The 47,627-nt window shown below is 43.4% G+C and carries 45 protein-coding genes and 3 pseudogenes; 38 read left to right on the top strand and 10 right to left on the bottom strand.

Annotation, left to right across the window (positions count from 1 at the left end):
• On the top strand, positions 1-210 hold a 210-nt coding region (locus tag HMPREF0083_RS28980), incomplete at its 5' end, for a hypothetical protein (RefSeq protein ID WP_209421075.1).
• 160 nt (positions 211-370) lie between these two features.
• Here HMPREF0083_RS28980 and gyrA read toward each other — a convergent pair.
• The 7 genes from gyrA to dnaA form a co-directional block, all read right to left on the bottom strand.
• The gene (gene gyrA, locus HMPREF0083_RS05075; protein ID WP_021620023.1) at positions 371-2,908 is read right to left on the bottom strand and encodes a DNA gyrase subunit A; all 2,538 of its coding nucleotides are present in this window, start codon (positions 2,906-2,908) and stop codon (positions 371-373) included.
• Positions 2,909-3,050: 142 nt separating this feature from the next.
• Positions 3,051-4,964, bottom strand: coding sequence for a DNA topoisomerase (ATP-hydrolyzing) subunit B (gene gyrB, locus HMPREF0083_RS05070; RefSeq protein WP_021620022.1), 1,914 nt, complete (start codon positions 4,962-4,964; stop codon positions 3,051-3,053).
• A 7-nt stretch (positions 4,965-4,971) separates the two neighbouring features.
• On the bottom strand, positions 4,972-5,220 hold the full coding sequence (remB, locus tag HMPREF0083_RS05065) for an extracellular matrix regulator RemB (RefSeq protein WP_021620021.1): 249 nt from the start codon (positions 5,218-5,220) through the stop codon (positions 4,972-4,974).
• Positions 5,221-5,231: 11 nt separating this feature from the next.
• Entirely contained in the window at positions 5,232-6,347 is a 1,116-nt protein-coding gene (recF, locus tag HMPREF0083_RS05060) for a DNA replication/repair protein RecF (RefSeq protein ID WP_021620020.1), read from the bottom strand.
• 55 nt (positions 6,348-6,402) lie between these two features.
• The gene (yaaA, locus tag HMPREF0083_RS05055) at positions 6,403-6,633 is read right to left on the bottom strand and encodes a S4 domain-containing protein YaaA (protein WP_021620019.1); all 231 of its coding nucleotides are present in this window, start codon (positions 6,631-6,633) and stop codon (positions 6,403-6,405) included.
• Positions 6,634-6,650: 17 nt separating this feature from the next.
• Positions 6,651-7,793: a DNA polymerase III subunit beta gene (gene dnaN / locus HMPREF0083_RS05050; protein ID WP_021620018.1), complete on the bottom strand. Its 1,143-nt coding sequence runs from the start codon at positions 7,791-7,793 to the stop codon at positions 6,651-6,653.
• A 202-nt stretch (positions 7,794-7,995) separates the two neighbouring features.
• Positions 7,996-9,357: a chromosomal replication initiator protein DnaA gene (gene dnaA / locus HMPREF0083_RS05045; protein WP_040301534.1), complete on the bottom strand. Its 1,362-nt coding sequence runs from the start codon at positions 9,355-9,357 to the stop codon at positions 7,996-7,998.
• Between the two features lie 580 nt (positions 9,358-9,937).
• Here dnaA and rpmH point away from each other — a divergent pair.
• From rpmH to HMPREF0083_RS04985, 12 genes are all read left to right on the top strand, one after another.
• A complete protein-coding gene (rpmH, locus tag HMPREF0083_RS05040) occupies positions 9,938-10,072 on the top strand; it encodes a 50S ribosomal protein L34 (RefSeq protein ID WP_021620016.1) in 135 nt (44 codons plus the stop codon).
• A 78-nt stretch (positions 10,073-10,150) separates the two neighbouring features.
• Positions 10,151-10,519: a ribonuclease P protein component gene (rnpA, locus tag HMPREF0083_RS05035; RefSeq protein WP_040301532.1), complete on the top strand. Its 369-nt coding sequence runs from the start codon at positions 10,151-10,153 to the stop codon at positions 10,517-10,519.
• Between the two features lie 47 nt (positions 10,520-10,566).
• Entirely contained in the window at positions 10,567-11,382 is an 816-nt protein-coding gene (yidC, locus tag HMPREF0083_RS05030) for a membrane protein insertase YidC (RefSeq protein ID WP_021620014.1), read from the top strand.
• Positions 11,379-12,137 (top strand): RNA-binding cell elongation regulator Jag/EloR, encoded by a 759-nt coding sequence (gene jag / locus HMPREF0083_RS05025; RefSeq protein WP_021620013.1) that lies wholly within the window; start codon positions 11,379-11,381, stop codon positions 12,135-12,137. Before yidC ends, jag begins: the two co-directional genes overlap by 4 nt.
• 174 nt (positions 12,138-12,311) lie before the next feature.
• Positions 12,312-13,685, top strand: coding sequence for a tRNA uridine-5-carboxymethylaminomethyl(34) synthesis GTPase MnmE (gene mnmE, locus HMPREF0083_RS05020; RefSeq protein ID WP_040301529.1), 1,374 nt, complete (start codon positions 12,312-12,314; stop codon positions 13,683-13,685).
• 45 nt (positions 13,686-13,730) lie between these two features.
• A complete protein-coding gene (gene mnmG / locus HMPREF0083_RS05015; protein ID WP_021620011.1) occupies positions 13,731-15,614 on the top strand; it encodes a tRNA uridine-5-carboxymethylaminomethyl(34) synthesis enzyme MnmG in 1,884 nt (627 codons plus the stop codon).
• 9 nt (positions 15,615-15,623) lie between these two features.
• The gene (rsmG, locus tag HMPREF0083_RS05010; protein WP_021620010.1) at positions 15,624-16,340 is read left to right on the top strand and encodes a 16S rRNA (guanine(527)-N(7))-methyltransferase RsmG; all 717 of its coding nucleotides are present in this window, start codon (positions 15,624-15,626) and stop codon (positions 16,338-16,340) included.
• Between the two features lie 139 nt (positions 16,341-16,479).
• Entirely contained in the window at positions 16,480-17,304 is an 825-nt protein-coding gene (gene noc, locus HMPREF0083_RS05005; protein ID WP_040301548.1) for a nucleoid occlusion protein, read from the top strand.
• A gap of 53 nt (positions 17,305-17,357) precedes the next feature.
• A complete protein-coding gene (locus HMPREF0083_RS05000) occupies positions 17,358-18,119 on the top strand; it encodes a ParA family protein (protein WP_021620008.1) in 762 nt (253 codons plus the stop codon).
• The gene (locus HMPREF0083_RS04995; protein ID WP_021620007.1) at positions 18,112-18,969 is read left to right on the top strand and encodes a ParB/RepB/Spo0J family partition protein; all 858 of its coding nucleotides are present in this window, start codon (positions 18,112-18,114) and stop codon (positions 18,967-18,969) included. The genes HMPREF0083_RS05000 and HMPREF0083_RS04995 overlap by 8 nt, the downstream gene beginning before the upstream one ends.
• A 218-nt stretch (positions 18,970-19,187) precedes the next feature.
• Complete coding sequence (locus HMPREF0083_RS04990) at positions 19,188-20,342, top strand: aminotransferase class V-fold PLP-dependent enzyme (RefSeq protein WP_021620006.1); 1,155 nt, start codon at positions 19,188-19,190, stop codon at positions 20,340-20,342.
• A gap of 31 nt (positions 20,343-20,373) precedes the next feature.
• Complete coding sequence (locus HMPREF0083_RS04985) at positions 20,374-21,108, top strand: DUF554 domain-containing protein (protein WP_021620005.1); 735 nt, start codon at positions 20,374-20,376, stop codon at positions 21,106-21,108.
• A gap of 71 nt (positions 21,109-21,179) precedes the next feature.
• On the opposite strand, the gene yyaC is transcribed toward HMPREF0083_RS04985, so the two are convergent.
• Positions 21,180-21,809: a spore protease YyaC gene (gene yyaC, locus HMPREF0083_RS04980; RefSeq protein ID WP_021620004.1), complete on the bottom strand. Its 630-nt coding sequence runs from the start codon at positions 21,807-21,809 to the stop codon at positions 21,180-21,182.
• 245 nt (positions 21,810-22,054) lie between these two features.
• On the opposite strand from yyaC, the gene HMPREF0083_RS04975 reads away from it, so the two are divergent.
• Genes HMPREF0083_RS04975 through HMPREF0083_RS04965 form a run of 3 tightly spaced genes read left to right on the top strand, consistent with a single transcriptional unit; the run spans position 22,055 to position 23,503 of the window.
• Positions 22,055-22,330: a putative Se/S carrier protein gene (locus HMPREF0083_RS04975; RefSeq protein WP_040301527.1), complete on the top strand. Its 276-nt coding sequence runs from the start codon at positions 22,055-22,057 to the stop codon at positions 22,328-22,330.
• Positions 22,331-22,356: 26 nt separating this feature from the next.
• The gene (locus HMPREF0083_RS04970; RefSeq protein WP_021620002.1) at positions 22,357-23,277 is read left to right on the top strand and encodes a mechanosensitive ion channel family protein; all 921 of its coding nucleotides are present in this window, start codon (positions 22,357-22,359) and stop codon (positions 23,275-23,277) included.
• Positions 23,278-23,293: 16 nt separating this feature from the next.
• Positions 23,294-23,503, top strand: a complete 210-nt coding sequence (locus HMPREF0083_RS04965; protein ID WP_021620001.1) for a DUF951 domain-containing protein — start codon at positions 23,294-23,296, stop codon at positions 23,501-23,503.
• A gap of 55 nt (positions 23,504-23,558) precedes the next feature.
• Here HMPREF0083_RS04965 and HMPREF0083_RS27860 read toward each other — a convergent pair whose 3' ends face one another.
• Positions 23,559-23,708 (bottom strand): hypothetical protein, encoded by a 150-nt coding sequence (locus tag HMPREF0083_RS27860; protein ID WP_021620000.1) that lies wholly within the window; start codon positions 23,706-23,708, stop codon positions 23,559-23,561.
• A 135-nt stretch (positions 23,709-23,843) separates the two neighbouring features.
• On the opposite strand from HMPREF0083_RS27860, the gene ychF reads away from it, so the two are divergent.
• From ychF to HMPREF0083_RS04860, 22 genes and pseudogenes are all read left to right on the top strand, one after another.
• Positions 23,844-24,950, top strand: coding sequence for a redox-regulated ATPase YchF (gene ychF / locus HMPREF0083_RS04960; RefSeq protein ID WP_021619998.1), 1,107 nt, complete (start codon positions 23,844-23,846; stop codon positions 24,948-24,950).
• Between the two features lie 339 nt (positions 24,951-25,289).
• A complete protein-coding gene (gene rpsF, locus HMPREF0083_RS04955; RefSeq protein ID WP_040301525.1) occupies positions 25,290-25,580 on the top strand; it encodes a 30S ribosomal protein S6 in 291 nt (96 codons plus the stop codon).
• A gap of 24 nt (positions 25,581-25,604) precedes the next feature.
• Positions 25,605-25,847, top strand: a pseudogene (locus HMPREF0083_RS04950) (single-stranded DNA-binding protein); the annotation flags it as partial.
• Between the two features lie 643 nt (positions 25,848-26,490).
• The gene (locus tag HMPREF0083_RS04945) at positions 26,491-28,308 is read left to right on the top strand and encodes a reverse transcriptase/maturase family protein (protein ID WP_021619995.1); all 1,818 of its coding nucleotides are present in this window, start codon (positions 26,491-26,493) and stop codon (positions 28,306-28,308) included.
• Between the two features lie 134 nt (positions 28,309-28,442).
• Positions 28,443-28,709: pseudogene (locus tag HMPREF0083_RS04940) on the top strand (single stranded DNA-binding domain-containing protein); the annotation flags it as partial.
• Positions 28,710-28,750: 41 nt separating this feature from the next.
• A complete protein-coding gene (rpsR, locus tag HMPREF0083_RS04935; RefSeq protein WP_021619993.1) occupies positions 28,751-28,981 on the top strand; it encodes a 30S ribosomal protein S18 in 231 nt (76 codons plus the stop codon).
• Between the two features lie 179 nt (positions 28,982-29,160).
• Positions 29,161-30,123, top strand: a complete 963-nt coding sequence (locus HMPREF0083_RS04930) for a YybS family protein (RefSeq protein WP_040301523.1) — start codon at positions 29,161-29,163, stop codon at positions 30,121-30,123.
• Between the two features lie 4 nt (positions 30,124-30,127).
• Complete coding sequence (locus tag HMPREF0083_RS04925; protein WP_021619991.1) at positions 30,128-32,089, top strand: DHH family phosphoesterase; 1,962 nt, start codon at positions 30,128-30,130, stop codon at positions 32,087-32,089.
• The gene (gene rplI / locus HMPREF0083_RS04920) at positions 32,086-32,529 is read left to right on the top strand and encodes a 50S ribosomal protein L9 (RefSeq protein WP_021619990.1); all 444 of its coding nucleotides are present in this window, start codon (positions 32,086-32,088) and stop codon (positions 32,527-32,529) included. The genes HMPREF0083_RS04925 and rplI overlap by 4 nt, the downstream gene beginning before the upstream one ends.
• Positions 32,530-32,545: 16 nt before the next feature.
• The gene (gene dnaB / locus HMPREF0083_RS04915) at positions 32,546-33,895 is read left to right on the top strand and encodes a replicative DNA helicase (protein WP_021619989.1); all 1,350 of its coding nucleotides are present in this window, start codon (positions 32,546-32,548) and stop codon (positions 33,893-33,895) included.
• A gap of 184 nt (positions 33,896-34,079) precedes the next feature.
• Complete coding sequence (locus tag HMPREF0083_RS04910) at positions 34,080-35,369, top strand: adenylosuccinate synthase (protein WP_021619988.1); 1,290 nt, start codon at positions 34,080-34,082, stop codon at positions 35,367-35,369.
• Positions 35,370-35,678: 309 nt separating this feature from the next.
• Positions 35,679-37,154: a M23 family metallopeptidase gene (locus tag HMPREF0083_RS04905; protein WP_021619987.1), complete on the top strand. Its 1,476-nt coding sequence runs from the start codon at positions 35,679-35,681 to the stop codon at positions 37,152-37,154.
• 113 nt (positions 37,155-37,267) lie between these two features.
• The gene (gene yycF, locus HMPREF0083_RS04900; RefSeq protein ID WP_021619986.1) at positions 37,268-37,984 is read left to right on the top strand and encodes a response regulator YycF; all 717 of its coding nucleotides are present in this window, start codon (positions 37,268-37,270) and stop codon (positions 37,982-37,984) included.
• Between the two features lie 3 nt (positions 37,985-37,987).
• Positions 37,988-39,286, top strand: a pseudogene (locus tag HMPREF0083_RS04895) (histidine kinase dimerization/phospho-acceptor domain-containing protein); the annotation flags it as partial.
• 18 nt (positions 39,287-39,304) lie between these two features.
• Positions 39,305-39,796: a sensor histidine kinase gene (locus HMPREF0083_RS30075; protein ID WP_370974716.1), complete on the top strand. Its 492-nt coding sequence runs from the start codon at positions 39,305-39,307 to the stop codon at positions 39,794-39,796.
• Positions 39,786-41,153 carry a two-component system activity regulator YycH gene (gene yycH, locus HMPREF0083_RS04890; protein ID WP_040301522.1) on the top strand — a complete coding sequence of 456 codons (1,368 nt, stop codon included), beginning with the start codon at positions 39,786-39,788 and terminating at the stop codon, positions 41,151-41,153. The genes HMPREF0083_RS30075 and yycH overlap by 11 nt, the downstream gene beginning before the upstream one ends.
• Positions 41,154-41,169: 16 nt before the next feature.
• Positions 41,170-41,976 carry a two-component system regulatory protein YycI gene (locus HMPREF0083_RS04885; protein WP_051354537.1) on the top strand — a complete coding sequence of 269 codons (807 nt, stop codon included), beginning with the start codon at positions 41,170-41,172 and terminating at the stop codon, positions 41,974-41,976.
• A 50-nt stretch (positions 41,977-42,026) separates the two neighbouring features.
• The gene (locus tag HMPREF0083_RS04880; protein ID WP_021619982.1) at positions 42,027-42,824 is read left to right on the top strand and encodes an MBL fold metallo-hydrolase; all 798 of its coding nucleotides are present in this window, start codon (positions 42,027-42,029) and stop codon (positions 42,822-42,824) included.
• Between the two features lie 61 nt (positions 42,825-42,885).
• Positions 42,886-44,115, top strand: coding sequence for a S1C family serine protease (locus HMPREF0083_RS04875; RefSeq protein ID WP_021619981.1), 1,230 nt, complete (start codon positions 42,886-42,888; stop codon positions 44,113-44,115).
• An 81-nt stretch (positions 44,116-44,196) separates the two neighbouring features.
• Positions 44,197-44,439: a CxxH/CxxC protein gene (locus HMPREF0083_RS04870; protein WP_040301521.1), complete on the top strand. Its 243-nt coding sequence runs from the start codon at positions 44,197-44,199 to the stop codon at positions 44,437-44,439.
• A gap of 259 nt (positions 44,440-44,698) precedes the next feature.
• Positions 44,699-45,178 (top strand): 23S rRNA (pseudouridine(1915)-N(3))-methyltransferase RlmH, encoded by a 480-nt coding sequence (gene rlmH / locus HMPREF0083_RS04865; protein ID WP_040301539.1) that lies wholly within the window; start codon positions 44,699-44,701, stop codon positions 45,176-45,178.
• 134 nt (positions 45,179-45,312) lie between these two features.
• Positions 45,313-47,016, top strand: coding sequence for a hypothetical protein (locus HMPREF0083_RS04860; RefSeq protein WP_021619978.1), 1,704 nt, complete (start codon positions 45,313-45,315; stop codon positions 47,014-47,016).
• Positions 47,017-47,156: 140 nt separating this feature from the next.
• On the opposite strand, the gene HMPREF0083_RS30070 is transcribed toward HMPREF0083_RS04860, so the two are convergent.
• Positions 47,157-47,375, bottom strand: a complete 219-nt coding sequence (locus HMPREF0083_RS30070; protein ID WP_021619977.1) for a helix-turn-helix domain-containing protein — start codon at positions 47,373-47,375, stop codon at positions 47,157-47,159.
• Positions 47,376-47,627 lie beyond the last annotated feature (252 nt).

Below are 47,627 nucleotides of genomic sequence, written 5' to 3'. Positions count from 1 at the left end.
TTATTAAATCGAAAAGAAATCTTTTCGGGCCCCGTGAAAGTATTCGGCATTCGCTACAAAGCGATCCGTCACTTTCGTGGGTACTTTATACTCGCACACATTCGAGTGTTACTGTTCAGTTTTCAAGGAACTTGTTTTGTGTTACGCCGTTTTTTAGCGGCGACTTTTATATCTTATTACATTTCAAAAACAATTGCAAGCTTTTTTTAAAAGTTTATTTAAGTTTTCTTTTCACTTCCAAGTTAAACTTAGCAGCGACAAAAATTAATATACTACTTTTTATATGACTATGTCAATTACTTTTTAAAAATAAAATAGAGAAGACAACGCCTTGCTCATGCCGTCTTCTCTATTTATATTATCAATATCGTTATTCCTCGATTGCTTCTGGCTCTTCAAGTATTTCGCTTTTTACTTCTTCAATTCCATCTTCCGTACCTTCGACTTCTTCCGTTATTTCCACTTTAGCTACTGTAGCTACTTCTTCCTGTTCCCCAAGACGAATCAATTTAACACCTTGTGTATTCCGTCCCATAGAAGAAATATCATTTACACAAAGACGAATGATAATACCTGCTGATGTCACCAGCATTAAATCATTCTTCTCACTTACTACTTTCAAACCTACAATAACACCGTTACGCTCCGTTAAATGAAGTGTCTTAATTCCTTTTCCGCCCCGCGTTTGGAAGCGATAAGAAGAAAGCGGCGTCCGCTTACCATAGCCGAGTGATGTAACAATTAAAACATCCGCATCCGTCTCAGCAATATCCATATCAATCACTTGATCATCATTGCTTAAATGAATACCCTTCACACCCGTAGCGGAACGTCCCATGATACGTACATCTTTTTCAGAGAAAAGGATGGACATCCCTTTTTCTGTTCCAATAATGATATTCTGCTCGCCATCCGTCAGACGGACACTGATTAACTCATCATCATCGCGCAAGTTAATGGCAAAAAGGCCAATTCGACGAATATTGCTAAAAGAAGTGAGATCAGAACGTTTAACGATACCCTGCTTGGTGGCAAAGAATAAATAATGGTTTTCTGTAAATTCTTTTATCGGGATTACCGTCTGGATGTACTCACCCTGCTCAATTTGTAACAGGTTGATAATCGGAATTCCCTTGGCGGTACGTCCTAATTCCGGAATTTCATATGCTTTTAAGCGATATACTTTCCCTTTATTCGTAAAGAAAAGAAGGTAGTGGTGGGAATTAGTAGTGATAAGATGCTGGGCAAAATCATCTTCACGCGCCCCCATCCCCTGTATACCACGCCCACCGCGCTTTTGCGCACGGTACGTATCCACTGGCAACCGCTTAATGTAGCCACGATGAGTAAGAGAAATGACGACTTCTTCCTGCGGGATTAAGTCTTCATCTTCGATATTATTCATATCGACCGTAATCTCAGTACGGCGCTCATCACCGTATTTTCCCTTGATTTCGGTCAACTCTTCATTTATTATGGCCAAAATTTTATTCTCGTCGCCAAGAATTGCTCGCAATTCCTCGATAAGCGAGGATAGCTCATTATATTCGTCGGTCAAACGCTCAATAGATAGACCTGTTAAAGCCTGCAAACGCATATCAAGAATCGCGTTCGCCTGCTCAAGCGTAAAACCAAGCGGGACTTCTCGTCCCTTCATCGCAAATGAATCAGCCATTAAGAAACCACGCGCTTCTTCCCGGTCGGAAGCGGAACGGATTGGTCCTTCGCGGTCAACTAAGTCATCCACGATATCGATGGCTTTCAGCAAACCTTCTACAATGTGAATTCTTGCTTCCGCTTTCCGCAGATCATATTCCGTCCTACGACGAATGATTTCTTTCTGGTGTTCCAAATAATAATAAAGCATTTGTTTCAGGTTTAGTATGCGTGGTTCATTGTTTACCAATGCGAGCATATTAATCCCAAAGCTTGTCTGCATAGCGGTATGTTTATATAAATTGTTGAGTACGATCTGCGGATTCACATCCCGGCGCAGATCGATTACAATGCGCATTCCATTGCGATCAGATTCATCGCGCAAATCAGTAATGCCTTCCAACTTTTTCTCACGTACCAGCTCGGCAATTTTTTCGATTAGACGTGCCTTATTCACCTGATACGGTATTTCCGATACGATAATCCTAACTTTATTTCTGTTTTCTTCAATTTCAGCTTTTGCACGAATAATGACAGAGCCTCGTCCCGTTTCATAAGCTCTACGAATACCGCCTCGTCCCATAATCAAAGCACCTGTCGGAAAATCCGGGCCAGTAATCAATTCCATTAAATCCCGATTCGAACAATCAGGGTTTTCAATCAAATGCAAGACTCCGTTAATTACTTCCGTAAGATTATGGGGAGGAATATTTGTTGCCATCCCAACTGCAATACCTGCTGCACCGTTTACGAGCAGGTGTGGAAGGCGCGCTGGCATAACCAGCGGTTCCTGCTCATTACCGTCATAGTTCGGACCAAAGTCAATCGTATCTTTTCCAATATCCCGCATCAGTTCGGTCGCGATTTTTGACATCCGTGCCTCTGTATAACGCATAGCTGCCGCCGAATCGCCGTCTACCGATCCGAAGTTGCCATGTCCATCCACCAACGGATAGCGATAGGAGAAATCCTGCGCCATCCGAACCATCGTTTCGTATACTGCCGCGTCGCCGTGTGGATGATATTTACCGATGACATCTCCGACGATACGCGCCGATTTTTTATACGGCTTATCTGGGGTTACGCCCATCTCGTTCATCGCAAACAAAATCCGACGGTGAACAGGCTTCAGACCATCACGAACATCTGGAAGAGCGCGGCTTACAATTACGCTCATCGCATATTCGAGGAATGACTCGCGCATCTCCTGGTTTATATTAATATCGATAACATTAGATTGTTGCTCGGCCATTAAACTACCTCCGTCGTTCAACGTTTATTAGGCCCTCTCACGACAGGTCGCAATCTTTTTGCCCATAAGCTTTATTATACCATTTATCTCCGATTAGGGACAAAAATAAGCCCTCTTACGAGAGAAGAAGGCTTATTTTTTATTAAATATCGAGATTTCGTACTTTTTTTGCGTTTTCTTGAATGAAATCGCGTCGTGGTTCGACTCTTTCTCCCATCAGCATCTCAAAAATTTCATCCGCCTGCATCGCATCCTGTAGTGCTACACGAAGCAGTGTGCGACTTTCCGGATCCATTGTCGTCTCCCACAATTGCTCTGGATTCATCTCGCCCAAACCTTTATACCGTTGAATATTCGGCTCTGGACGCGTAGGGGACTCTGCACGAATTTTGTTCAATTCATCATCATTATACGCATAGCGCACCACTCGGCCCTGCTGGAATTTATACAATGGCGGCTGCGCTATATATACATATCCATTTTCCACCAGAGGACGCATATACCGATAGAAGAAAGTAAGAAGCAACGTACGAATGTGAGCGCCATCTACATCGGCATCCGTCATAATAATAATCTGATGATACCGTGCCTTGGCGATGTCGAAGTCTTCTCCAATCCCCGTACCAAGCGCAGTAATAATGGCTCTAATTTCCGCATTGGACAGAATCTTATCCAACCGTGCTTTTTCTACATTTAGAATCTTACCTTTAAGCGGCAGAATAGCCTGGAATTTACGATCCCGTCCCTGTTTGGCCGAACCGCCGGCGGAATCACCCTCGACGATATACAATTCGCTAATCGACGCATCTCGACTGGAACAGTCGGCTAATTTACCCGGCAAAGAACTAAATTCCAAAGCATTTTTGCGTCGGGTTAACTCTCTAGCTTTTCGGGCAGCTTCCCGGGCTCTGGACGCCGTCAAGGACTTCTCTACAATCCGCTTCGCCTCTTGTGGATGTTCCTCTAGGTAAATAAAGAAGTGTTCAGCAAACAGAGACTCCGTTATGCCGCGCGCCTCACTATTCCCCAGCTTTGTTTTTGTCTGTCCTTCAAATTGCGGGTCAGGGATTTTTACACTAATAATCGCAGTCAATCCTTCACGCACATCATCGCCCATCAGGTTATCGTCCTTTTCTTTCAGGAGATTATGCTTACGGGCATAATCGTTAATAACACGAGTTAGTGCACTTTTAAAACCGGATTCGTGCGTACCGCCTTCATGCGTATGGATATTGTTCGCATACGAATAAATATTGCTTGCGAACGAATCATTATACTGGAGAGCGATTTCTACCATCAATCCATCTTTCTCCCCTTCAAGGAAAATCGGAGGTTCATGCAGCTTTTCTTTATTTTTATTTAAGTATTCGACAAAAGAAAGAATGCCGCCTTCGTAATGGAATTCCTCTTCTTTGCCTATCCGTTCATCATGAAGGGTAATTCGTACACCACGGTTCAAAAAAGAAAGCTCACGTAACCGTTTTTGTAGTATTTCATAATCATACACAATCGTTTCGGTAAAAATCTCCGGATCAGGCATAAAAGTCACTTTTGTACCGGTATCCTCTGCTTCACCTGCGATTGTTAATTCATCAACCGGCTCACCTATTGCAAAATGCTGGATATACCGTTTACCATTCCGTTTTACTTCGATGGTAAGCTTTTTGGAAAGGGCATTTACTACCGATACACCTACACCATGCAAGCCACCAGATACTTTATATCCTTCTCCGCCAAATTTACCACCGGCATGCAAAACAGTAAGAACGGTTTCTATTGTTGATTTCCCGGTTTTCTCATTAATCTCGGGTGGAATGCCGCGTCCATTATCAGTTACAGTAATGCTATTATCTTCATGCACATAAACGTGTATATTATCGCAGTACCCGGCAAGCGCCTCGTCAATACTATTATCCACAACTTCCCATACAAGATGGTGTAATCCGCGGCTGCTTGTGGAACCGATATACATACCCGGACGCTTTCGTACCGCCTCTAGACCTTCAAGGACCTGAATTTGGCTTGCTCCGTAATTGTTTTGTGTATTTTCTGCCATATAAGCCTCACCTGCTTTCCAAGAAATTAGCACGACGCTTTAACGTCAGCGACGAAATTGGGGAACAGTATATTTTATCTGCTGTCACTACGTATGATTTTGTCTGTTCGCTATCCAACATAACTATACGGCCGCCCTCCTCTGCCTTCTGCAGAAATTGCCGGGTAATTTTAGAGGATTGCTTCATGTGAAAATCCAGGATTGTGATGACGTCTTTGGCTCGTACAACCATTTCGCCGCCCAAATGAATAAACATGTTCTTCCTCCTTATGTGTCCCGTGTAATAGTTCCTTGCTTCACCCGGTAAATAGCCGCCTGCTGTAACGTCTGGTGATACAGGCCCTCTACCCCGGTCGTTGTAACAAATGTTTGGACCCGGTCCTTAATATTCTGCAAAAGATGCGACTGCCGATTGGCATCCAACTCAGACAACACATCGTCAAGAAGGAGCAAGGGATATTCTCCTACCTCTTGGTGGATGAGTTCGATTTCCGCTAATTTTAGTGAGAGGGCGGTTGTACGCTGTTGTCCCTGTGATCCGTACTGATGTACGCTTATACCATTAACAAAAAAATGAATGTCATCCCGATGGGGTCCTGCTAAACTGGTGCCACGGGCGATTTCGCGGTCTTTGATGGAGGTAAGATGACGATAGGTAGCTTCTTCTGCTTCACTTTCTGACATCTCGGCAGTAACAGGCAGCGTACTTTCATAGGAGAGGGTTAGCGTCTCTTTCCCTTCCGTAATCTGTGCGTGAATTTCTTGGCCCCATTTTTCCAGTTTATCCATAAAGATAAATCGTTTGTGCAACACTTTGGCCGCCAGCTGCGCCAACTGTACGTTGTAAATATCCAGCATATCACCAAATGGCTTGCCCATCTGAAGTTCTTTCATTGCTTGGTTACGCTGATGAACCAGCTTTTGATACTGCAAAGTATGATACAGGTAAGACTTAGATACTTGACCGATTTCCATATCAAGAAAACGTCGTCGAACATTAGGACTGCCCTTTACGATACTCAAATCTTCTGGAGCAAACATGACAACATTCATCGCGCCAATATAATCGCTCAGTCTTCGCTGTTCCAATTGATTAACCTTAGCTTTCTTACCTTTGGAAGTTAGCTGGATATCTAAATGTATCGGCCCAATCTGTCGGTCTGCCCGGCAGGATAAGCGGGCAAATGGAGCGTTCCACTGAATAAGTTCTTTATCCTTGCCTGTTCTGTGTGATTTCGCCATTGCCAGTACATAAATAGACTCCAGCATATTCGTTTTTCCCTGTGCATTTGGTCCAACGAACAGTACAATTGGAGCATCGAAATGTACATGGACATGATCGAAGTTTCTATATTGTGTTAGTTCTAATTCCTTTAGTATCAAACCGTCTTCCCTCCCGGCCCATACGCTATACTGTACAAATCAAGCATACCGGTGGTTACTCTTCGGCTTGACGCGAAACTTCATACATGCCGAATCCCTCTACGTACACCACATCTCCATTATACAACTTTTTGCCTCGACGATTCTCTGCTTCTCCATTTACTTCGATATATGTTTCAGCAAGGAAAAACTTTGCTTGTCCGCCTGTATCAATAATCTCGGCCAATTTCAGGAATTGGCCGAGGGGAATATATTCAGTCGCAATCGTAACTTGTCGTTTATTCATAAGTAATAACCCGCTCTCTACTGATTTGTTCTGACAGGCAGGATAAGATGTAGGATCCAGTCATGTTCCGTCGGACGAATAATGAACGGGCTCATAGCTCCGGTAAATTCGACGCGAATTTCACCGCTGTCTACTGCCCGTAGAGCGTCGATCATGTACTTCGCATTAAATGAAATCTTTACGTCCTCTCCGTCTACGGAAGAAGGAACAACCTCCTCCGTCACTTTACCAACCTCAGGCGTATTGGATGAAAGCTCTACCACACCGTCGGGACGGGTAAATAAACGAACCACATTGCTTTTTCCGTCCCTTGCTAATAAGCTTGCCCGTTCGATCGCTCCAAGAAACTCTTTGGTAGATAAAATTATTTCTGTTTTCATATTTTGTGGAATGATGCGGCTCGTATCCGGATATGTACCATCCAAAATGCGAGAATAAAAAAGTACATGATTCACTTTTACAAGAATTTGGTTGTCCGTAATAACAAGATCTACTAATTGGTCATCATCTGGCAGGATTTTGCTTAGTTCAATCAGGCTTTTACCTGGAATAATGATATTATCAAAGCTTAATCCTGATGCGGATTCAACCGTCGCTTTTCTTGTTGTTAGACGATGACTATCTGTTGCCACAAAAGAAAGAAGCCCATCCGACAAGTTCCACATGACACCTGTCAAAATTGGACGTGTCTCGGTAGTAGCTACTGCAAAAACAGTTTGACGAATCATCGTCTTGAGCAGGTCAGCAGGAAGGCTTAATATCTTATCCTCTTCTATCTGAGGCAAACGTGGATAATCTTCAGCATTCATCCCATTCAAATTAAACTCTGAGCGGCCAGAAGAGATGGTCGTAATAAAGCGATCGTTTACAGATACTGTTACTTGTTCACCCGGTAATTTTCGCACGATTTCCCCCAAAAAACGGGATGGAAGCACGATGCTTCCTGGCGTGATGTTCTCGATCCATTGATGCTCACCGGATTCCATTGGGATGTATTGCTCAATAGAGACATCCGAATCACTTGCAGTCAATGTAACACCGTCCTCGTGCACGACGATTTTAATACCTGTAAGAATCGGAATTGTCGTTCTGGATGATACAGCTTTGCTTACTGTATTAATCGCATTTGTCAGCTGGTCTCTTTGAATCGTGAACTCCATTGTGTCCCCCTCTAGGAATTTTACTTGTCATTTTATCATATACTTATAATTTATTCTTTTTTAAAACATAATAATAGTAATAGGGCCAGTGGATATGTGAATAAGTTGCATGAGAAAAGAAACATAGCCTATACACATGTGGATAACTTTGTGTACAGGCTATGTTGATTATTCACATTTATGCACAGGTTCAACTCAAAAATTAACGTCCGTTTTTTATTGTATCAATAAGTTCTTGAACGGTAGCTTGCATCTGGCGATCGCTCTGCAAGATTTGTGTGATTTTTTCATGCGCATGAATCACTGTTGTATGATCGCGTCCTCCGAATTCTTCTCCAATTTTCGGAAGGGAGTAATCGGTAAGCTCTCTTGATAAGTACATGGCTATTTGCCGTGGAAAAGCGACCGATTTTGTACGCTTCTTTGCTTTAAAATCCTCCATCTTGAGGTCGAAGTATTCTCCTACTACCTGTTGGATGACAGCGATATTAATAATGCGTGGCTTGTTGGAAGGAATAATGTCTTTTAATGCTTCCATGGCTAATTCCGTATCGATGTCTCTATTAATTAAAGAGGAATACGCAACGACGCGAATCAACGCCCCTTCTAGTTCGCGAATATTCGTATCGATTTGATTGGCGATATACACCATAACTTCGTTAGGGATTTCTAGATTCTCAGCTTTCGCCTTTTTACGTAAAATCGCAATCCGTGTTTCCAAATCTGGTGGTTGGATATCAGTAATGAGTCCCCACTCGAAGCGAGAGCGTAATCGATCTTCCAATGTTGGAATTTCTTTTGGCGGCCGATCACTTGAAATGACGATTTGTTTGCTTTCCTCATGCAGTGCATTAAACGTATGGAAGAATTCCTCCTGGGTTTGTTCCTTGCCTGCCAGGAACTGAATATCATCAATTAGCAGAATATCGACATTGCGGTATTTGTTGCGAAAATTAACAGTTTGATTGTCCCGGATCGAGTTGATGAATTCATTAGTGAACTTCTCAGAAGAAAGATAGACGACACGTGCATCTGGCTTCTGTTCTAATACATAGTGGCCAATCCCGTGCATAAGGTGTGTTTTACCCAGCCCTACGCCCCCATAAATAAAGAGCGGATTGTAAGCCTTTGCAGGTGCTTCGGCGACTGCAAGGGAGGCTGCATGCGCAAAACGATTACCCGCTCCGATGACGAATGTGTCGAATGTATATTTCGAATTCAACATGGTTTGCGGGTAATCGTCATGTAAGTTGTTGCGATTTGCTTTTGATGACGGAACCGAGTCAATATCATTCTCGTTTTGCTGGGAGTTTGAGGTGGGAATCACAAACTTAATCGTAATAACTTTGCCGGTTACCTCATACAATGTTTCAGAAATGAGTTCGGAATATCTGGATTCCAGCCAATCCCGGGTAAATTCGTTTGGAGCCGTGATCAAAAGTGTGCTGTCGTCAAGCGACGAAGCTTTCGTCGCTTTTAGCCAAGTTTCAAAGCTGGGTTTGCTGATTCGGGTTTGTATATGTGAGAGTGTTGTGTCCCAAAGTTCGTTCACGTTGGTAACCATGAGTCTCCTTCCTTCTCCTTCCCATATTCGGTCTTCCGGCACGCTGTTGTCGGATTCTCTCTTTTTTAAAGAAGAAGTATGTGTTGCGTAGTGGATGGCAAACTAAATCGTTGTGGATAACTATCCTTCGATTTTCCTGAGAAAAATAGAAGGGTTTGCCATGGATTTCAACAAAATCCCCAAAGATGTGGATTGTTTGTCCACACACAGTTGAAAATGTCCACAGTTTTATCCACATGCTGTGGATAATTAACGCATCTTCTTGCAGTTATCCACCGGTTAAAACAAAATTATGATAGCAGATAAAACTTCTATCCGCAATGATTTTTTCTTACTTATCCACAAACTCTACAAGTTGTGTATAAAAGATATTCACACCACTAGATTTTGTGAGTATCTAGCGGAGAAGATTGTAGATAACTGAATCTGGGAAATAATTTTATGCACAATAGGCTTGGGAAATAAAAAAATGTGGATAATGAAGTTTGACTTGACAGTCTATCGGGGGGATATATATAATAATCTAGACTGTCTATAATATGATAATTTTGGATGGAACCTTCCCAAGGAGGTGGATATAATGAAACCGACTTTTAACCCGAACAATCGTAAGCGTAAAAAAGTTCATGGCTTCCGTGCCCGTATGAGCACAAAGAACGGTCGCAAAGTTCTTGCGAACCGTCGTAGAAAAGGAAGAAAAGTATTGTCAGCATAAGGCCACTCTTACAGTGGCCTTTTCTACCGTTTTATTGCAACATAAAAGAGGATAGAATAGCAGTAAGGAGTGTGTCCCTTGTATCGCAAAAATCGTTTGCGAAAGAATGAGGAATTCCAGATTGTATTCAAACAGGGCACTTCCGTTGCGAACCGCCAGTTCGTCATCTATTCCTTAAAGAAAGAAGGGCAGGAGGACTTCCGGCTGGGGGTCTCCGTCAGCAAAAAGATGGGGAACGCGGTGACTCGTAATCGGTTGCGGCGTACCATTAAGGAAGCTATTCGTTTGCGTGCGAACGAAATTAAGCAGGATCTCGATTTTATCGTGATCTGCCGACTGCCGGCTGTAGAGTTGGAATTTCATCAATTTAAAGAAAGCCTGTATCACTGCATGAGAAAAGCCCAAGTATTTAAAGGAATGAAAAAGGGGAAAAACACATCTTCATAACGCATGTTCAGAAAGTTTTCATTTTTTCTGTCCGTTCAGTATACTAGATGAAAATACATACGTTGCAAGGAGGAATTTTCTTGCTTCCCAAGCGATTGAAAATAGCGTTGCTTTTTGTTTTGATCGCTATATTTTCCGCAGGATGTACTGCCGCTAATCCTAATAATCCGCTACCGATTAATCCGGAAGGCGGAATTTGGGACAAGTTTTTCGTGTATCCACTTTCCTGGATGCTGCAAAAATCAGCGGAATTTGCCGGCGGGAGCTATGGCGTTGCGATTTTGATTGTAACCGTTCTTGTTCGCCTAGCCATTTTACCATTAATGGTAAAACAAATGAAAAGCAGTAAGAAGATGCAGGAACTGCAACCTGAGATGATGAAGTTGCGTGATAAGTACAAGAATGATCCGCAGCGTTATCAGCAGGAGATGATCAAGCTTTATCAGGTGCATCAAATTAATCCGCTTTCCGGCTGTTTACCGATTATAATTCAGATGCCGATCCTGCTTGCTTTTTATCATGCGATTATTCGTACGGGTGAGATTCGCTCTCACGACTTTCTATGGCTGCAGCTAGGCGCCAAAGATCCATTTCTGCCTGTTCTTGCAGCTGCGACGACATATTTACAACAATGGATGATGATGCGGAATAGCCCGGCAACTGCCGCTAATCCGCAGATGAAGATGATGCTTTATCTTATGCCAGTAATGATTCTGGTCATTTCCGTTACACTTCCGTCCGCCTTGTCGTTATACTGGGTATACGGAAACATTTTTATAATTGCTCAGACGTATTTCCTTTACCGTAATACTGCCCCTGTCGAAAGTACGACTCCTAAACCTAAAGGAGGAAAAAACAAGTGAAAAAGGTGACGGCAACGGGAAAAACGGTGGAAGCTGCGATTCAGTCGGCTTTGCAACAGTTGCAGGCGACACGTGACATGGTAAAATACCACGTGCTTGAAGAGCCGAGTAGAGGATTCTTCGGTTTAATCGGCGTTCGTAATGCAAAAGTGGAAGTCATTCTACAGGATGAACCAGCGAACAATGAAGATATGGCTGTCGTACGAGAACCGTCTGTAAGTGAGCCTGTGCCTGAACCTGAACTAGCAACAGCCGTTTCTTTATCGGAAGAAGAAACGGAAGAGCTGCCGATTCGGGCAGTAAAGGTAGATGCAATCCGTCAAGGTAAGGCATTTCTCGAAGAAGTTCTTGCTACGATGGGCCTCGATATAGAGGTAGAAGAACAAATGCAGGACGGCAATCCAGTATTCATTATTAAAGGCTCCGGTCTTGGTCTTATTATTGGCCGTCGCGGTCAAACACTTGATTCGCTTCAGTATCTGGTAAATGTTGTGGCCAATCGGCATGCGGATAAACGGGTACGAATTGTACTTGACGCTGAGAATTACCGGGAAAAGCGGAAGGAAGCCTTAGGACAACTGGCCGATAGAATGGCAAGTCAGGTTGCACGAACGCACAAGCCAGTCAGATTGGAACCAATGAATCCGGCAGAAAGAAAGGTTATCCACAGTCGGTTACAAAAACATCCGAAAGTGGAAACATTCAGCGAGGGAACAGAGCCATATCGTCGGGTAGTTATTACGATAAAGAAATAGGAAATATGAAAGAACTGTAGCGAAAAATTTCCTGCAGTTCTTTTTTTGTGGATAAATTTCGGAAAGGTGGCAGAGCATTGCGTTTCCTATATTCTCAAATGTCCACAGAGTATGGTATTCTATACATTTAGGGAAAGCTTTAAAAAAACCTGCCTTTTGCGTGGTGATATAAAAATGGATTTTGATACAATTGCAGCGATTGCTACACCGCTTGGTGAAGGTGGTATTGCTATTATTCGTGTTAGCGGACCGAGCGCAGTCGAATCTGTGGATAAAGTATTCAAAGGTCGTCAACCGTTATCCACTGTGGATACCCACACGATACACTATGGCCATCTTGTGGATGAGAACGGTGATGTAGTAGAAGAAGTAATGACAACAGTTATGAAGGCGCCACGAACGTTTACGCGGGAAGATGTTGTCGAGGTGAACTGTCATGGCGGTATTGTTTCGGTAAAGCGCGTGCTGGATTTAATTCTGGCACAAGGTGTACGTATGGCGGAGCCAGGTGAGTTTACAAAACGCGCATTTTTGAATGGGCGTATTGATTTATCACAAGCGGAAGCCGTTATCGACTTGATTCGTGCTAAGACGGATCGGGCGATGAAAGTGGCAGTCAATCAAGTACAGGGCAAATTGTCCAAACTTATCGGTAAGCTGCGTCATCAACTGATTGAATTGATGGCGCATATCGAGGTGACTATTGATTATCCTGAGCATGATGTCGATGATGTGACCCGGAATTTATTATCTGAGAAAAGCCGATGGGTGCAAGATGAAATCGGAAAAATGTTGCGTACAGCCAAGCAGGGAAAAATTTTGCGTGAAGGAATTTCTACTGTGATTGTTGGCCGGCCGAATGTAGGGAAATCGTCTCTTTTAAACAGTTTATTGCAAGAAGTAAAGGCAATTGTTACAGATATTCCGGGAACGACACGTGATATTATTGAAGAATATGTAAATGTGCGTGGCGTGCCGCTTCGTCTGGTCGATACGGCAGGTATTCGTGATACGGAAGATATTGTCGAGCGTATCGGAGTAGAACGCTCCCGTGAGATGCTAAGCAAAGCTGATCTGGTGCTCCTCGTACTTAACTTCGGAGAAGAATTAACAGACGAAGATCGCAAGTTGCTTGCGGTAGTACGGCCTATGAATGCGATTGTTATCGTTAATAAAACAGACCTGCCACAGCAAATTGATTTGGATGAAGTGCGAGAATTAATAGATGATTTGCCGTTGGTAACAATTTCTGTAAAGGAAGAGGAAGGAATTGAACGGCTGGAAGAAGCGATTGCTTCTTTATTCTTTGCTGGTTCGGTTCAGAGTGATGATTTAACTTATGTAAGCAACGCCCGGCATATTCAGCTGCTAAATGAAGCACATAAGACGATAGGGGAAGCAATCGAAGCTGTAGAGAGCGGACTGCCTGTTGATATGGTAGCATTCGATATTCGCCGTACATGGGAATTGCTCGGTGAAGTTATTGGGGATGCAGTGAGCGATGATTTAATTGATCAGATTTTTTCTCAGTTCTGTCTTGGAAAATAAGCAAATAATACGCGAAGGCTCGCGTAGAGGAGGAAGTACAAACAAATGGGATACCAGGCAGGTTCATTTGACGTAATTGTAGTCGGCGCCGGTCATGCAGGTGCAGAAGCGGCGCTCGCTGCGGCCCGTATGGGATGTTCGACGCTGCTTTTAACAATAAACCTTGATATGATCGCCTACATGCCTTGCAATCCGTCTATTGGCGGCCCGGCCAAAGGCCATGTAGTGCGTGAAATTGATGCATTAGGCGGCGAAATGGGCAAAAATATCGACAAAACATATATCCAGATGAGGATGCTGAACACAGGGAAAGGGCCGGCTGTACATGCACTTCGTGCCCAGGCAGATAAATTTTTGTATCAGCATACGATGAAACAAACGATCGAGAACACGGAAAACTTAACGCTTCGACAAGGTGTGGTTGAGCGTTTGATTGTGGAAGACGGTGTATGTAAAGGTGTGATCGCAAAAACAGGGGCAGAATACGAGGCAAAGGCGGTTGTCCTGACAACAGGAACGTATCTCCGTGGCAAAATCATTATCGGTGATTTGCAATATGAGAGCGGTCCGAACAATATGCAGCCTTCTGTAGAGTTGTCATACAACCTAAAAGAGCTGGGCTTTGAACTCGTTCGGTTCAAAACGGGTACGCCGCCACGCGTACATAACAGTTCGATTGATTACAGCAAAACGGAAATTCAGCCAGGTGATGATGTTCCGCGAGCTTTTTCTTATGAGACGACAGAGTTTTTGACGGAAGAACAGCTTCCTTGCTGGTTGACGTATACGAATGAAAAAACGCATGAAATTATCAACAGCAATCTGCATCGCGCTCCAATGTTTTCAGGCGCCATCGAAGGAACAGGTCCGCGCTACTGTCCATCAATCGAGGATAAAATTGTACGTTTTAGCGACAAGCCGCGCCACCAGATTTTCCTGGAGCCGGAAGGACGCAACACAGAAGAAGTATATGTTCAGGGATTATCAACTAGTATGCCGGAGGAAGTGCAGCACGAAATTCTTAAAACGATTGACGGCCTTGAAAATGTGAAAATGATGCGTGCCGGTTATGCGATCGAATATGATGCAATGGTACCGAATCAATTGTGGCCGACACTGGAGACAAAGCGTGTACAAGGTCTATATACCGCTGGACAGTTAAATGGAACTTCTGGTTATGAAGAAGCTGCCGGACAGGGAATTATGGCCGGCATTAATGCAGCCCTGAAAACCCAAGGTAAAGATGCTTTGATTCTTGATCGCTCACAGGCGTATATCGGGGTTATGATCGATGATCTGGTGACGAAAGGGACAACAGAGCCGTATCGACTACTTACATCCCGTGCCGAATACCGTTTACTACTGCGACATGATAATGCCGATATGCGCCTGACGGAGATTGGTCATCAAATTGGTTTAATTCGTGAGGAAAGATATCAGCGTTTTCTAAAGAAAAAAGAAGCTATTGAAATAGAAAAAGAGCGTTTGCGGACAACGAAAGTAGGTCCGAAACCGGAAGTACAGCAGATGCTACGTGATGTAGGTTCAAAAGAACTTGATAATGCTATTGACTTGTATTCTTTGTTGAAACGTCCCGAAGTAACTTATAGGCATGTAGCTCAGCTTGTACCAGCTACAGTAGAAATCCCGGAAGATATCGCAGAACAGGTCGAGATTCAGATTAAATATGAAGGATATATTCGCAAACAATTGCAAGATGTGGAGCGTCTGAAAAAGATGGAGAAAAAGAAGCTGCCAGAAGATCTTGATTACATGAATATTCAAGGATTGGCAATGGAAGCTCGCCAAAGACTTGAAAAAGTTAGACCGCTGTCTATTGGCCAAGCATCACGCATCTCCGGTGTTACACCTGCAGATATCTCCGTATTGCTTATCTATCTTGAATCCTACCGAAAAGTCGCAAATTAGGAGAACAATATGGATGCAGCTACGTTGCGGCATATGGCCGCGGATAGAGGAATCGCTCTCTCGGAAGAGCAGATGGCTCAGTTTGAGAAGTACTATGAACTGCTCGTAGAATGGAACGAAAAAATGAATCTCACCGGTATTACGGAGAAATCACAAGTATATGAAAAACACTTTTACGATTCGATTACACCAGCTTTTTATTATGATTTTACGAGCGTCGGAAGTGTAATCGATGTGGGCTCCGGAGCAGGATTTCCGGGTATTCCGCTGAAGATTTGTTTTCCGTCCCTCAAGCTTACAATTCTTGATTCGTTGAATAAGCGACTGGTTTTCCTACAGGAAGTCACCAGGCAGCTTAGGCTGGAAAATGTGGAATTTGTCCATAGTCGGGCGGAAGATGCGGGAAGGGATAAAAAGTACCGAGAACAATTCGATATGGCTACGGCACGGGCGGTAGCCAGAATGAATGTACTAACCGAATTGTGTATTCCTTTTGTTAAGACAGGCGGCATCTTTCTTGTAATGAAGGGTGCAAATGTTGAAGAAGAGCTGAATGAAGGAAAAAAAGCCATTAAAGCTTTAGGCGGAAAAACGGAGAAAGTAGAAACGTTTGAGCTGCCGGAAGAAAAATCAGAACGAAACATTATTATTATACGTAAACAAGAAAGAACTCCAGCAGCTTATCCACGAAAAGCCGGTACACCGGCCAAAAAACCGCTTGTATAATAGAAAGGGAAGGCAGCTAATCAGCTGCCTTCTCTTATTCATTTTTTCTTTATGTTTCACGTGGAACATGGAGCAGGAAATAACCGGGAAGGCGGCGAATATTGAAGATGGAAAGAAGGAGAGTGGGTGGTGTCTTTTTATGAAGGATCAGTTTTCTCGTTTATTCGGTCTGACGGAACGCACCGATCATGAAGAAATCCGGAATATACCGGTAACCAGGATTGTACCCAACCCTTATCAGCCTCGAACTGTATTTGATGATGATAAAATTGACGAATTGTGTGAAACGATAAAAGTGCATGGCGTTATTCAACCGATTGTTGTCCGAGAACGAGGCGGTGCATTTGAGATTATCGCTGGTGAGCGGCGTTGGCGTGCGGTAACCCGCTTGGGCATGGAGAAAATTCCAGCCATTATTAAAGACTTCAACAATGAGCAAGCCGCTTCTATCGCTCTTATCGAAAATTTGCAACGCGAGGGGCTCACACCGATTGAAGAAGCTATCGCGTATCAGAAATTGATTGATATTCATGGATTAACCCAAGAAAGCCTCGCCAGTCGTCTGGGTAAAGGACAATCCACAATAGCCAACAAGTTGCGTCTGCTTCATCTACCTGAGCCGGTACAGGAAGCATTGCTTGGCAGGAAAATCTCTGAGCGGCATGCACGTGCACTGCTTGTCTTAAAGGATGAAGAGTTACAGTTGAAGGTGCTACATGAAGTAGTAGAAAAAGGGTGGAATGTAAAACAAACAGAGCAGCGCATTAAGCTGTTGATGGAGGCGCAAGACCGTAAGCCAGGGAGGCAACGTCGTTCATTCTCAAAAGATATGCGTTTGGCTATTAATACGGTTCGTCAATCAGTTGATATGGTGTTGCAAAGTGGATTGAACATCCAAACCGAAGAAGAGGATCATGAGGAATTTTATCAGTTTGTTATTAAAATTCCTAAAGGGAAAAAATAGCTCAGGATTGAGGGAAGAGGATCGTTGGTTGGAATAAATGAGGGGTGAAACTTATGGGCAAAATTATTGCGGTCACAAATCAAAAGGGCGGCGTAGGAAAAACAACCACCTCCGTAAATCTGAGTGCTTGTATTGCCAAAGAGGGCAGAAAGGTACTATTGGTCGATATTGACGCACAAGGAAATGCTACGAGCGGCATAGGCGTTGAGAAGGCGAATGTTAGATACTGCGTATATGACGTCCTCATTAATGACATTAACATCCTAGATGCGACTTTGCCGACTGATATTGAAGGTCTTTTCGTCCTGCCAGCCACCATTCAACTCGCGGGAGCAGAAATCGAACTGGTACCTGTGTATTCGCGTGAAAAACGCTTAAAAAAGGCGTTAGATGTCGTACGGGATACGTACGACTATATTATTATCGATTGCCCGCCATCTCTGGGTATTTTGACCATTAATGCATTAACGGCAGCCGATTCTGTCCTTATTCCTATTCAATGTGAATATTATGCGCTGGAAGGGCTTAGCCAACTATTAAATACAATTCGTCTAGTGCAAAAACAGTTAAACCGGAATCTATATATTGAAGGCGTATTGCTCACGATGCTGGATGCCAGAACAAATTTGGGGATTCAGGTTATTGATGAAGTGAAGAAGTACTTCCAGGAAAAAGTATATGGAACGATTATTCCGCGCAATATACGACTAAGTGAAGCGCCAAGCCATGGACAATCTATCATCACCTATGATCGTCGTTCCAAGGGAGCAGAGGTGTACAGTGACTTAGCCAGAGAGGTGATCGGAATTGAATAAACGTTTAGGGCGAGGGCTGGATGCATTAATCTCTTCCCTTGATATTGATGAAGGCGATCATATTCTCCAGGTTGAACTTAAAAAGATCCGGCCCAATCCTTATCAGCCCCGCAAATACTTTGCTGAAGAGTCCCTGCAAGAGCTTGCTAATTCGATACGAGAAAACGGAATCGTACAGCCATTGGTAGCTAGAAAAAGTGTAAAGGGATATGAGTTGGTAGCCGGCGAACGCCGTCTGCGAGCCGCTAAGCTCGCTCAGATAGAGCATGTGCCAGTTGTTGTACGGGACTTTACAGACGAGCAAGTTATGCAAATTGCCCTTATTGAAAATTTACAGCGGGAAGACTTGAATGCTATCGAAATTGCGCAGGCTTATCAAAAGCTTATTACTACTTTTTCACTTAAACAGGAAGAGTTAGCGAAGAAAGTAGGGAAAAGTCGGCCACATGTTGCTAATTTTCTGCGCTTACTCCAATTGCCCGAGGATATTCAGGATCGGGTTTCACGGGGAACCTTGTCCATGGCACATGCTCGTACCTTACTTGGAGTAGAAAAGGATAAAGCGAAGATTGAATTAGCAAAGGAAGTCGAAGAAAAGGAATTAAGTGTCAGGCAACTAGAAGATATCGTAAAAAAATTAAGTGAGAAGAAAAATGTTTCACGTGAAACAAAGCAGCCTGATAAACATTTTTTTGTCAAAGATTTAGAGGAAAGACTACGTGTAGCGTTTGGCACTTCGGTAAATATAAAGCCTTCTAAAAACCGTAACAAAGGAAAAATCGAAATTACCTATTTTTCTGAGGACGATTTAGAGCGTATTCTGGAGATTATTGAAAAGAATAGAATGTAACAAAGGCAACCTTGGGATCGAAGGTTGCCTTCACGATTTTTTCTGCCTATCGTGTACAATTTCTATAATAAAATAATGCCTCTATCAGTGTGGGGTCTTCATCCCAGATGGATGGTTAGTTGCACATATCAGAATCTTAGAGATAGTTATCTCCGCTCAGCACATGTGACGAAGGGGTTTTACTACCGATTAGATCAGGATAAAAAGGGGATGGAAATATGCGTACAATCTACCTGGATAATGCTGCTTCTACCTGGCCAAAGCCGCCGGAAGTAAGCAGGGCAGTAGCGAAATGTATTGATGAGTATGCTGCAAATCCTGGACGTGGCGGACATAAGCTATCGCTTAAAGCGAGTAAAGCTGTATATCAGGCAAGAGTCCGGCTGGCCCGGCTTTTTAACGTGAAAAATCCAAATGATATTTTCTTTACCGTAAATGCTACACATGCGCTAAACCAAGCAATTAAAGGATTTGTAAAGGCAGGAGACCATGTAATTACGACATCGTTAGAACATAACTCTGTTCGACGTCCATTGGAGTTCTTACGGAAAGAGGCAGGTGTACAAATTACATACATTAAGCCGGAAAATCATCAATTTTCCTTGGATGCCATTACATCTGCTATTCAAACCAATACCACAATGATTGTCGTAAGCCATGCCTCTAATCTGCTAGGCACGATTGCACCAGTAAAGGAAATTGGGCTTATCGCCCGGGAAGCTGGCATTACTTATCTGGTGGATGCTTCACAAACAGCCGGAATCCTTCCGCTTGATGTAGAAGAGATGAAAATTGATATGCTGGCTTTTCCAGGGCATAAAGGCTTGTACGGCCCTCAGGGAACCGGAGGCTTATATGTTCGTTCCTCTGTTGAATTGACACCGTTGTTACATGGCGGAACAGGTAGCCATTCGGAGGAGATTGATCAACCGATGACCCGTCCAGATCGTTATGAGAGTGGCACGTTAAATACACCGGGGATTGTCGGATTGTCTGCCGGTGTGGATTTTGTTCTGAAGACCGGCGTAGAAACTATTCGTCAAAAAGAGTGGACCTTGACGCAGCTTCTATTGGATAAATTGTCCAAGGTAGAAGGGGTGCGTGTTTTTGGACCGGATAAAGACATAGAGCGAGTAGGTGTTGTGCCGTTCATGCTTGAAGGTGTCGATGCATCAGAGCTTGCTTATATTCTGGATCAGGAGTATAACATTGCTGTACGTTCGGGATTTCATTGCACACCCCTTGCACATGAGACGGCTGGAACGAGTGATACGGGTGCTGTCCGGGTCAGCTTTGGATATTTTAATGAGGAAGAAGATATTGACGCGCTCATAAAAGCTTTGCAGGAAATTAAAGAAGCTTTCGTTATATAGAGGAGAGGGACAAGGGGGAGCAACAGGAGTCATGGTATTATTGGGAACAGTTGTGAATACAGCTGCAATTATTGTAGGAGCGCTGCTTGGTTCGTCGTTATCGGGTATTAAAGAAAACATGAGAGTAACCGTAATGCAGGGCATTTCACTTGCAATTTTTGTGCTAGGCATACAGATGGGAATGGCTTCACAAAACTTTTTGTTGGTTATCTTCAGTTTGGTAATTGGAAGCATTCTCGGAGAATGGTGGAAGATAGAAGAGAAATTGCAATCTTTAGGTATTTGGCTGGAGAACAGGGTGGGCGGCAAAGGAAAAGGGAGCATTTCTACCGCCTTCGTCACTGCTACGCTCGTTTATTGCATAGGTGCGATGGCGATTCTCGGCTCACTTGATAGTGGACTGCGTAATGATCATCAAGTATTGTTCACGAAAGCGATGCTTGATGGTTTCGCAGCGATTATTTTTGCTTCTGCTCTTGGTATAGGAGTCATCTTTTCAGCTGTTCCCGTTTTTTTGTATCAAGGCTTGATTGCGCTAAGTGCCTCATACATCAATCAATTCGTTGATGAAAAGCTCATGATGTTAATCGTAAATGAAATTACGGCAACAGGTGGTATCATGATTATGGCCATTTCTATTAATTTGCTGGAATTGAAAAAAATTCGGATTGCCAATATGCTTCCGGCATTGCTGGTGGTCTCTGCTGGTGTGCCAATTATGCATTATTGGTCCCGAATCTGGGAATGGATTGAAAGCTTGCTGTAATACCAAAAGGAGCATATGTTTCACTGCATGGTTAGCTTGATGGCACTCGCGGTGAATCATATGCTCTTTTTTTATTCCGAAGCACTATGGTAAACAGATTTGGGTTGTATATAGCGGGATGGATAGTCTTTTGCCTGTACAATGGCATTGTGGAGTGCAGTAGCGATTACTTCCCCCATTTTCATTACGACATTTAAACGTGTGTTTTGTAAAACGAAATATTCCATAAATCCACCGATATTTACGATGCCTGTAATATGAAAGGTACCTACTTCAGGCAATTGCTTTTTTACTCCAGCTCCTGGTTTGATAGGGCCGTGTGCTACTGTAATCTTTCCTACACTATTTAATTGGCCCAGACAGGCATCAATGGCGATAATAAGTGGATTACGATGTTTATTTTTTACAATATCGATCGTTTCCTGAAGATTAACGGCATGAACGGGAGAATCAAGTGTCCCGTAGATGGATACATTATTCGGATACAGTCGTTCCAGATGTGAGCCGACAATGGGGCCGAGCGCGTCTCCAGTCGAGCGGTCCGTCCCGATGCAAAAAACGACAATCTCGGAATGTCCACGATATACGCGAAGTCGCTGTTGGAGATGCTGGCTTAACAGATCAACGGCTTGTTCCTCTGAATGGTCAACGCGAAACGGATTGGGTGGGTACATTTGTACCGTAGTATTGTCGTTTATCATGCGTACCTCCCATAGTAAAAGAGTGTTATCAGTATACGCCGAAATTTTGGAAAATATACTGCAGTATTACTTTATTCAGAGGTCGGGGAAAAGGGGACAAATATGACAGCAACAAAAACAATTTATTAGTGTTTCTACCACTTGAATAGGGAAATGACACAGACAGGCGCTGTATTTAGCATATGACGCCTATTTTGGTTTTTGTTATATTTTTATATAAAGCTTACAAAAACAAGGAGATACAGATGAACCAGTGTATTTTAATCGCGTTTGACTCTACCCAGCAGGCGTTACGGACGGAAATGTTGCTTGAATATGCGGATATTGAGATTGATACGAGACCGACGCCGAAAGAAATTACGGCCGGGTGTGCTCTTTCCATTGATATACCAGCCGCAGATTTTACCATAGCCAGTCGAATTATTAGAGATGAAAAGGTGGAGATAAAAGGGTATTATCATATGGTGGAAGGTGTATATGTACCTTTTGCCGAACAGGGAGAAAGAGAGCGTGAAGTGTAAAAAGGAGAACAGGAGGAATCGGTTACGTGGATTTTATAAAGTATTATGATGAGTTTATCGCTTACATCACCGATATCGAGAAATGGGTTGCTTTCGGTAAAGTAGGGCTGAAAATTATCCTTATTCTTGTAGTTGCCAGAATTACCGTTACTGTTGCAAGCGCCGCGGTAAACCGAATTTTCCAGGAACGGCAGTCGCAGGGTAACAGGTTAGACTCATTGAGAATAGACCCTCGGCGCAGTCAAACGCTGCGCACATTAATAAACAATATTATTAAATATACGATTTATTTTATTGCCTTCCTTAATGTATTTACCTTTCTTGGTTATGATCCAAAGCCGCTACTGGCAAGTGCCGGAGTATTGGGCCTGGCTATCGGTTTCGGTGCACAAAATCTTGTGCGTGACGTGATTACCGGTTTTTTCATTATTTTTGAGGATCAATTTGCAGTAGGAGATGTAATCACCGTTGGTAAGGTAACAGGTACAGTGCAGGAGATTGGGTTACGAGTTACGCGAATTAAAATCTGGACAGGCGAGGTACACATTATTCCAAATGGAAATATTAAGGATGTAACTAATCTTTCCGTTGCAAATTCATTAGCTGTGGTGGATGTTAGTGTAGCTTATAATGAAGATATTAATGAGGTAGTTAAATTGCTTGAAGAACAGACATCCCGTTGGGAAGAGGAGTACGAACAGGTTGTTGCTACACCAACTGTGCTTGGGGTTGAGCGTTTTGGCACATCCGATGTAGTCATCCGCATTATTGCAGAATGTCAACCAATGCAGCATTATCCTGTCATGCGCGGGTTGCGTGCTGATATTAAGCGAATGTTTGATGAGCGTGGCATTGAGGCACCATATCCGCATATGGTGATGATTCCGCATCCGGGTGAAGAGAGCCAGATGGAGAAAACGGAGAACAAAGAAAAAGCTTCATCCTAAAAAAGGGGGGAAGAAGGTGGAGCGCAAGCAATTCGGTCTTGGAGACATTGTGGAAATGAAAAAGCAGCATCCGTGTGGCACAAATCAATGGAAAATTATCCGTATGGGTATGGACATTCGTTTAAAGTGTCAGGGATGTGAGCATAGCGTATTGATTCCGCGTCATAAATTCGAAAAAAGCTTAAAGAAAGTGTTAGTTCATGCAGAAGAGAATAAACAAGGATAATGATGAGGCAAAAAAGCGAAGACACAGGTTTTCAGTCTTCGCTTTTTTGTATGGGTTATTGCTTCGGATGCCCATTTTCAAAAGCCATTAACAAAATCGGCTTCCTCATTTCTTCAGTTAGCTGCTTTTCAAGTGAACGGATTTTTTCCACCTCTTTTTCGGAAAGAGAAGCGGGGGGATATTCATTCAGATATTCGTTTGCCATCGATCTCACCTCCTGGTTGTAGTATGCCCCGCTTCTACGGGAGCAGGCGGAGGAAGATTCCTTTTTTCCAAACGGACAATCATGCTATAATGATGAAAGTGTTTTGGGAAATTGAAATAAGGAGTGTTTATATACATGTCGAATTCTTGCGGGATTGTAGGTCTTCCTAACGTAGGGAAGTCTACGTTGTTTAATGCAATTACTCAGGCAGGGGCTGAGTCGGCCAACTATCCGTTCTGTACGATTGAACCAAATGTAGGAATCGTGGAAGTTCCGGATGTACGTCTGCAAAAACTGACAGAGCTGGTCGTTCCAAATCGTACGGTTCCAACTGCATTCCAGTTTGTTGATATCGCAGGTCTTGTGCGTGGTGCCAGCAAAGGGGAGGGTCTTGGCAACCAGTTTCTTTCTCATATCCGGGAAGTAGATGCGATTGCACATGTTGTCCGTTGCTTTGAGGATGAGAATATTACGCATGTAGAGGGAAAAATTGATCCCATTAATGATATTACCACTATTAATTTAGAATTGATCCTTGCAGATTTGGAGTCGGTTGAACGACGGGTAGATCGCCTAGGCCGGAAGGTGAAATCCGGGGATAAAGAAGCAAAAGCTGAATATGATGTACTGTTAAAGCTGCGGGATGCATTGGAAAATGAGAAGCCGGCCCGGAGCCTAGAGTTGACGGACGATGAGAAGAAAATGGTTCGGCATTTCCATTTGTTGACGATGAAGCCGGTACTTTATGTTACGAATGTTAGTGAAGACGGAATCCAAGAAGCGGAGAATGGACAGAACCCGCATGTAGAGAAAGTAAAGGAATTCGCTGCTGCCGAAGGTTCAGGCGTAGTTATTATTTCGGCGAAGGTAGAATCGGAAATCGCAGAGATGGATGAAGAAGACAAAGCGATGTTCTTAGAAGAGCTTGGCCTTGAGGAATCCGGTCTGGATCGGTTGATTCGCGAAGCATACGCGCTGCTTGGTTTGATTACGTATTTTACTGCAGGCGTGCAGGAGGTACGCGCGTGGACGATTCGCCGTGGAACGAAAGCGCCGCAGGCAGCGGCCGTTATTCACAACGACTTTGAGCGTGGCTTTATCCGGGCCGAAGTAGTAGCATATAATGACTTAGTTGAGGCAGGTTCTACAGCGAAAGCAAAGGAGAACGGCAAGTTCCGCCTCGAAGGAAAAGAATATGTAGTAGCGGACGGAGATATTATGCATTTCCGATTTAATGTATAACTTTTGATTACCAAGCTCATATGTATGTAAAGAAGACTTGTTAAACGTCCGGAGATTTTAATGTCTGCGGTTAATGACAGGTCTTTTTTAATTATATATAAAAGTAAAAATTAAAGTGGATTCACATGTAAAAATATGGTAAAATATAAATGTAAAAACAATCTCATATGGCTGCTTCTGTTGATATGAATTGGAGAGTATGTGAAAAAATACTTGCGATGAACATCGAAATTCATTATAATTGTGAAATGCGAGTTTAGAATTGCCACGTGTGAAACGGGCTCGCTCCTTGTCCCATATATCATATGGGGCCGTTTAGACCAAAAGGAGGTGAATAGTATGCGCAAATACGAAGTTATGTACATCTTGCGCCCAGACCTTCAAGAAGAAGCCACTAAGGCTAACGTTGAACGTTTCTCCAATGTAATCACGGAGGACGGCGGCGAAATGGAGAAGGTTACTGAAATGGGTAAAAAGCGTCTGGCATATGAAATCGATGATCATCGTGAAGGTTTCTATGTGCTCATGAATTTCCAATCCGAGCCGCAGGCTGTTAATGAGATGGAACGTCTGATGAAGATTAGCGACGATGTGATTCGTTACCTGGTTGTTCGTGAAGACGAAAAATAAGTCTGATGATTTGGAGGGGTTATCGTGTTGAATCGTGCGGTACTGTTAGGTCGCTTAACGAAAGATCCGGAGATGCGCTATACGCCAAGCGGAACAGCTGTAACCACATTTACGCTTGCTATCGATCGTCGAATGACAAACCAGCAAGGTGAGCGGGAAACAGATTTTCTCCCGATTGTGGTGTGGAGTAAGCTGGCTGAGCTGTGTGCGCAGTATCTGAAAAAAGGACAGCAAGCTGCCGTGGAGGGGCGCATTCAAGTGCGCAACGTGCGTCCGTAAGGGCGTCTAAGGAATCTACCTTTAGCAAGTAGCAGGTTAGGTCACAACAAAACCTGTCGTCAACCAACTTATCCGTAAGGGAAACCAAACGGGGAGTGTAGCATGTTGGTAAAGTCATAAGTCGATTAGTTACCAAATCGCGACTGAATGGCAAGACGAAAAGTTACAGACGAGGATAAAAGCCGAATTGCTTGAACGACAGCCCGAGGGAGATAGGACTTGACTCATGACGGAAGGTAACTACAAACGTCATGCAACCTTGAGTGTTCGCCTTAGTTTCGACCGAACACCTCATGGCATAGTGCTAATAGTTGCGTAGCACTAGCGTAGTGACCCGAGGTTGACCACCTTCGATAAGGAATGGAAAGGGCGGAAATCGTATCCGACACTGTAACAAGCTATGTCTTTAGACGTACTAAACGGAGATTACCTAAGTTGGAAAGCTCTAACGGGGCTATGGCTATATGAGCCTGAATATCCAATATGGTAACGGAGCTTCCGTAGTAGTCTGAGATGGTAAGGGATTATTTAACATCCCTGAAAGCGAGGCATCGTGAGGGAAAGCCCATCACATGGCGAAGGGAAGCAGTTATCTAGTTTAATACGAAATTGGAAAGGAGCGAGAGGCTCTATGAGAAGTCCAACAGTAGTATTGAACAGTCTAGCGTCCAAATCAAAAGATGCCGATTATAAATATCGCAGATTGTATAGGAATCTGTACAACCCACATTTTTACCTTGAAGCATATGCAAAAATATATGCAAATGAAGGTAACATGACAGCGGGAACAGATGGAAAAACAATCGACGGTATGAATATCGAAAGGGTTAACCAAATCATCGCACGACTACAAGATTTCAGCTATCAACCTCAGCCAGCCAAAAGGACATACATCCCTAAGAAAAACGGTGGAAAAAGACCTTTAGGCATCCCCTCATTCGACGATAAGCTGGTACAAGAAGTAGTCAGGAGAATCCTTGAAGCTATTTATGAGGGTACATTTTCGGACAGATCACATGGATTCCGACCAAACAGAAGTTGCCATACTGCACTCATCCAGATACAAGCTACATTTACAGCAGTAAAGTGGTTTGTAGAAGGTGATATAAAAGGCTTTTTTGATAACATTGACCATCATGTACTCATCAACATTCTTCGAAAAAGAATTGAAGACGAAAAATTCCTTGACCTCATTTGGAAATTTCTGAAGGCAGGATATATGGAGGATTGGCAACTTAACAAAACGTACAGTGGTACACCACAAGGTGGCGTTATCAGCCCTATCCTATCTAATATCTATCTTAACGAACTCGACCAATACGTTGAGAAATATAAGAAAACCTTCGATAAAGGAATCAAAAGAGCAAAGAATACAATGTACAAAACGGCATGTCAAAGAGCTGACAGGCTCAAAGCCAAATATAAGCAGGTATGGGACACAATGAATGAGGAGGAAAAGCTCAAAGCAACAAAAGAGCTTAAAGAACTGCAAAAAGTCGCCCGACAATATCCATCAGCCGACCCATTTGATGAAGGATACAGAAGGTTACAGTACGTAAGGTACGCAGACGACTTCCTCATAGGAATAATCGGAACCAAGGAAGAAGCACAGCAAATCAAGAAAGACCTTACGGTCTTCCTTAAAGAAGAGCTAAAACTCGAACTGTCACAAGAAAAAACTCTTATAACACATAGCAGTAAAAAGGCACACTTCTTGAGCTACGACATTGACATTACCAGACATCAAATGTCGAAAAGGAATAAGAATGGACATCTGCAAAGAGTCAATAACCAACGTGTTAGACTTATGATGCCCAAAGAGGCATGGCAGAAGAACCTTCTTAAGACTGGAACGCTGAAAATCACTAAAAATGATGAATGGGAATCCACGCATAGAAGGTATCTTGTTAATAATGACGACCTCGAAATCATCAGTATATACAATGCAGAGATAAGAGGGTTGTACAATTACTATAAGCTGGCGTTAAATGTCCACTCCTTAAACAAGTATAAACACTTCATGAAGTACAGCTTTCTGAAAACACTTGCCAACAAGTATAAGTCAACCGTAGGAAAAATGGCGGACAAATACAAAATCGACGGACAATTAGCCGTTCGATACCAAACTAAGGAAGGACAAAAAATAAGGTACTTCTATAATGAAGGCTTCAAGAAACAAAAGCTAATAGGAAACAACAGTCAGGATATTGACAAGGAACCCATAATCCAGATGTACAGCGGTCGTACGAGTCTCATCGACAGGCTTTTAGCTAACCAATGCGAATGGTGCAAGACGGAAAATATGCCTCTTCACATGCATCACGTTAAGAAGCTAAAAGACCTAGCAGGAAAAAAACGATGGGAACAACATATGATTGCCAGAAATCGTAAAACAATGGCAATATGCGAACCATGTCATCGGGACTTACATGCAGGACGTTTAGATTGATAATGGAGAGCCGTATACATCGAGAGATGTACGTACGGTTCGGGGGAGAGTACAAGTAAACCTGCTTTAAGACACCATAGCAAAGGGAACCAATTCGTATAGCACATATGACTAAACGAACGGGTCAGGTGGAATTAAAGAAAGGCGACGGGTGCTTATCCTACTACGAGAACAAGGAAGGCCGTAGAGTCTATGTGACGGAAATTGTGGCTGAGAATGTCCAATTCTTGGGCGGTGGACAAGGCCAAGGCGGAGAATCGTCGTATGCAGGCGGTTTTGATAAGCCAGTTTCCTCGTTTGGAGGCGGCGGTAGCGGACGTTCACGCGATTCATTTAATGATAATCCCTTTGCTAACGATCAGAAACCGATTGATATATCGGATGATGACTTACCATTTTAATAACGCTACGGTATGATTTTTTATAAAAGGAGGGAATTTTCATGGCACAACGTCGTGGACGTGGTAAGCGTCGTAAAGTGTGTTATTTTACTTCCAACAAAATTACACACATCGACTACAAAGATGTAGATTTGCTGAAGAAATTCGTCAGCGAACGCGGTAAGATTTTACCTCGCCGTGTGACTGGCACTTCTGCAAAATATCAGCGTATGCTGACTGTTGCAATCAAACGTGCTCGTCAAATTGCTCTGTTGCCTTACGTAACGGAGTAGGATAGATTATGAAAGAGGCAGAGAGAAACTCTCTTGCCTCTTTCTTTCGTTTTATTGGCTGTTTGTTTGCCACATGGCGGGCTTTATGATAAATTTAGTGGGGTTTCATTGATGATGTGAAGAATTGGAGTGAAGCACCTGTGCGAAGTAATGTGCGAGCGATACTGGAAGGCGCGTTTATGAGCGCGATTTTCCTTGTGCTCTTTTTTGTGGCATTTTACACGCCCCTAAGCGTGGTTGCTGCTTTTGCATTGCCTGTACCGTTCTCGATATACGGATATCGCCACGATACGAGAATGGGTGTACTGACGGTATTGGTCGCTGCAATTTTATCGTTTATTTTTACCAGTTTCCCAGGATTGTTGATTTCTTTGCCAGCGGCGGTTATGGGACTGGTCATGGGGATTGCCTACCGAAAGCAAAAATCTGCCCGGTATGTTCTCGTGCTTGGAATGGTGACGCAGCTTGCCTTCATATTTGTCAGTATCGGAATTGTCTTGGCCATTACACAAACTAACCCGGTGAATGATATGATTGAAGGGATGGGTAAGCTATCGAATCAAATGCTTACCGAGATGCAAGGGCAAGTAGATCATTCGATTAAACAGCTTCCGCCTGAGCAGCAGAACGGAATTCAGGGAAAACAGCTTGCACGGGTTAAGGAATCACTTGAAAGTATGAAAGTGCAGCTTCCTGTTTTAATTTCGGCGATCCTTCCCGGACTGTTAATCTCATCGTCGTTGCTAGCAGCATTGATTAACCACGGGCTGTTCCGAAAGGTTTTGCAACGGATGGGCACGCAAATTCAGGCGCTTCCTGCTTTACATAATTTGCGCTTTCCCCGTTCCATTTTGTATTATTATCTTATTGTACTCTTTTTGTTTATGATACCGGAGCTGCACACGTACCGTTTTCTTTACACGGTAGTATTGAATGTAATGATTGTGCTCCAGCTTTTGTTTGCTGTTCAGGCACTGGGCTTTGTTGCATACTGGATTCATAAACGAAATGTAAGCAAAGGTCTTTTGATTCTCGCGGTTATCTTATTTCTAATTCCGCCATTTACCTATATACTACTTTTAATAGGAGTTTTGGATGTAGGATTTAACCTGCGGAATCGATTTTTCAATAATAGGAGCTGAGTATATGCCGAAGTTCCTGGCAAAACGCTGGTTTGGCTCGCATATGATCCTCGCTCTCGTTTTTTGCTTGCTGGCGGCCGGATTACTTGCCGTATACGTGCACTGGCTATTTGCGGTAGTGGGATTTTTCGTCATTGCAGGCAGTGGATATCTTGCGTTTTATAACCAGCGGCTTTTTCGTGATGAGATGGAAGCCTATATTTCAACACTGAGCCATCGCATCAAAAAAGCGGGGGATGAAGTCATTAATGAGATGCCGTTCGGGATTGTGCTTTATAATGAAGACAAAACCATTGAATGGCATAATCCATATCTGCAGCAGATAACGGAAAACGAGAACTTGATTGGCGAATCGCTGCTTGATGTATTTCCGCCGCTTACAGATATGAAAGATAACCAGTTACAGGCGGAGATTACGTACCGTCAACGTATTTATGAAATTCTGCATCGTCCCGGAGAGCGACTGCTTTACTTTAAGGATGTGACCGAATTCAAAGAGTTACAGATGCATTATAATGAAGAGAAGCTAGTACTGGCTATTGTGCATCTCGATAACCTGGATGAAGTGGCACAAGGTATGGATGAGCAGAGCCGCAGCCTTCTGTTGACCAATGTGACAGGTGCGATTACAAAATGGGCCCAGAATTACGGTATTTACTTGCGTCGGTTTTCTTCCGACAAGTTTCTCGCAATATTCGATCGAGGAACATTGGAGCAGTTGGAGGCCACACGGTTTGATATTCTGGATGTAGTGCGGGAGATGACCAGCAAGAATAAAATCCCGATCACATTGAGCATTGGTGTAGGTGCAGGGATCGACACATTTATCGAGTTGGGCGAGATGGCTCAGTCAAGTTTGGATATGTCATTGGGTCGTGGCGGTGATCAGGCAGCTGTTAAAATCAAAGACAAAATCACATTTTATGGTGGCAAATCGAACGCTGTCGAAAAGCGAAATAGGGTGCGTGCCCGCGTGATTTCTCATGCATTACGGGACTTAATGCTGGAAAGCGATCTTGTTCTCATTATGGGTCACAAGATGCCGGATATGGATGCCATCGGCGCAGCCATTGGTGTACTGAAAGCAGTGCATGCGGCACAGAAACAAGGCTATATCGTACTTGATGAGAGTAATCCCGCCATTGAGCGTCTCATGCAGGAAGTAGAGGAACACGAATATCTGAATGATTATTTCATTACAAGCGATCAGGCAGTACAGATAGTAACGAGACGTACGCTGGTCGTCGTAGTAGATACCCATCGTCCATCGATGACGATTGAGCCGCGTTTATTAAATGCGACGAATAAGATTGTTCTTATTGATCACCATCGCCGTTCGGCGGAATTTATTGCTGACCCGGTACTTATCTATCTGGAGCCGTATGCTTCGTCCACCAGTGAGCTTGTTACGGAACTGTTACAGTATCAGGGAGAAAACTTGAAGCTTGATGTATTAGAGGCAACTGCATTGCTTGCCGGTATTGTAGTTGATACGAAGAGCTTTGCATTCCGTACCGGCTCGCGGACATTTGAAGCCGCATCTTTTCTGAGACGCAAAGGTGCCGATACATCGCTGGTGCAGGTACTGCTTAAAGAAGATTTAGCCCAATATATTCGACGCTCTGAGATTGTTCAGCATACAGAAGTTTTGGGCGGCTCAATTGCTATTGCAACAGGAAAAGAAAATGAAAAATATGGGCAATTGCTTATTGCACAGGCAGCAGATACACTGCTTACAATGGCTGGCATCGAAGCGTCGTTTGTCGTCTGTCGCAGGCCGGATGACCTAATCGCCATTAGCGCACGCTCTTTGGGTGATTTTAACGTCCAGGTGGTAATGGAGCAGATGGGAGGCGGCGGTCATTTGAATAATGCAGCGACGCAGCTGAAAGATGTGACCGTGGTCGAGGCGGTGGAACAGCTTAAGCAAGTGCTTAAGAATTATCAAGGGGGGAAACTGAAATGAAAGTAATTTTACTGCAAGATATAAAAGGCCAGGGTAAAAAAGGGGAAGTTAAGGAAGTTTCCGAAGGGTATGCTCGTAACTTTCTGTTGAAGAAAGGTCTGGCGAAGGAAGCGACGCCAGGCAATGTAAAAATGCAGGAAGCCCACAAGAAAAGTGAAGAAAAGCGTAAGCAGGAAGAGCTGGAAGAAGCAAAGAAAGTAGCGAAGGTAATGGAAGAGACGACTATTACCATTAAGGCTAAATCCGGTGAAGGCGGGCGCTTGTTTGGCGGTGTAAGCTCTAAGCAAATCGCTGAAGAATTGAAAAAAGCGAATTTTAAGGTGGATAAACGTAAAATCGAACTGCCTGAACCGATTCGCACTCTTGGCTATACAAATGTGCCAATCAAACTTCATCAGGAAGTTACAGCGACAGTGAAGGTACATGTCGTTGAAGAATAGAATTGAGGGATAGACCATGAGTGATATTTTCCTCGATCGCATTCCACCCCAAAACATGGAGGCCGAACAGGCCGTTTTGGGGGCTATTTTTTTGGAGCGGGAAGCGCTGATTACAGCTACGGACATTTTGGTGGCAGAAGATTTCTATCGAACCTCTCATCAACGTATCTTTCAGGTTATGATAGATCTAGGGGAGCGTAATGAGCCGGTTGACCTTGTTACAGTAACAGCGGAGCTAGAGAATCGTAAGCAGCTTGACGAGGTAGGCGGGGTCTCGTATCTGACCGATTTGGCTACATCGGTACCGACTGCATCCAATATAGGGTACTATGCCCGGATTGTAGAGGAGAAGTCGACCCTGCGAAGGTTAATTCGTGCGGCTACGAAAATTGTAACGGACGGATATACAGCAGGTGAAGATGTACCCGGCTTGTTGAGTGATGCTGAGAAGACAATTATGCAAATCTCTCAGCGCCAACGAACGTCAAGCTTCCAGCACATTAAAGACGTGTTGATGGAGACGTATGAGCACATTGAGACGTTGTCGAATAATAAAGGAGAGATTACCGGATTGCCGAGTGGCTATCCTGATCTTGATAAGATGACGGCAGGGCTCAAGCCTTCCGAGCTTATCATACTGGCTGCCCGGCCAGCGGTAGGTAAGACGGCATTCGCGCTAAATGTGGCACAGAATGTGGCAGCACGCGCCGGAGCACCGGTCGCTATCTTCAGTCTGGAGATGTCAGCAACACAGCTGGTACAGCGGATGATCTGCGCGGAGGGCAATATTGATGCCCAACGTATGCGGACAGGTTATTTTGCTGAGGAAGACTGGCATAAGCTGACGATGGCGATCGGAACGCTAGCCAATGCGCCTATTTATATTGACGATACACCGGGAATTACGATAAGCGAAATTCGCTCGAAATGCCGGCGCCTCAAGGCAGAGGCGGGCTTAGGCCTAATTCTTATCGATTATCTGCAATTAATTACCGGGCGAAAGGGCGGTGGCGGTGATAACCGTCAACAAGAAATCTCGGAGATCTCCCGGACGTTAAAATTGATTGCTCGTGAGTTGGAATGCCCGGTCATTGCCCTGTCCCAACTGAGCCGTGCAGTGGAGCAGCGACAGGATAAACGCCCAATGCTTTCCGATATTCGTGAAAGTGGTAGTATAGAGCAGGATGCGGATATGGTTGCTTTTCTGTATAGAGATGATTATTATGATAAAGAAACTGAACGTAAGAATATTATCGAAGTGATTATCGGTAAGCAACGTAGTGGACCTACGGGTACAGTTGAGTTGGCTTTTCTCAAGGAATATAACAAATTCGTCAGCCTCAGCCAGCATGATGCTCCCGGTTAATCGTGAATGACTAGCGTATAGATTTTTAAAAAATTCCTATCCTATCTGATAGGGATTTTCTTCTGTTTTATTAGGCATTCTCGAACAAATTGAAGCCTGAAAACCTGATTGTTCGGTTTTTGTTGACAGAAAGAAACGCCGTTGCTAAACTTAATATGTTAGAAAAGTAGGAGGTGCCCAGCCAATGTCAACCGTAGTAGTTGTAGGAACCCAGTGGGGGGACGAAGGGAAAGGAAAAATTACTGACTTTCTCGCAGAAAAAGCGGAAGTCGTCGCGCGTTATCAAGGTGGAAACAATGCGGGTCATACCATTGTTTTTGGCGGGACAAAATATAAATTACATTTAATTCCTTCAGGGATTTTTTACAAAGAGAAAATTTGCGTAATCGGAAACGGTATGGTTGTTAATCCGAAAGCGTTGGTGGAAGAATTAGATTATTTACATAGCAACGGCGTAAGCACGGATAATCTGCGCATTAGTGATCGTGCCCATGTCATCATGCCGTATCACATGAAACTTGATGCGGCCGAAGAAGCAAAAAAGGGCGACAATAAAATCGGTACGACGCTTAAAGGCATCGGACCTGCATATATGGATAAATCGGCTCGCATAGGCATTCGTATTGCTGATTTGATGGATAAGGATATATTCGAAGAGAAGCTTCGCCGTAACCTGGAAGAAAAGAACCGTTTATTCGAAAAATATTATGAAACAGAAGGCTTTACAACTGAAGAGATCTTAGAAGAATACATGCAATATGTAGAGCGCATTCGTCCGTATGTAATGGATACATCTGTTGTATTGAACGATGCGATCGATGCAGGCAAGCGAGTACTGTTCGAAGGTGCACAGGGCGTTATGCTTGATATCGATCAGGGAACGTATCCGTTCGTAACATCTTCTAATCCGGTAGCAGGTGGCGTATGTATTGGTTCCGGCGTAGGTCCGACAAAAATCCATCATGTAGTAGGTGTGGCAAAGGCGTATACAAGCCGGGTTGGTGATGGTCCGTTCCCGACAGAGCTACATGATGAAGTAGGAAACCAAATCCGTGAAGTTGGACGTGAATACGGCACGACAACCGGTCGTCCACGCCGTGTAGGCTGGTTCGACAGCGTAGTAGTCCGCCATGCCCGCCGCGTTAGCGGAATCACAGCGCTGTCCTTGAACTCGCTTGATGTACTGAGCGGATTGAAAACAGTGAAAATTTGTGCCGCATACCGTTACAAAGGCGAGGTTATTGAGCATTATCCGGCTAACTTGAATGTACTGGCTGAGTGTGAAGCAGTATATGAAGAATTGCCGGGCTGGGATGAAGACATTACAGGTGTCCGCTCCCTCGATGAGCTACCAGCAAATGCACGTCATTATGTAGAGCGCATCACGCAATTAACAGGGATTCCGCTTTCTACTTTCTCGGTAGGACCGGGCCGTGAGCAAACGAATATTGTGCGTAGCGTATACGCGCTGTAATAAAAAAGAGGCACATACAACAAGACTCTGGCTGTTAAAAAGCTAGGGTCTTGTTTCTTTTCTGCTCATGTCAACTTATGTCGGAATGTGTCGTTTTTTCTTGCCATACTATTTTTGCAATGATACCATAAAGAAGTGTTTGGAAGACAAAGTGTGAAGACACAAATCCAGGTGTCTCATTTTGTGTATAAAATTGCTTAATTAACTAAAAATAATCAGAGACAAAGGGATACTTTTATAAGGTTCCCTTTTTTGTTTTTTTAGAAGAGGTTCATTTCACTGCAAGTTGCAACAACAAGGGAGGTACCGATGATTATTGAGAGAATGTCGTCATGGACGAAAGATACATGGACCCATGGTATGAAATTCGTTCAGGATAAGAAGAAGAAGGGCAAGGTTGCGTTCGGTATTCTGGCAGGCTCTCTTTTAGCTAGTGGAACAGTGGCGGGCGGCTATGTCTATCAATCGAATCTTACTACGCTTTACCATGTTTCAGTGGATGGAAAAGAAATTGGGGTTGTCGATAATCCGGATGTGATACGGAAATGGCTCGGTGATAAGCTGGCCGCTGAGAAAAAGAAATATCCGAATTTAGCACTTGGCTTTCAGAAGGATATCATGATTACCGAGAAACAGCATTATAACGGCCAAGGTGTGAGGAGTAGCGATATATTAAAGAAGCTGGCCCCCATCGTGCATGTGGAAGCAAATGCCGCACAGCTGGTCGTAAATGGACAGACGATTGCTTATGCCAAGGATCAGAAAACTATTAATGAAGCATTATATCGTCTAAAAGCCTCATATAATGAGAAAAAGCCGATGCACAATTTGACGGCGGGTGTAGAAAATGTTGCTGCGGGACAGGCAAAGCAATCGGTTTCTGGTATCTCACATATTACCATCAAAGAAAAGATCCAGGTTGAAAAGAAATCTGTCGCACCTGGACAAGTTTTGGATGAAGTGCAGTTAATGAATGTGCTGCAAAAGGGAGTGCCTGAGCAAAAAAAACATATCGTACAGGATGGGGAAAACTTATGGAATATTGCCCCACAGTATGGCCTGAAAGAGAAGGAGCTTTTGGCGATGAATCCCGGTCTAAAGGAAGGTACCCTGCTTCAAGTTGGCGATAAGATAAATGTACAGGCCCTAGCTCCAAAAATAACCATTGTCTCCAAGCAGGAAACAATAGAAAATGTAGTTATTCCGTATAAAATAAATGCAAAGCCGGAACCCAAAAAGTATCGCGGTGATGATACAATTGTTACGGAAGGGAAAAATGGCAGCAAGCAAGTTGTCTATGAGTTAGTGAAAGAGAACGGCAAGCTTGTACAGAAGAACCCTATACAGCAAAAGATTATTCAGCAGCCAGTAGCCAAAGTAATCATCCGTGGGACAAGAGTGAAGCCATCGCGCGGCGACGGGCATTTTCGTATGCCTTCGACAGGTATATTCAGTTCGCCGTTCGGAGAGCGCTGGGGGCGGATGCACGCAGGGATCGATATTGCGACACCTATCGGCACACCGGTTTATACATCAGATAATGGACGAGTCGCCTTTGTTGGGACGAAGAGCGGATACGGCAAGGTGATGATGGTTGATCACGGTAACGGCTACCGTACGTTATACGGTCATTTGGATGGATTCGTAGCGAAGCCGGGCGATATTGTAGTAAAGGGCGAAGTCATCGCAAAATCCGGCAATACAGGGCGTTCTACAGGACCTCATTTGCACTTTGAAATTCATAAGGACGGAGAACCGGTTAATCCCATGACGTATCTGCGATAAGCAGAATAGAGAGAGAAGTCGACGCAGGGATCATTGCGTCGGCTTTTTTCTGTTCATAAAGAAGAGCAGGATTTTCCCCGAAAAAGTGGAAAGAGACTAGGAGAGGTGAAACGATGGGATATAAAGTAATGGTAGTAGACGATGAACGTCCGATAGCGGACATTCTACAATTTACGCTTGAAAAAGAAGGTTATAATGTCGTATGTGCCTATGATGGAGATGAAGCGGTCGCACTGGCTGAAAAAGAAAAGCCGGATTTAATATTGCTTGATATTATGTTGCCCGGTAAAGACGGGATGGAAGTGTGTCGAATTGTCCGTCGTACGTCTGAGGTACCGATTATTATGCTGACAGCAAAAGACAGCGAGCTTGATAAAGTACTCGGTCTGGAGCTGGGAGCAGATGATTATGTAACAAAGCCGTTCAGCAGCCGGGAGCTTCTTGCAAGAATTAAAGCCAATCTGCGTCGGCGTGCGAAGATTCTTGCAGAAGAATCGAAGAAAGAGGATGAACCTTCTACAAAGATTGCGGTAGGGCAGCTTATCATCGACTCAAAATCGTATACGGTTGAAAAAAGTGGACAGCAGATCGATATTACCCACCGTGAATTCGCTCTGCTGCATTATATGGCGAAAAACAAAGGGCAAGTTATGACGCGCGACCACCTTCTACAAGCAGTATGGGGATTTGATTATTTCGGAGACGCACGGACAGTGGATGTCACGATTCGGCGTCTGCGAGAAAAAATCGAAGACGATCCGAGCGTGCCGCAGTATATTATTACCCGGCGCGGCCTCGGCTACATGATGCGCAATACGCTGGAGGAGTAAGGAATGAAGCGCATCCGTTTCTTTCAAACGGTTCAATGGAAAGTTGTCATTCTCTACTTGCTCTTGATCCTGATTGCAATGCAAGTCATTGGTGCTTACTTTATACGGGCCACGGAGTCATACTACTTAAATAATTTTAATGAAACGCTGAATACTCAGGCTAATCTTTTGGCAGTCAATGTTGAGAAATACCTGGAAGAAGAGAATATTCCCCGCGAAGATATCGATAACTTAATCCACAATCTGTTCGCCCTGCGTAATGCAGATGTACAGCTGCTTGATCAGAATGGGATCGTTCTTACGACTACAGAAGAGAATAAGGCTTTCATTGGTCAGAAGAATACACGTGCTGAGATTAACATGGCGCTCTTGGGAACCCGAAATGAATCCATTCAGTATAACCCGGAGACTCGACAACGGGTTAAAGTGCTGGCTTTGCCTATAAAAAAAGGAACGAAAATCTTGGGCGTACTCTATATGGTAGCTTCTATGGAGGAAGTGTACCATACGATGCGGCAGATTAACGGTATTTTTGCGACGGGTACGGTGCTGGCTCTTTTGCTCACAGCTGCGCTTGGTATCGTACTCTCGCGAACGATTACGACACCAGTCAAAGAAATTACCCGGCAAGCGACTGCGATGGTGGGCGGGGATTTCAATGGTCAGGTACGCATCTACTCCGAGGATGAGATTGGACAACTAGGAGAGACATTCAACCTGTTGACCCGAAAGCTGAAGCAGGCGCTTTCCCAGACGGAGGCGGAAAAGGAAAAGCTGTCTTCGATTTTAACCAATATGACTGATGGAGTTATCGCAGCGGACGGCAACCACAATATTATTCTTGTCAATAAACCGGCGCAACGCATTCTCGGTGTGGGCTACAAAAAGGTATTGGGAAAAAATTTGTACGAGGTTCTCGCCATTCCAGGAGAAGAGGAATGGGATTTTCTATTTAAAGAAAACGGATCGATGCTAATGGATATGAATGTGGACGGAGAAGAACGTCTCATTCGCTTTTCATTTACCGTGTTGAAAAGCCGGGGGGAAGAGGAGAAGTCTGGTATTATCGCCGTCTTGCAGGATGTAACCGAACAAGAAGCGATGGAGAAGGAGCGCAAGGAGTTTGTTGCCAATGTTTCGCATGAGCTGCGTACGCCATTGACGACGCTCAAAAGCTATCTGGAAGCGTTGGAAGAAGGCGTAATTGACGATCCAGCCCTTTCCCGGCGCTTTCTGCGCGTTTTGTTGAATGAAACGGATCGGATGACTCGGCTGGTGACGGATCTGCTACAGCTTTCCCGGTACGATGCCGGGCAATACATGCTGGATTTGCAGCCGTTGAGCGTTCATGAACTGTTGCAGGACGTATCCGAGAGGTTTGCGCTGCGAAGTCAGCAGGAGAAGATTGCTTTACGATTGGATTTGCCTGTGGATTCTCTCCCATTGGTTAAAGCGGATAGAGATAATATTATTCAGGTGCTTGATAATTTGATTTCGAATTCGATGAAGTACTCGAATGAGAATACAACGGTAGTCATACGAGCGCATAAAGAAGAGAATGCTGTACGTATCGAGATTATCGATGAAGGAATGGGGATAAGAAGACGCGACCTAGACAGGATTTTCGAACGCTTTTATCGGGTAGATAAAGCTCGTAGCCGAAGCGCGGGGGGAACAGGGCTTGGCCTTTCCATCGCGCGTCAAATTGTGCTCGTTCACGGAGGCACAATTGAAATTGATAGTGAATGGCAGAAAGGGACGCGTGTTAGCTTTACTCTGCCATTGTATGGGGAGAATGAAGATGAAGCTTGAAAGACTGAAAACCCTTATTTTAATCTCTCTTATTTCATTGAGTCTTATCCTGTCGGGCCTTCTCTGGAATAGTGCGCCTCAGCTGGACAGCCTGACACCGGCCGACTATGTAGCGTCCCACCCTGTAGGCCATAAATATGAGGTAACGGACGTCATTTATCCCTCTTCCATAATGCTTCATGTTGGGGATGGCAAACATATGAAAGCCAACATCGAATCGGCTATGTACAAGCGACTAAGAGCGGAGATGGATAAGTGGTATCTTTATGATTTTGCAAAGATAAAAATCACCAAAGAAGAATGGGAAGGAATTATCAATAAGAAAAAAACGGTAGAAATCATCTATAAACATGAGATTCCTACCGATATTGCAAGTGAATTATTCAATGTCCGAGGACGCTTTCCAGATGACTTTCGTTCGGTAAGTCGTATTGTACTTTATGAGAATAAAGAACAAAAGGCGGTTCATGCACTTCTTCTCTCTGATAGGAGCCAGCAAATTATCCAGGCACATACATCCATGATTCCAGAAGAAATGACCAAACTATTTGTGCCAGCTAATCTGGATGGGTTGTCGGAACAAATTTTATTCCGCACATTTGCAGAAAAAGCAGAGGACAATGATACTTTATTTTACCAGCCGGTTTATGTACCGAAGGGGCGGGAGAAAATGTGGCGCTACCGATATTTCTATCAGCCATTGACGGTTCAACAAGTATTGGATGCCATGTTTGTGGATGCCAGTATGGCACGTCAGATAACCGAACGGGACGGCACAATGATTTATACGAATGGTAGCCAATCAGTCTCCATTCCTGGAAGCCATGATTACTTGCTGTACCGTCATCCAACACACGAATGGGAAAGCCAATCAAGCGAACGCGCCAATTATGAAGCGCTCAGCTCGGTACTGTCTTTCGTCAACCAGCATGGTGGTTGGACTGGTCGTTATTATCTGGAAAGCGTAAGCGGGGTGGATGCGAAAAGCCAGGAGGAAGCAGTAGCGTACCGTTTTCGCCAGTACGTTGGCCCCTATCCATTGTTTAGTATGAAGGGAACAGATTTGAACATTATCTCTGCCCGTATCTCCGGGGGGAATGTATCAGAATTATTCTATCCTATGCGGCAGTTGGATTTATACTTTGAACGGGTACCCGTTGTTGCTGTCTCTGGAGAAGAGCTAATAAAGTGGCTGGAGAATAAAGAAATCAGCAAGCAACAGGTCGTATCTGTCGAACTTGGTCTTTATACGCGCCGCGTCTATGATTTTATCGAGATGAAACCGTGCTGGGCTATTCATTTGACAGATCGTGATCCGCTCTATGTAGCAGCGGATGTCGAGGGGTTCGGCAAGTGAGCGGGAGGAAGGGAACATGGATTGGAGTAGAGCGAAGACCATTCTCATTGTAACGTTTCTACTGCTCGATTTATTTCTGGGTTATCAGGTCATTATGAGCCAGAATCGGGATATAGAAACCGCTCCGCAGGGAGAACTCATTCCATCAAGCCTCGAAGAACTATTAAAGACGCGCAATATCACATTGGATACAGGGATTCCGAATGAAACACCGCAGATGAACTATGTGAATGTACGGTTTACTAGCTTTGCACACCATCTGCAATCGTTGACCGGTCAAGTTATCGGTCAGCAAGGAGTAGGAGTTATGGTAAAATTTAATGAGCCAGTTAAGCTATCCGACTTCACAAACAAGGCAGAGGAGCTCAAAATCCTGGAGCCTTATACAATATATGGGCGGGATTATATATTCGATGAAAAACGAAGTTCGGATACGGTCCAGCGGTATGTTCAACAATACGGGAAGTACCCTATATTTAGCGCTCCGCTTGATATTGTAGTGAATGAGAAAAGAATTACCGGCTATCGGCAAATTCATGTACAGATTGTCAATCAGGGGACAGGACGCAAAATTATCCCTGCCTTTACTGCAGTGAGAACCTTGCTGGACAACGGATATATTCGATATGGAGAGAATATATCTGATGTATCGGTCGGCTATTATGGTCATATGTATGATGCTGATATTCAAGTACTTGCTCCTGTCTGGCGGGTGGTTCATACGGAAGGGGTCCACTATGTAAATGGCATTACAGGAGCGATAGAACAAGCGCCACCTCTTGAAAAAAACTCGATTATCTCCAATAATAATACTAGCAAATAAGCGCGATTAGATTTTAGGCGGAGAGCACAGCAGGGAGAGAGGAAAGGCTTATGAGATTTAGCGTGCTTGCCAGTGGAAGCACTGGAAATTCTTTTTTTATCGAATCAAAAAACAGCAAAGTGTTGGTAGACGCAGGATTAAGTGGTAAACAGATAGAGAAGCTGTTAGAAGAAGCGGGGATAAGCGCAGCAGATCTGGATGCGATTCTGATTACGCATGAGCATTCCGATCATATTAAAGGGGTGGGTGTGCTGGCACGTCGGTATCAGTTGCCGGTCTATGCCAATTCGAAGACATGGGAGCAGCTTGATCGACAACTGGGTAAGATCGCAGAGGATCAGCGGCTGATTATGGAAGCGGGTGAGATGACCGAGTTTGGCGATATGAAAGTCGAATCATACGGTACTTCGCACGATGCTGCTGAGCCGATGGGGTTTTGCTTTTATGAAAACGATATGAAAGTAAGCCTGACGACAGATCTTGGCTATGTGAGCCAACGTATCAAAGACACGGTGTGTGGTTCGGATGCGTATGTCTTCGAAGCAAATCATGATGTGGAAATGTTGCGGATGGGAAGTTACCCATGGAATACGAAGCGCCGTATTCTAAGTGATGTCGGCCATCTCTCCAATGAGACGGCAGGAGAGGCGCTCGGTGATATTTTGGCAGGGAAGGGCGAGACTGTATATCTGGCGCACCTCAGTAAAGAGAACAACATGACTGAGCTGGCGCGTTTGACGGTAAAAAACATCCTTGAGGATTATGGGTTTCAGGATGAAGAACATGTTAAGCTAATGGATACATCGCCCGTCCGTCCTACAAAGATGCAAGAGATTGTACGTAAATGAAGCAGCACAATCGGCAACAATAATAAGTATGAGATAATGCGGTACAGAAAGGAGCAACGCTATGGGATACTACGGTGACGACTTTTATGATGACCAGAAGAAAAGCAGACGAGGCGGCGCTTCTACGTTTTTTATCTCGCTCGTTTCTGCCATTATTGGTGGTCTTATCGTATTGATGATGGTACCTACGCTATCAAAATCAGGCTATCTTCCCGGTCTTGCCCTTCCCTCTGCTGAACAAGAGCAGCCAGCTCAACACACACCGGCTCCGAGCGGTGGCAATATTAACTATTCTGTTGAAGTAGGTTCAGGAGTAGTAGAGGCCGTGAAGAAGGTAGAGAATGCAGTAGTAGGTGTCATTAATATTCAGCGTTCCCGGGATTTCTTCGGACAATCGGAGGAAGGGGAAGCTGGTACCGGCTCAGGAATCGTATTCCGCAAAGCCGGGGATAAAGCTTATATAGTAACGAACAATCATGTAATTCAAAGAGCAGAGCGCGTACAGGTATCCCTTATTAAAGGAGAGAAGAACCTGGATGCAAAAATAATAGGCACGGACGATTTAACGGACCTTGCTGTACTTGAAGTCGACGGTTCAAAAATTCAGCAGGTTGCCGAATTCGGCGATTCTTCAAAAGTAAAGGCGGGAGAACCTGCCATCGCTATCGGAAACCCGCTCGGTCTGGAATTCTCCCGTACTGTTACACAGGGGATCATCAGCTCGGTTGAGCGGACGATGCCGATTGACTTAAACGGGGACGGGGAACCTGATTATGAGGTGAATGTGCTGCAGACAGATGCAGCGATTAACCCGGGAAACAGCGGGGGAGCTTTGGTCAATATTGCGGGGCAGGTAATTGGGATTAACAGTCTCAAAATTGCAAAGGCGGGTGTGGAAGGGCTCGGCTTTGCCATTCCGATTGACGACGCCAGCAAAATCATTGATGACCTCATTAAATATAAATCCGTTCAACGTCCGGCGATGGGCGTGATCCCTGTAGATCTCTCATCGATTCCGCGTCAAGCGTACAAAGATCCGTTGCAGCTTCCGGACGATGTGGTCAGCGGTGTCGTTATTAAGGATGTAAGTCCGATAAGCCCTGCTGATAGGGCCGGTTTGAAGCGGTACGATGTCATTGTGCAACTCGATGATCAGAAAATTACGAATCAGGCTGAATTACGCAAATATTTATTCCAGAAGAACATTGGCGATACGGTGAAAGTAACGTTCTACCGCGACGGCAAGCAACAAACTGCGAATGTAACGCTTGCCAAACAGAAATTGGAGTAATGATGAAGGAAACCGGGGATAATATATGCCCCGGTTTTTGTATGTTTATATGGAAAATAAGGTATGATAGGAGCGAACAAAATGAAATCGGAGGGGAAAAACATGATGGACCCGGCAAAAAAAGAATATCTTGCAAATGGTGGCGATCATTTTATCGTATGTGCAGCTGATCAGATGGAGCTTGCACTTGATGAATTTGTGGATGAATATAGCGAAGCGCCAGATGTATATTTGTTAACAGAAGTGATGCAGGAGCTACCGGATTGGAAAGTGCCCGAGACGTGCCGGTATAGTAAACAGAAACCTATGTATATTTTAGTTTAAAACAAATTCGCAAAAATCCCCATGATAGGGCAATTCATTCAATTTTTGTGAATAACTTGTGGGCAATTTTGTGCAAAGTTCATTATCCACATGTGATTTAAAAAATATGGAAAAATAAAATCCTTGACATTACTGGGGTTGGAAGATTTTTATATGTGATTTCTATACACAAAAAAGTTACCAACAATTTGTGGATAACTACGTTTATACGGGGGATAACTTTTAAAAAAGTGTGAAAAAAGCGAAAGGGAAAGAAGTTATGCACATTACAATTGTGGCGGTCGGCAAACTAAAAGAGAAGTATTTGAAGCAGGGAATCGATGAGTATCGGAAACGGTTAACAGCTTATGCGAAGGTGGAAATTGTGGAGGTTGTGGACGAGAAGGCACCGGGAAATTTAAGTGAAGCTGATATGCTGCGGGTGAAGGAGAAGGAAGGCGAGCGGATTCTGGCTGCATTGAAGCCTGACCAGCATGTGGTCGCACTCGCTATCGAAGGCGAGCTATGGTCATCGGAGCAGCTGGCGAAGAAGCTGGATAATCTGGCGACGTACGGCAAGAGTTCAGTCGCCTTTCTTATCGGCGGTTCGCTCGGCCTGTCGGATGCGGTGATGAACCGGGCGAATGAGTATTTATCGTTTTCAAAGATGACGTTTCCGCATCAATTGATGCGGCTGATTTTGCTGGAGCAGGTGTATCGGGGGTTTCGAATTAATCGCGGGGAACCTTACCATAAGTAACTGCAAACCCAACGAAAAAAACACGATATGTTTATAAAAAAGCATGTCGTGTTTTTTAGGACTAAATTTCCGTTTATCATCAGTAAATAGGTCCATATTTGGTATAATTATATAAAACACTTGGGGGAGTAATTATGAATTATAACTTCATGCTTTGGGGAGAAAATTTAGAATTTAATGATCAAGATTTATTTTTTATAAAGTTATATTTAGAAGGTGAACGACTAGCTGATGATGCATGTAGACAAATAGAAAACATATACGATAAACAATGCTCATCACTACGAGATATGGAACGTAAACTTTTTGATGAAATACATAATGAATTAGACAGGATAAGCGAAAAGTATTATTTAAAATTACAAGAAAGAGGCCAGTATTCTATTAATAGGGATGATTTTGCCCCATATGTCTTTAGACATAGTTTTAGAAGCTTTGAGATTATTAAAGAATTAAAGGAATTATATCAACACGCCTCAAGAAACAAAGACAGTACTACAATGATTAAGATTTATAGAGACACAAATACTAGAAATGAAATCATTGAATCATTATATATTGATATATTACATATGCATCAAGCTTATTTAGATTTTTTAAGAGATTTCGAAGAGCTTAATCTTATTACGTTTGACTTTTTGGCAAGAAAAAAAGCAATTCAAATTTATGATAATTTATATAGTAGGGATGTACCTGAACAATATTGGATTGAAGCATGTGTGGAAATGTTAGAGAATTGGCCTTTAGAGCCGGCATTTTATCAATTAGCTGTTGAACTCCTTGGAGATGAAAGTGGTGAACTTAAAAGATTAGCTGAATTCGTTGGTCTTTCGATTGATGTAGAGAGTATTAATAAATCTGAAGTAAGTGCATCCCTTGCTTTGGGTGATAACAAATTGGATATTGACAATACACTAAAAGATAATATGGTTTATAAACTTTTAAAGGAATACTTAGAAGAGGGACTACTTTATGTTTTAAATTCTACTTTGAACTTGTTAGATAATTCCTGGAAAAAAAGGACATTTATTTATTCCAGTGATAGACCTGTGCTTGAGAAGTTTGAGTATGCCTTTAAAAAATTTGCTTTCCTAGATATAGATGAAAATCCCTTAATTTTACATGACTCCTCATTACTAAAGTCTGGTGGGGCAGGATTTCTTATTACAAATAAAAGAATCCATGCAGATGTTTTCGGAAAAGGAAAAATGTCATTTTTATTTAATGAAATATATAGTATTGATGCAAATACACAATATGTAATTTTAAATGAGAAATTCTTTATTTCAATCTATCCTATTGATCAAGAGGATAAGAAATTAATTTGGGAATTAATACAATTTTATATTACAATTATCCCAAATATTAAATGTACATATGAACAAACAGTGGAACATGAATCAATTAATCTGGAAAACCATAATAATCCGAATACTAAAGATCCTGCAGGTATTTATAATCGTATACGTAGTGATGAACTTAAGAAAAAATTATTCTATTTAAACCAAAATGTGAAAGCAGATGCTAAGCTAAATAAAATAATTACTACCTATGCTAATTTGGATTTAGATGAAAAAATGATAATGGGGTATGATGATACTGTTTTTGGAAGTGCTAAAAATGGCTTTCTTTTAACTAACAAGGGTATACATATTAAAGGATTAATTCAAAAGGCAAGATTTATTTCATATGAAGAAATAAATGAGATTTTCTTAAAGGGATTTTCAAAAGAATTATATATAAATAATATAGAGGTAAGCTTAACGCAATTATCTGAAAGGCATAGCAAAGAGGAGTTAGTCAGTCTGTTAAAGTATATTTCAGGCTTAAGCAGATAAAAACTATGTAAGGTATCCACTTACTATTTCAAAATGGATATCTTACAGTTTGATATATATATTATATATCTGGATGTCTATGCTGATAGACAGTCCATATATGAGACTAGGAACATAGAGGGACATATAAAAGTAGTGGGTTATATTCTTGACCGCTCTATTATATATTCCTCTAAGCATTTTTTTGGTATTCTCCATTTACGCCCAACCCTAAAGGCTTTTAACTCCCCACTATTAAGCAATTTATATACATAATTCCTGCCAATGTATAAAATCTCTATTACTTCTTCTACATCTAATATATCACTTTCTGAATTTATTATAATAGTGACCTCCTCGTATAGTATGTTTAAGCCCATCGAAATCACGAATTTCCAGTTGGATTTGAGAGACTGTTAATCAAAAAACAAAGATATATTTTCCTACCCTGTAACTGTAAAGAAGGGGAGGGGAACACCACACGGAAGCATAGGAGCCGCTTTTTACCCTGACCAGTCGGGACCGCAAAACATCTGGGTAGATGCGAAGAGGGAGGCTATTGCCGTCCTCTCTTGCCCGGCAGAGGCAACCGCTTGGGAAGGGAGACGAAAAGCCTTGTTTGTGTCCCGTTG

The sequence above is a fragment of the Aneurinibacillus aneurinilyticus ATCC 12856 genome, assembly GCF_000466385.1.
Classification (GTDB): domain Bacteria; phylum Bacillota; class Bacilli; order Aneurinibacillales; family Aneurinibacillaceae; genus Aneurinibacillus; species Aneurinibacillus aneurinilyticus.
This window is presented reverse-complemented; position numbering and strand designations above follow the sequence as displayed.

Bases quoted from the DNA above. Each gene is read 5' to 3' on its own strand.
- HMPREF0083_RS30070 (WP_021619977.1), bottom strand. From the start codon at position 47,375: ATGGGCTTAAACATACTATACGAGGAGGTCACTATTATAATAAATTCA.
- rpsF (WP_040301525.1), top strand. From the start codon at position 25,290: ATGCGCAAATACGAAGTTATGTACATCTTGCGCCCAGACCTTCAAGAA.
- HMPREF0083_RS04910 (WP_021619988.1), top strand. From the start codon at position 34,080: ATGTCAACCGTAGTAGTTGTAGGAACCCAGTGGGGGGACGAAGGGAAA.
- HMPREF0083_RS04875 (WP_021619981.1), top strand. From the start codon at position 42,886: ATGGGATACTACGGTGACGACTTTTATGATGACCAGAAGAAAAGCAGA.
- yycH (WP_040301522.1), top strand. From the start codon at position 39,786: ATGAAGCTTGAAAGACTGAAAACCCTTATTTTAATCTCTCTTATTTCA.
- HMPREF0083_RS04860 (WP_021619978.1), top strand. From the start codon at position 45,313: ATGAATTATAACTTCATGCTTTGGGGAGAAAATTTAGAATTTAATGAT.
- HMPREF0083_RS04885 (WP_051354537.1), top strand. From the start codon at position 41,170: ATGGATTGGAGTAGAGCGAAGACCATTCTCATTGTAACGTTTCTACTG.
- HMPREF0083_RS04990 (WP_021620006.1), top strand. From the start codon at position 19,188: ATGCGTACAATCTACCTGGATAATGCTGCTTCTACCTGGCCAAAGCCG.
- yaaA (WP_021620019.1), bottom strand. From the start codon at position 6,633: ATGAATAAACGACAAGTTACGATTGCGACTGAATATATTCCCCTCGGC.
- HMPREF0083_RS04880 (WP_021619982.1), top strand. From the start codon at position 42,027: ATGAGATTTAGCGTGCTTGCCAGTGGAAGCACTGGAAATTCTTTTTTT.
- remB (WP_021620021.1), bottom strand. From the start codon at position 5,220: ATGTTTATTCATTTGGGCGGCGAAATGGTTGTACGAGCCAAAGACGTC.
- rsmG (WP_021620010.1), top strand. From the start codon at position 15,624: ATGGATGCAGCTACGTTGCGGCATATGGCCGCGGATAGAGGAATCGCT.
- HMPREF0083_RS04985 (WP_021620005.1), top strand. From the start codon at position 20,374: ATGGTATTATTGGGAACAGTTGTGAATACAGCTGCAATTATTGTAGGA.
- rplI (WP_021619990.1), top strand. From the start codon at position 32,086: ATGAAAGTAATTTTACTGCAAGATATAAAAGGCCAGGGTAAAAAAGGG.
- HMPREF0083_RS04975 (WP_040301527.1), top strand. From the start codon at position 22,055: ATGAACCAGTGTATTTTAATCGCGTTTGACTCTACCCAGCAGGCGTTA.
- yyaC (WP_021620004.1), bottom strand. From the start codon at position 21,809: ATGATAAACGACAATACTACGGTACAAATGTACCCACCCAATCCGTTT.
- rlmH (WP_040301539.1), top strand. From the start codon at position 44,699: ATGCACATTACAATTGTGGCGGTCGGCAAACTAAAAGAGAAGTATTTG.
- ychF (WP_021619998.1), top strand. From the start codon at position 23,844: ATGTCGAATTCTTGCGGGATTGTAGGTCTTCCTAACGTAGGGAAGTCT.
- mnmE (WP_040301529.1), top strand. From the start codon at position 12,312: ATGGATTTTGATACAATTGCAGCGATTGCTACACCGCTTGGTGAAGGT.
- HMPREF0083_RS04925 (WP_021619991.1), top strand. From the start codon at position 30,128: ATGCCGAAGTTCCTGGCAAAACGCTGGTTTGGCTCGCATATGATCCTC.
- dnaN (WP_021620018.1), bottom strand. From the start codon at position 7,793: ATGGAGTTCACGATTCAAAGAGACCAGCTGACAAATGCGATTAATACA.
- HMPREF0083_RS27860 (WP_021620000.1), bottom strand. From the start codon at position 23,708: ATGGCAAACGAATATCTGAATGAATATCCCCCCGCTTCTCTTTCCGAA.
- HMPREF0083_RS04905 (WP_021619987.1), top strand. From the start codon at position 35,679: ATGATTATTGAGAGAATGTCGTCATGGACGAAAGATACATGGACCCAT.
- yycF (WP_021619986.1), top strand. From the start codon at position 37,268: ATGGGATATAAAGTAATGGTAGTAGACGATGAACGTCCGATAGCGGAC.
- HMPREF0083_RS04870 (WP_040301521.1), top strand. From the start codon at position 44,197: ATGAAATCGGAGGGGAAAAACATGATGGACCCGGCAAAAAAAGAATAT.
- HMPREF0083_RS05000 (WP_021620008.1), top strand. From the start codon at position 17,358: ATGGGCAAAATTATTGCGGTCACAAATCAAAAGGGCGGCGTAGGAAAA.
- mnmG (WP_021620011.1), top strand. From the start codon at position 13,731: ATGGGATACCAGGCAGGTTCATTTGACGTAATTGTAGTCGGCGCCGGT.
- noc (WP_040301548.1), top strand. From the start codon at position 16,480: ATGAAGGATCAGTTTTCTCGTTTATTCGGTCTGACGGAACGCACCGAT.
- HMPREF0083_RS30075 (WP_370974716.1), top strand. From the start codon at position 39,305: ATGCTGGATTTGCAGCCGTTGAGCGTTCATGAACTGTTGCAGGACGTA.
- gyrB (WP_021620022.1), bottom strand. From the start codon at position 4,964: ATGGCAGAAAATACACAAAACAATTACGGAGCAAGCCAAATTCAGGTC.
- HMPREF0083_RS04930 (WP_040301523.1), top strand. From the start codon at position 29,161: ATGAGCGCGATTTTCCTTGTGCTCTTTTTTGTGGCATTTTACACGCCC.
- dnaB (WP_021619989.1), top strand. From the start codon at position 32,546: ATGAGTGATATTTTCCTCGATCGCATTCCACCCCAAAACATGGAGGCC.
- dnaA (WP_040301534.1), bottom strand. From the start codon at position 9,357: ATGGTTACCAACGTGAACGAACTTTGGGACACAACACTCTCACATATA.
- yidC (WP_021620014.1), top strand. From the start codon at position 10,567: ATGAAAATACATACGTTGCAAGGAGGAATTTTCTTGCTTCCCAAGCGA.
- gyrA (WP_021620023.1), bottom strand. From the start codon at position 2,908: ATGGCCGAGCAACAATCTAATGTTATCGATATTAATATAAACCAGGAG.
- rpmH (WP_021620016.1), top strand. From the start codon at position 9,938: ATGAAACCGACTTTTAACCCGAACAATCGTAAGCGTAAAAAAGTTCAT.
- HMPREF0083_RS04945 (WP_021619995.1), top strand. From the start codon at position 26,491: ATGAGAAGTCCAACAGTAGTATTGAACAGTCTAGCGTCCAAATCAAAA.
- rpsR (WP_021619993.1), top strand. From the start codon at position 28,751: ATGGCACAACGTCGTGGACGTGGTAAGCGTCGTAAAGTGTGTTATTTT.